This window comes from Simplicispira psychrophila DSM 11588 (genome assembly GCF_000688255.1).
GTDB lineage: Bacteria > Pseudomonadota > Gammaproteobacteria > Burkholderiales > Burkholderiaceae_C > Simplicispira > Simplicispira psychrophila.
Map to the genome: position 1 here is coordinate 1 of NZ_JHYS01000008.1, position 55066 is coordinate 55066.

Annotated in this window: 54 protein-coding genes and 1 riboswitch; of the genes, 37 read left to right on the plus strand and 17 right to left on the minus strand. The window is 63.3% G+C overall.

Translation table 11 applies throughout. From position 1 onward, the window contains the following. The first annotated feature begins 452 nt into the window (after window positions 1–452). On the plus strand, window positions 453–2156 hold the full coding sequence (locus tag Q390_RS0109555) for a methyl-accepting chemotaxis protein (protein WP_027995859.1): 1704 nt from the start codon (window positions 453–455) through the stop codon (window positions 2154–2156). Window positions 2157–2203: 47 nt separating this feature from the next. Here the strand turns inward: Q390_RS0109555 and Q390_RS0109560 are convergent, their stop codons facing one another. Continuing rightward, a complete protein-coding gene (locus Q390_RS0109560) occupies window positions 2204–2821 on the minus strand; it encodes a response regulator (protein ID WP_027995860.1) in 618 nt (205 codons plus the stop codon). Continuing rightward, complete coding sequence (locus tag Q390_RS18105; RefSeq protein WP_084153860.1) at window positions 2818–3918, minus strand: sensor histidine kinase; 1101 nt, start codon at window positions 3916–3918, stop codon at window positions 2818–2820. The genes Q390_RS0109560 and Q390_RS18105 overlap by 4 nt, the downstream gene beginning before the upstream one ends. 320 nt (window positions 3919–4238) lie before the next feature. Here Q390_RS18105 and Q390_RS0109570 point away from each other — a divergent pair, with 320 nt between their 5' ends. Together Q390_RS0109570 and Q390_RS0109575 are read left to right on the plus strand one after the other, a co-directional pair. Then, the gene (locus tag Q390_RS0109570) at window positions 4239–5264 is read left to right on the plus strand and encodes a ferritin-like domain-containing protein (protein WP_027995861.1); all 1026 of its coding nucleotides are present in this window, start codon (window positions 4239–4241) and stop codon (window positions 5262–5264) included. A gap of 10 nt (window positions 5265–5274) precedes the next feature. Next, the gene (locus Q390_RS0109575) at window positions 5275–6354 is read left to right on the plus strand and encodes a 2Fe-2S iron-sulfur cluster-binding protein (protein ID WP_027995862.1); all 1080 of its coding nucleotides are present in this window, start codon (window positions 5275–5277) and stop codon (window positions 6352–6354) included. Here the strand turns inward: Q390_RS0109575 and Q390_RS0109580 are convergent. Further along, the gene (locus tag Q390_RS0109580; RefSeq protein WP_027995863.1) at window positions 6320–8395 is read right to left on the minus strand and encodes a sodium-translocating pyrophosphatase; all 2076 of its coding nucleotides are present in this window, start codon (window positions 8393–8395) and stop codon (window positions 6320–6322) included. The two genes, Q390_RS0109575 and Q390_RS0109580, sit on opposite strands and share 35 nt — an antisense overlap. 221 nt (window positions 8396–8616) lie before the next feature. Here Q390_RS0109580 and ppa point away from each other — a divergent pair, with 221 nt between their 5' ends. Further along, entirely contained in the window at window positions 8617–9168 is a 552-nt protein-coding gene (gene ppa / locus Q390_RS0109585; RefSeq protein ID WP_027995864.1) for an inorganic diphosphatase, read from the plus strand. 106 nt (window positions 9169–9274) lie between these two features. Next, window positions 9275–9832 (plus strand): NADPH-dependent FMN reductase, encoded by a 558-nt coding sequence (locus tag Q390_RS0109590; RefSeq protein ID WP_027995865.1) that lies wholly within the window; start codon window positions 9275–9277, stop codon window positions 9830–9832. 132 nt (window positions 9833–9964) lie between these two features. On the opposite strand, the gene Q390_RS0109595 is transcribed toward Q390_RS0109590, so the two are convergent. Further along, a complete protein-coding gene (locus tag Q390_RS0109595; RefSeq protein WP_027995866.1) occupies window positions 9965–10612 on the minus strand; it encodes an FMN-dependent NADH-azoreductase in 648 nt (215 codons plus the stop codon). A gap of 124 nt (window positions 10613–10736) precedes the next feature. Between Q390_RS0109595 and Q390_RS0109600 the strand changes: the two genes are divergently transcribed. The 6 genes from Q390_RS0109600 to Q390_RS0109625 all read left to right on the plus strand — a co-directional run bounded on the left by Q390_RS0109600 (window position 10737) and on the right by Q390_RS0109625 (window position 16323). After that, window positions 10737–11666, plus strand: coding sequence for a LysR family transcriptional regulator (locus Q390_RS0109600; RefSeq protein WP_027995867.1), 930 nt, complete (start codon window positions 10737–10739; stop codon window positions 11664–11666). A gap of 129 nt (window positions 11667–11795) precedes the next feature. Then, complete coding sequence (locus Q390_RS0109605) at window positions 11796–12803, plus strand: sulfate ABC transporter substrate-binding protein (protein ID WP_027995868.1); 1008 nt, start codon at window positions 11796–11798, stop codon at window positions 12801–12803. Between the two features lie 3 nt (window positions 12804–12806). Further along, window positions 12807–13700, plus strand: a complete 894-nt coding sequence (gene cysT, locus Q390_RS0109610) for a sulfate ABC transporter permease subunit CysT (protein ID WP_027995869.1) — start codon at window positions 12807–12809, stop codon at window positions 13698–13700. Next, entirely contained in the window at window positions 13697–14617 is a 921-nt protein-coding gene (gene cysW / locus Q390_RS0109615) for a sulfate ABC transporter permease subunit CysW (protein WP_027995870.1), read from the plus strand. Before cysT ends, cysW begins: the two co-directional genes overlap by 4 nt. Window positions 14618–14627: 10 nt before the next feature. After that, the gene (locus tag Q390_RS0109620; RefSeq protein WP_027995871.1) at window positions 14628–15770 is read left to right on the plus strand and encodes a sulfate/molybdate ABC transporter ATP-binding protein; all 1143 of its coding nucleotides are present in this window, start codon (window positions 14628–14630) and stop codon (window positions 15768–15770) included. A gap of 43 nt (window positions 15771–15813) precedes the next feature. Then, window positions 15814–16323: a disulfide bond formation protein B gene (locus tag Q390_RS0109625; RefSeq protein WP_027995872.1), complete on the plus strand. Its 510-nt coding sequence runs from the start codon at window positions 15814–15816 to the stop codon at window positions 16321–16323. Between the two features lie 21 nt (window positions 16324–16344). Here Q390_RS0109625 and Q390_RS0109630 read toward each other — a convergent pair whose 3' ends face one another. Together Q390_RS0109630 and Q390_RS0109635 are read right to left on the minus strand one after the other, a co-directional pair. Continuing rightward, on the minus strand, window positions 16345–16737 hold the full coding sequence (locus Q390_RS0109630; protein WP_027995873.1) for a cell division protein ZapA: 393 nt from the start codon (window positions 16735–16737) through the stop codon (window positions 16345–16347). After that, window positions 16734–16958, minus strand: coding sequence for a hypothetical protein (locus Q390_RS0109635; RefSeq protein ID WP_027995874.1), 225 nt, complete (start codon window positions 16956–16958; stop codon window positions 16734–16736). The genes Q390_RS0109630 and Q390_RS0109635 overlap by 4 nt, the downstream gene beginning before the upstream one ends. Window positions 16959–16995: 37 nt before the next feature. Next, a riboswitch (cobalamin riboswitch) is annotated at window positions 16996–17233 on the plus strand. Between the two features lie 88 nt (window positions 17234–17321). On the opposite strand from Q390_RS0109635, the gene Q390_RS0109640 reads away from it, so the two are divergent. The 13 genes from Q390_RS0109640 to Q390_RS0109700 all read left to right on the plus strand — a co-directional run bounded on the left by Q390_RS0109640 (window position 17322) and on the right by Q390_RS0109700 (window position 32925). After that, on the plus strand, window positions 17322–19262 hold the full coding sequence (locus tag Q390_RS0109640; RefSeq protein ID WP_027995875.1) for a TonB-dependent receptor domain-containing protein: 1941 nt from the start codon (window positions 17322–17324) through the stop codon (window positions 19260–19262). A 5-nt stretch (window positions 19263–19267) separates the two neighbouring features. After that, window positions 19268–20620 (plus strand): cobyrinic acid a,c-diamide synthase CobB, encoded by a 1353-nt coding sequence (locus Q390_RS0109645; protein WP_027995876.1) that lies wholly within the window; start codon window positions 19268–19270, stop codon window positions 20618–20620. Window positions 20621–20625: 5 nt separating this feature from the next. Then, the gene (locus Q390_RS0109650) at window positions 20626–21219 is read left to right on the plus strand and encodes a bifunctional adenosylcobinamide kinase/adenosylcobinamide-phosphate guanylyltransferase (RefSeq protein ID WP_156949874.1); all 594 of its coding nucleotides are present in this window, start codon (window positions 20626–20628) and stop codon (window positions 21217–21219) included. Window positions 21220–21221: 2 nt separating this feature from the next. Further along, complete coding sequence (locus Q390_RS0109655) at window positions 21222–22133, plus strand: ABC transporter substrate-binding protein (RefSeq protein ID WP_027995878.1); 912 nt, start codon at window positions 21222–21224, stop codon at window positions 22131–22133. Further along, a complete protein-coding gene (locus Q390_RS0109660) occupies window positions 22130–23203 on the plus strand; it encodes a FecCD family ABC transporter permease (RefSeq protein WP_027995879.1) in 1074 nt (357 codons plus the stop codon). Before Q390_RS0109655 ends, Q390_RS0109660 begins: the two co-directional genes overlap by 4 nt. Next, window positions 23200–23994, plus strand: a complete 795-nt coding sequence (locus tag Q390_RS0109665) for an ABC transporter ATP-binding protein (RefSeq protein ID WP_245606893.1) — start codon at window positions 23200–23202, stop codon at window positions 23992–23994. The genes Q390_RS0109660 and Q390_RS0109665 overlap by 4 nt, the downstream gene beginning before the upstream one ends. A gap of 28 nt (window positions 23995–24022) precedes the next feature. After that, window positions 24023–24703: an energy-coupling factor ABC transporter permease gene (locus Q390_RS0109670; protein WP_027995881.1), complete on the plus strand. Its 681-nt coding sequence runs from the start codon at window positions 24023–24025 to the stop codon at window positions 24701–24703. Window positions 24704–24715: 12 nt separating this feature from the next. Then, entirely contained in the window at window positions 24716–25285 is a 570-nt protein-coding gene (gene cobO, locus Q390_RS0109675) for a cob(I)yrinic acid a,c-diamide adenosyltransferase (RefSeq protein ID WP_027995882.1), read from the plus strand. A 74-nt stretch (window positions 25286–25359) separates the two neighbouring features. After that, window positions 25360–26151 carry an ABC transporter substrate-binding protein gene (locus tag Q390_RS18110; RefSeq protein ID WP_245606894.1) on the plus strand — a complete coding sequence of 264 codons (792 nt, stop codon included), beginning with the start codon at window positions 25360–25362 and terminating at the stop codon, window positions 26149–26151. 55 nt (window positions 26152–26206) lie between these two features. Continuing rightward, the gene (cobW, locus tag Q390_RS0109685) at window positions 26207–27253 is read left to right on the plus strand and encodes a cobalamin biosynthesis protein CobW (protein ID WP_027995883.1); all 1047 of its coding nucleotides are present in this window, start codon (window positions 26207–26209) and stop codon (window positions 27251–27253) included. 79 nt (window positions 27254–27332) lie between these two features. Further along, complete coding sequence (cobN, locus tag Q390_RS0109690) at window positions 27333–31160, plus strand: cobaltochelatase subunit CobN (protein WP_027995884.1); 3828 nt, start codon at window positions 27333–27335, stop codon at window positions 31158–31160. Then, window positions 31157–32245: a magnesium chelatase ATPase subunit I gene (locus tag Q390_RS0109695; protein WP_027995885.1), complete on the plus strand. Its 1089-nt coding sequence runs from the start codon at window positions 31157–31159 to the stop codon at window positions 32243–32245. The genes cobN and Q390_RS0109695 overlap by 4 nt, the downstream gene beginning before the upstream one ends. A gap of 59 nt (window positions 32246–32304) precedes the next feature. Next, window positions 32305–32925, plus strand: coding sequence for a vWA domain-containing protein (locus Q390_RS0109700; RefSeq protein ID WP_245606895.1), 621 nt, complete (start codon window positions 32305–32307; stop codon window positions 32923–32925). 67 nt (window positions 32926–32992) lie between these two features. Here Q390_RS0109700 and Q390_RS0109705 read toward each other — a convergent pair whose 3' ends face one another. Together Q390_RS0109705 and Q390_RS0109710 are read right to left on the minus strand one after the other, a co-directional pair. Continuing rightward, window positions 32993–34189 carry an aminotransferase-like domain-containing protein gene (locus Q390_RS0109705; protein WP_027995887.1) on the minus strand — a complete coding sequence of 399 codons (1197 nt, stop codon included), beginning with the start codon at window positions 34187–34189 and terminating at the stop codon, window positions 32993–32995. A gap of 52 nt (window positions 34190–34241) precedes the next feature. Next, complete coding sequence (locus Q390_RS0109710) at window positions 34242–34841, minus strand: LysE family translocator (protein ID WP_027995888.1); 600 nt, start codon at window positions 34839–34841, stop codon at window positions 34242–34244. Between Q390_RS0109710 and Q390_RS19920 the strand changes: the two genes are divergently transcribed. The 7 genes from Q390_RS19920 to cobT all read left to right on the plus strand — a co-directional run bounded on the left by Q390_RS19920 (window position 34840) and on the right by cobT (window position 42610). Then, complete coding sequence (locus Q390_RS19920; RefSeq protein ID WP_156949875.1) at window positions 34840–35049, plus strand: hypothetical protein; 210 nt, start codon at window positions 34840–34842, stop codon at window positions 35047–35049. The two genes, Q390_RS0109710 and Q390_RS19920, sit on opposite strands and share 2 nt — an antisense overlap. Continuing rightward, window positions 35036–36064 carry an adenosylcobinamide-phosphate synthase CbiB gene (gene cbiB / locus Q390_RS0109715; RefSeq protein WP_051603159.1) on the plus strand — a complete coding sequence of 343 codons (1029 nt, stop codon included), beginning with the start codon at window positions 35036–35038 and terminating at the stop codon, window positions 36062–36064. Before Q390_RS19920 ends, cbiB begins: the two co-directional genes overlap by 14 nt. Then, window positions 36054–37103, plus strand: coding sequence for an aminotransferase class I/II-fold pyridoxal phosphate-dependent enzyme (locus Q390_RS0109720; protein ID WP_051603160.1), 1050 nt, complete (start codon window positions 36054–36056; stop codon window positions 37101–37103). Before cbiB ends, Q390_RS0109720 begins: the two co-directional genes overlap by 11 nt. 28 nt (window positions 37104–37131) lie before the next feature. Then, entirely contained in the window at window positions 37132–38997 is a 1866-nt protein-coding gene (locus Q390_RS0109725; RefSeq protein WP_156949876.1) for a beta-galactosidase, read from the plus strand. Window positions 38998–39027: 30 nt separating this feature from the next. Then, the gene (locus tag Q390_RS0109730; RefSeq protein WP_027995892.1) at window positions 39028–39951 is read left to right on the plus strand and encodes a patatin-like phospholipase family protein; all 924 of its coding nucleotides are present in this window, start codon (window positions 39028–39030) and stop codon (window positions 39949–39951) included. Between the two features lie 100 nt (window positions 39952–40051). Further along, window positions 40052–41521, plus strand: coding sequence for a cobyric acid synthase (locus Q390_RS0109740; RefSeq protein WP_027995893.1), 1470 nt, complete (start codon window positions 40052–40054; stop codon window positions 41519–41521). 9 nt (window positions 41522–41530) lie between these two features. Continuing rightward, complete coding sequence (gene cobT / locus Q390_RS0109745; RefSeq protein ID WP_051603161.1) at window positions 41531–42610, plus strand: nicotinate-nucleotide--dimethylbenzimidazole phosphoribosyltransferase; 1080 nt, start codon at window positions 41531–41533, stop codon at window positions 42608–42610. 70 nt (window positions 42611–42680) lie between these two features. On the opposite strand, the gene Q390_RS0109750 is transcribed toward cobT, so the two are convergent. Genes Q390_RS0109750 through Q390_RS0109760 form a run of 3 tightly spaced genes read right to left on the minus strand, consistent with a single transcriptional unit; the run spans window position 42681 to window position 44415 of the window. Next, window positions 42681–43334, minus strand: coding sequence for a TolC family protein (locus Q390_RS0109750; protein WP_027995895.1), 654 nt, complete (start codon window positions 43332–43334; stop codon window positions 42681–42683). Window positions 43335–43364: 30 nt separating this feature from the next. After that, the gene (locus Q390_RS0109755) at window positions 43365–43799 is read right to left on the minus strand and encodes a hypothetical protein (protein WP_156949877.1); all 435 of its coding nucleotides are present in this window, start codon (window positions 43797–43799) and stop codon (window positions 43365–43367) included. Window positions 43800–43821: 22 nt separating this feature from the next. Further along, a complete protein-coding gene (locus Q390_RS0109760; RefSeq protein WP_027995897.1) occupies window positions 43822–44415 on the minus strand; it encodes a TetR/AcrR family transcriptional regulator in 594 nt (197 codons plus the stop codon). 143 nt (window positions 44416–44558) lie between these two features. Between Q390_RS0109760 and Q390_RS18115 the strand changes: the two genes are divergently transcribed. Together Q390_RS18115 and Q390_RS18120 are read left to right on the plus strand one after the other, a co-directional pair. Beyond that, the gene (locus Q390_RS18115) at window positions 44559–44870 is read left to right on the plus strand and encodes an SDR family NAD(P)-dependent oxidoreductase (RefSeq protein WP_037472695.1); all 312 of its coding nucleotides are present in this window, start codon (window positions 44559–44561) and stop codon (window positions 44868–44870) included. 137 nt (window positions 44871–45007) lie between these two features. After that, window positions 45008–46660 (plus strand): serine hydrolase, encoded by a 1653-nt coding sequence (locus Q390_RS18120; protein WP_169737274.1) that lies wholly within the window; start codon window positions 45008–45010, stop codon window positions 46658–46660. A 2-nt stretch (window positions 46661–46662) separates the two neighbouring features. Here the strand turns inward: Q390_RS18120 and nth are convergent, their stop codons facing one another. The 3 genes from nth to Q390_RS18125 form a co-directional block, all read right to left on the minus strand. After that, a complete protein-coding gene (gene nth / locus Q390_RS0109775) occupies window positions 46663–47301 on the minus strand; it encodes an endonuclease III (protein WP_027995898.1) in 639 nt (212 codons plus the stop codon). Window positions 47302–47321: 20 nt separating this feature from the next. Beyond that, complete coding sequence (locus Q390_RS0109780) at window positions 47322–47585, minus strand: DUF2164 domain-containing protein (RefSeq protein ID WP_027995899.1); 264 nt, start codon at window positions 47583–47585, stop codon at window positions 47322–47324. 87 nt (window positions 47586–47672) lie between these two features. Beyond that, on the minus strand, window positions 47673–48122 hold the full coding sequence (locus Q390_RS18125; protein ID WP_051603162.1) for a hypothetical protein: 450 nt from the start codon (window positions 48120–48122) through the stop codon (window positions 47673–47675). Window positions 48123–48300: 178 nt separating this feature from the next. Between Q390_RS18125 and Q390_RS0109790 the strand changes: the two genes are divergently transcribed. Further along, window positions 48301–49491 (plus strand): aminotransferase-like domain-containing protein, encoded by a 1191-nt coding sequence (locus Q390_RS0109790; protein ID WP_027995900.1) that lies wholly within the window; start codon window positions 48301–48303, stop codon window positions 49489–49491. A gap of 42 nt (window positions 49492–49533) precedes the next feature. On the opposite strand, the gene Q390_RS0109795 is transcribed toward Q390_RS0109790, so the two are convergent. Beyond that, window positions 49534–50166, minus strand: a complete 633-nt coding sequence (locus Q390_RS0109795; protein WP_027995901.1) for a TetR/AcrR family transcriptional regulator — start codon at window positions 50164–50166, stop codon at window positions 49534–49536. Between the two features lie 70 nt (window positions 50167–50236). On the opposite strand from Q390_RS0109795, the gene Q390_RS0109800 reads away from it, so the two are divergent. Beyond that, entirely contained in the window at window positions 50237–52318 is a 2082-nt protein-coding gene (locus Q390_RS0109800; RefSeq protein ID WP_037472666.1) for an NADPH-dependent 2,4-dienoyl-CoA reductase, read from the plus strand. A 104-nt stretch (window positions 52319–52422) separates the two neighbouring features. Here the strand turns inward: Q390_RS0109800 and Q390_RS0109805 are convergent, their stop codons facing one another. Then, on the minus strand, window positions 52423–53019 hold the full coding sequence (locus Q390_RS0109805; protein WP_027995903.1) for a 3'-5' exonuclease: 597 nt from the start codon (window positions 53017–53019) through the stop codon (window positions 52423–52425). Window positions 53020–53146: 127 nt separating this feature from the next. Between Q390_RS0109805 and Q390_RS0109815 the strand changes: the two genes are divergently transcribed. Both Q390_RS0109815 and chrA read left to right on the plus strand, forming a co-directional pair. Beyond that, window positions 53147–53497, plus strand: coding sequence for a DUF6172 family protein (locus Q390_RS0109815; RefSeq protein ID WP_027995904.1), 351 nt, complete (start codon window positions 53147–53149; stop codon window positions 53495–53497). A gap of 94 nt (window positions 53498–53591) precedes the next feature. After that, window positions 53592–54779 (plus strand): chromate efflux transporter, encoded by a 1188-nt coding sequence (gene chrA / locus Q390_RS0109820; RefSeq protein WP_051603163.1) that lies wholly within the window; start codon window positions 53592–53594, stop codon window positions 54777–54779. Window positions 54780–54787: 8 nt separating this feature from the next. On the opposite strand, the gene Q390_RS0109825 is transcribed toward chrA, so the two are convergent. Next, window positions 54788–55009 (minus strand): hypothetical protein, encoded by a 222-nt coding sequence (locus Q390_RS0109825; protein ID WP_027995906.1) that lies wholly within the window; start codon window positions 55007–55009, stop codon window positions 54788–54790. Window positions 55010–55066: the final 57 nt, after the last annotated feature.

Below are 55066 nucleotides of genomic sequence, written 5' to 3' on the forward strand. Positions count from 1 at the left end.
CGGTCGCGCCCCACACGGGCGCGTGGATTGAAACCACATCCTCCAATTCCACCAGGTACAGGGCAGCGAGTCGCGCCCCACACGGGCGCGTGGATTGAAACAGCCGCTCGCGCGCCTCGGCCAGCGATATGCCGGTCGCGCCCCACACGGGCGCATGGATTGAAACAGATCAAACATCAAGCACCTTTAAGCACGCCATCGTCGCGCCCCACACGGGCGCGTGGATTGAAACAACTGGCTTCGGCATATTGTGGTGGATTGATGAGAGAATGATAGTCAAAATAAGCCTCTAGCCCTTACGGGATAAGAGCTATAAGCTATCAATATCGATAATAAATATTGGTGGCAGCTCAATAAAATTAGCCTTGGTTGATGCTGTGAATTTAGGGAATTAGACGTGTTGTTTGTAAACAAATTGTAAAATTTGAATTCAATTTACCGACTCACGCGCCATGAAATCCATCAGTATCAAATTTTTGTTCAGCGCCGCTTTGGCCATCATTGCGGTGTTGGTGTTACTGCTTGGGGCCGCTGTGTCACGGTTAGAAGCGGCTTCTGAAGCCGTGACCCGTGCTGGTGAGACACGGTATGCCTCGTACCTGCTGGCAGACGAACTGCGGCAAAGTTCCGACGATCTGACGCGTTTGGTGCGCACCTATGCGGTCACGGGCGACCCGAAATGGGTGGCGCAGTACCAAGAGGTGCTGGACATTCGCAACGGCGTGCAGTTGCGCCCCAAGGATTATGAAAAAATTTATTGGGATTTCCGTGCTGCGGACATGGCTCCTAGCAAGGGCACCAGTCCTGCCGTGGCTTTGAGCGATTTGATGAAGCGGGCTGGTTTCAGCGCCGCCGAGTTGGCCAAGTTGGACGAAGCCGCTGCCTTGTCGAACGCACTGGTGAAGACCGAAGTAGCCGCCATGGACATCGTTAAGCGCCATCTGGATGCCAGTGCCAATGGCGCGGCGCAAGAGGGCGATGCTGACTTGGCTTCGGCCCGGGCGATGGTGCACGACGCTGAATACCACGCCAATAAAGCCAAAATCATGCAGCCGGTCGATCAGTTTTTGACTTTGCTGGACCAGCGCACGCAAAACGATATTGCTGCCGCACAGACCCGCAAGATGCGCTGGTTCTACGTCACTGCCGTCTTGTCTTTCTGCTTGTTGGGCACTTTGCTGCTAGTGTTTCTGTATGTTTATCGGCAGATTGCTTCGTCGCTGCGCCAAGCTATTCGCACCTCAGACGCGATGGCGTCGGGCGATTTGGCGACGCCGGTGCGAGTGCGCGGGCTGCGTGAAGTGGCCACTATGCTGAAGGCGATGCAAACCATGCAAGGCAGTTTGGTGGAAGTGGTGGCCAAAGTGCGCCAGGGCTCAGAGGCTTTGTCTTTGGCCAGTACGGAGATTGCCCAAGGCAACAACGACCTGAGCGCGCGCACCGAGCAGCAGGCCAGTGCGCTGGAAGAAACCGCAGCCAGCATGGAGCAGTTGTCCTCCACCGTGCAGCACAACGCCGAAAGCGCGCGCGAGGCCAATCAGCTGGTGATTGCAGCCTCCAACATCGCCGCCCAAGGCGGCGCGGTGGTCGGACAGGTGGTCGAGACCATGAAAGGTATCAATCAGGCCAGCCATCAGATCAACAGCATCATCAGCGTCATTGACGGCATTGCGTTTCAGACCAATATTTTGGCATTGAACGCTGCGGTCGAAGCCGCGCGCGCGGGTGAGCAGGGCCGGGGTTTTGCGGTGGTGGCGTCTGAGGTGCGTAGCTTGGCTGGACGTTCGGCAGATGCGGCCAAAGAAATCAAAACCCTGATCCAAAGCAGCGTTGAGCGCGTCGATCAAGGCAGTGTGCTGGTTGATAAGGCCGGTGCCACCATGGCTCAAGTGGTAGCTGCGATTGACCGCGTGACGCATTTGATGAGCGAGATCAGCGAGGCCAGCAAAGAGCAGGCGCTAGGTGTCAGCCAAGTGGGCGAGGCCATCCATCAAATGGACCAAGTGACGCAGCAAAACGCCGCGTTGGTCGAAGAAATGGCCGCCGAGGCCGTCAGTCTGCGCACCCAAGCCGCAGCGCTGGTGCAGGTGGTGGCGGTGTTCCATATCGGCGGCCATGGCGACGGCGCCCGGCCGATGGCGCTGGCGGCTCCTTGAGCGCCCTTTGAGCAAGCCGGGTGCGCGCGGGGTGTGCTCTGTCAGGCTCAGTCGACAAAGCCGTGGCGCATGGCGTACTGCACCATTTCAGCATTGCTTTGCAGGCCCAGCTTGCCCAGGATGCGCGTGCGGTGCGAGCCAATCGTCTTGACGCTCAGACACAGCTGCTCGCCAATTTCGGTCAGGGAAATGCCGCGTGTGATCATCAGCATCACCTGCATTTCGCGCGGCGACAGCGATTCATGTGAGGCAGCGATTTCTGTGGTCGGTTCGAGCGATACGCCCATTGGCATGTAGACATGGCCTGTGGCCACGCGGCGGATGGCGCGCAGCAGTTCTTCCGTGTCCACGTCCTTGGACAGATAGGCGTTGGCCCCCGAGCGCAACGCCAGTCGTGCGTACTGCGACTCGGCATACATCGACAGCATGATGACCGGCAGGCGCGGGCACTCAGCGCGCAGTGCCGTCAGCGTGTCAAAGCCGTTGCGTGCGCCCATGTTGATGTCCAGTAGTACCAAGTCGAACGCTTGCTGGCGCGCCAGCGCAATGGCCTCGGTGCCATCCGCGGCTTCTGCTGCCACATGCAGGTCGGCTTCGTCGGCCACCAAGCGCGCAATGCCGGCGCGAAAGATGGTGTGGTCGTCCACGATGAGCAGATTGATCATGCAAGCTCCCATTCTTCGGGCGCAAAGGTGCGCTGCAAGACAAGTTCTGTGCCACCTTCAGGGTGGGGCCGGATGTCCAGCGTAGCGCCGATTTCGTGCGCTCGTTCTTTCATGCTGTACAAGCCCATGGCGCCGGGGCGGTGGGGCTGCGTGTCAATGCCCACACCGTTGTCGCGCAGCGTCAGCAGGAGGGCGGCGTTGTCAGCCGTCAGCGCCAATGTCAGTTCCACCCGGGTGGCGGCGGCGTGCGAGGCGATGTTGGTCAGGGCTTGCTGCACGATGCGAAAAATTTGTGTCGATACGTCGCGTGGCAGGTTCAGCGCCTGGGGCGCGAGCGCGACCACCATGTCCATGCCATGGCGCTGGCCAAAGCGCTCCAGCGTCTGGCGCAGCGCCGCGCCCAGACCGAGCAAGTCCAGGCTGGCCGGGCGCAGTTCCTCGGAAATGGAGCGGGCGGTGATGATCGTTTCCTGCATCAGGCCCATCATGTCTTCGGCAATGCCATGCAGTTCGGGTAGCTGGGCTGCGCTGGTGCGGCGCAGCACCCGGGATAGGTCGAATTTGAGCGACGTGAGCATGCCGCCGAGCACGTCATGCACTTCGCGCGCCAAGCGGGCGCGCTCTTTCTCGCGCGCTGCATGGACCCGCTGGGCCAGTTCGCGCACCCGCTGCTGGGCGTGCATACGTTCGGTGATGTCCAGCGCCACGCCGGTCAGTGCCGGCCGGCCCATGCATTCCACCCGGGAGGCGTGCAGTTCCAAGTGCACCACGCTGCCATCCTTGCGCAGTCCCTTGGTGAAGTAATGGATAGAGGGGACTTCGCCCCGGATGCGCAGGTGGTAGTTGCGCATCACCTCCTCGATCGAGTCGGGAGTAATGCAGTCCACCAGGCGCCGACCAATGAACTCCTCGCGGCTGTAGCCAAACATGGCGGCAAAGGTGTCGTTGGCATACATGAAGCGTTCGTCAAGCACCACGTAAATGCCGGCCAGGGACTGGGTGACGATGGCGCGAAACGGCACATCGTCGAAAGCGACGGTGTGGGCAGCCGGGGTCGCTTGTGCGGTGGAGTGGGAAGGAGGCCGCGGTGCTGTCATAGGGCCATTGTGTGGCGTCCCGTGCTGCGCGCAACCACGGCAGCGGCGGGACTTTTCTTGTCAGTGCTGAGTCTTGATGTTCATCAAAAATCGGATGAACCGGCACCAGTGCTAACCCTCACCCTGATTCAGAAAACACCCCCTGTGCAAGGCAGCGGCACCCCCCTAGCATTGGTTTTGTCGCGATGGGTGCGCCAGACCCGGTAACCCGGTATTGGCATGGCAAGGCGATGAGAGGGAAAAAATGTGCTGCATGTATTTTTTCCTCTGCCACAGGGGCCGCTCGCAGCAGCCCTTTTATGAAAATCAAGGAGACATCAATGGCCAAGCATGAACATCTGGCAAAGCACATGGCGCTGCCACCCGCTACCGAGCAGCCCAACATCTATCCGCTGTCGTGGCACGCACACACGGAAAAACTCGAAGAAATCTGGGACGCGGCACAGCGTGAGCGTTGGGATCCAAAGGCGCTCAATTGGGACAGTTTTGATGTCGCCAGCTACTCGTGGGAAGAGCGCGAAGCCATTGCCTACTGGTGGACGATTCTGTCGGTGTTTGATGCCTCGGCGCCGCCAGTGTTTGCCGCTGCGCTGATCAAGACCTACGAAGCGCATGAAGAAGACCCGGTGCGCCGCTGCTTCTTCTCCGTCACCGCCGACGAGCAGAACCACGAGCAGATGTGCGGCCTGGCCATCACCAAGCTGCTGGAGCACCCCGATCCGCTGACCTATGTGCCCAAGACCGAAATCGGTCGCAAGGCGCAGCGCAACGCGCACTGGCTGTACTACAACGGCGGGCGTTACTGGAGCGGCTACAAAAACGCCGTGCCCAAATACAGCCTGGCCGTACTGTTCAGCTCCTTCCTGATGGGGGAAATTGCCGCCGCCACCATCTTTCACCAGATGGCCGCCAATTGCAGCGAGCCGGTGTTCAAGGAAGCGTTCCGCAACATTGGCCGCGACGAGGGCCGCCACATGGCCATCTGTATGCAGCTGATGGAGCGCGACTACCCCAAGATGGACGTGGCCGACAAGCCGCTGATCACCAAGCAAATTCGTGCCGGTTACCTGTTCCTGTCGGGCGTGCTGTTCGAGCCACCAGAGGACTTCTGGGACGTGCCCGAAGACTTTGTCACTTGGCAACGTGAGATCGAGGCGGTGGCGCGTGGTGCCGGTTTCTTCATCCCCGAATACGAGGAAAAGAAGAAAAACTGGAAAACCGCCATGCTCAACCTCAAGGGTGTGCTGGACAAGTACGACATCGCCTTCCCGGCGATCCCAGAAGTTGGTATCTCGGGCGAAGAAGTGACCGACGCCGACATGGTTGACATCATCCCCGTGTTCTAAGGAGACACCGATGACCAGCGTGCGCTTGCATCCTTCCGGCCACTCGGTGGAGGTTCCGCAAGGGGCCACTGTCCTGGAAGCTCTAGAAAAATCCGGCTTTGCCCTGCCCAATAACTGCCGTGCTGGCGCCTGTGGCGAGTGCAAGGTGAAAGTGCTGGAGGGCGAGTTCGATCAAGGCTTCGTCTTGGATATGGCCTTGTCGGAGGAGGAGCGTGCGCAGGGCTTTGGCCTGATGTGCATGGCCAAGCCCGTCTCACCCGAACTGGTCATCGAGTGGGGCACGGTCGATGCCAAGCCCAAGCTGTTCCCGCCGCGCGAAGGCCAGCCCTTCGTGGTGACCGATCGCATTGACCGCACCCCGCGCATCACCGAACTGCGGCTGCGGCCGCAGCGCGATGCGATGCGCTACTGGCCAGGCCAGTACGTGATGCTGGGCGATCCGGCTGCCGGCGTGCCGCTGCGCAGTTATTCGATTGCCAATGCACCCCGCAGCGATGGCGAGGTGGTGCTGCAGATTACGCGCCAATCCGATGGACTGACCAGTAACTGGGTGCATGACACCCTGTTGCCCGGCAGCAAGGTCAAGATCAACGGCCCGTACGGCACCTTCATTGGTGACCCGTCGGTAGAGACCCCGGTGCTGTGCCTGGCGGCCGGTTCGGGCCTGGCGCCCATCCTGGCACTGACGGAGGCGGCGCTGCGGCGCACCTATGGCGAGGCGGTGACGCTGCTGTTTTCAGCGGCGACGCAGGACGATCTGTACGACGCCGGCATGATGGCCTGGTGGTCGGCCCGACACCGCAATTTCCGCTACCGCCCGACGCTCACGCGTGGCACGCCCAAAGACCCCAAAGGCCTGCAAGGGCGCATTCCGACGCTGTTGCCGACCCTGTTCCGTGACCTGTCGCAGCACAGTGTGTTTGTTGCCGGCACGCCGCAGTTTGTGGCCGATTGCGTGGCGGCGGCGAAGGCGCTCGGTGCCCGGTCCGAGCTGGTACATACCGAAGGCTATTACCCGCAAAGCCCGCCGCTGACGCCCACGGCGGACCAGTTGGTCAGCTGTGGAACTTCACCACCAGCGGCACGATGAGCAGCGCCACGATGTTGATGATTTTGATCAGCGGATTGATGGCTGGGCCAGCGGTGTCTTTGTAGGGGTCGCCCACGGTGTCGCCGGTGACGGCGGCTTTGTGCGCCTCGCTGCCCTTGCCGCCGTGGTGGCCGTCTTCGACATATTTCTTCGCGTTGTCCCAGGCGCCGCCGCCGGTACACATCGAAATCGCCACAAACAGACCGGTGACGATGGTGCCCATCAGCAGGCCGCCCAACGCTTTGGGGCCCAGCAGCAGGCCGACGGCAATTGGCACCACCACTGGCAGCAGGCTGGGTACCACCATTTCCTTGATGGCGGCGCTGGTCAGCATGTCCACTGCACGGCCGTATTCGGGCTTGGCGGTGCCATCCATGATGCCGGGAATGTCGCGGAACTGGCGCCGCACCTCCACCACCACGGCACCAGCAGCGCGGCCCACGGCTTCCATCGCCATGGCGCCAAACAAATAGGGAATCAGCCCGCCGATGAACAGGCCGACGATCACCATCGGGTCACTCAGGTTGAAGCTGATGGCCTGGCCGTAGCTTTCCAACTTGTGCGTGTAGTCGGCAAACAGCACCAGCGCGGCCAGTCCTGCTGAACCGATGGCGTAGCCCTTGGTCACCGCCTTGGTGGTGTTGCCGACCGCGTCGAGCGGGTCGGTCACGGCGCGCACTTCGGGCGGCATATCGGCCATTTCGGCAATACCGCCGGCGTTGTCGGTGATGGGGCCATAGGCGTCCAGCGCCACCACAATGCCGGCCATGCTGAGCATGGCAGTGGCGGCGACGGCAATGCCATACAAGCCGGCCAGTTGGTAGGACACCAAAATGGCGGCGCAGACAAAAATTACCGGCCAAGCGGTGGAGCGCATCGACACGCCCAGACCGGCAATGATGTTGGTGCCGTGGCCGGTGGTCGATGCTTGGGCGATGTGTTGCACCGGTGCGTACTGCGTGCCGGTATAGAACTCGGTGATCCAGACCAGCGCCGCCGTCAGCACCAGGCCGGTGGCGCAGGCGCCAAACAGGCGCATCTGGCTGCCGCTGGCGGCAATGGCGTTGTCGGGAATGATCCAGGCGGTGACGAACCAGAAGGCGATCAGCGACAGCACGCCGGCCATCGCCAAGCCCTTGTACAGCGCCGGCATGACGTTCTTCATGCCGGGCGAGGCCTTGACGAAGAAGCAGCCAATGATCGACGCGACGATGGACACGGCGCCCAGCGCCAGCGGGTACAGCACGGCATGAGTGGGTGCGGTGGCCACCATCAGCGCGCCCAGCACCATGGTGGCAATCAGCGTGACAGCATAGGTTTCAAACAGGTCGGCCGCCATGCCGGCGCAGTCGCCGACGTTGTCACCGACGTTGTCGGCAATCACCGCCGGGTTGCGCGGGTCGTCCTCGGGGATGCCGGCCTCGACCTTGCCGACCAGGTCGGCCCCGACGTCGGCGCCTTTGGTGAAGATGCCGCCGCCCAGGCGCGCAAAGATGGAGATCAGCGACGAGCCAAAGGCAAAGCCGATCAGGGGGTTGAGCAGGCTGGCCAGCGTGCCGTCGGCCACCGGATGGCTACCCACCAGATACCAATAAAACCCGGTGACGCCCAGCAGCCCCAAGCCGACCACCAACATGCCAGTGATGGCGCCGCCGCGAAATGCCACATCCAGCGCCGGGCCGATGCCTTGCGTGGCGGCCTGGGCGGTGCGCACGTTGGCGCGCACCGACACGTTCATGCCAATAAAGCCGCAGGCGCCCGAGAGCACGGCACCGATGATGAAGCCGGCGGCGGTTTTTGTGTCCAAAAACACCCCAATCAGCACCGCTAGCACCACGCCGACGATGGCAATGGTCCTGTATTGGCGTGCCAGATAGGCGGCGGCGCCGGCCTGAATGGCGCCGGCGATCTCTTGCATCCGGGCGTTGCCCGGGTCTTTGGCCAGGATCCAGCTGCGTGCCCAGATGCCGTAGGCCACCGCAATCAGGCCGCAAACTAGGGCCAGGATGAGAGGGGAAGTCAGTGCTGTAGTTGCAGCCATTCTTTTCTCCAGGTGTTGTATCGCACGGAAAGAGGCACAACGCAGGCGTTGTGTCTCCGCTGCGTTGCTTCCTCGATCTCTGCTTGGAGACGATTGGCCAACCAAGTCAATTTACCTTGAAACGGCGTCTGCAAGCGCGGTGAAAGGGGCGTGCCAGTAAAATGAGGGTTAATCCCGACACCCGATCCTGTCTCCCATCAACCAACCTACGACCGACAACCATGTCCCTGAACAAAGTCACCCCCGGCAACAATGTGCCTGAGTCCTTCAACGTCGTCATTGAAATCCCCATGGATTCCGATCCGATCAAGTACGAAGTCGATAAAGAGTCGGGCGCCATCTTCGTTGATCGCTTCATGACTACGGCCATGTACTACCCGTCCAACTATGGTTACGTGCCGCAAACGCTCAGCGGCGATGGCGATCCGGTCGATGTGCTGGTCATTACGCCGTATGCGCTGGTGCCTGGTGTGGTGGTGCCTTGCCGTGCCCTCGGTATCCTGAAAATGGAAGACGAAGCCGGCATCGACGGCAAGGTGCTGGCTGTGCCCACCAACAAGGTGCTGGGCATGTACTCGGCCTGGAAGAACATTGAAGACGTGAATCCTGCACGCCTGAAGGCCCTGAGCCACTTTTTTGAGCACTACAAAGACCTGGAAGAAGGCAAGTGGGTCAAGGTGCTGGGCTGGGAAGGCATTGACGAAGCGCACAAAGAAATTCTGGAAGGCCTGGAGAACTACCGCAGCGCCTTGGCTGCCAAAGTCGCCGTCTGATTTCAGATCACGGCCCACAACCTGCCCGCAGCGATGCCGGCAGGTTTTTTTATGCGCGCCTATCATGGCTGGCCGCGCCCTCGCGGTGCATGCTTCAGGAGATTTTATGGGCCAGTACACCATTGCCGTCGTTGTCGGCAGCCTGCGCAAAGATTCTTTCAACCGCCAACTTGCCACGGCGCTGAGCCGGCTCGGGCCGGACGATTTTCAGTTTGCCTCCATCGAGATTGGCGATTTGCCGTTGTACAACCAGGACAATGACAGCCACCCTGCAGCCTCGGTGCAGCGCCTGAAGGCGGCGATTGCTGGCGCCGATGGCGTGCTGTTTGTCACGCCCGAATACAACCGCTCCATCCCTGGCGTGCTGAAAAACGCCCTCGACAATGCCTCACGCCCTTATGGCGACAGCGCCTGGGCAGGCAAACCGGCTGGCGTGATCGGTGTGTCGATCGGTGCCATTGGCACAGCGTTGGCGCAGCAGCATTTGCGCAACGTGCTGGCGTACCTCGATATGCCGACGTTGGCGCAGCCTGAAGCGTTCATCCAGGCCAAGGAAGGCCTGTTTGATGCCGATGGCAACGTCGGTGCCGGCAGCCATGATTTTTTGCAGGGCTGGATGAAGCAGTACGCGGACTGGGTTAGAAAGCACGCGAAAAAATCATAAAACAATAGCTGCCAGCGCTTATGCCCTAAAGCTTACAGGCTGTTTTGATGCAAAAAACCGGTGGTGCGCTGGTTTTTTGTTGCCCCGATGTGGCGTCATCGGCCGGCCGCGATTCGTGGCGGTGTGGTGCGTTCAGGCGGCCTGCATGTCACGGGCTGGGGTTGGGTGGGATGCGGCGTGCTCACGGATGCTTTGCGTCGCACTGGCCAGAGCGGCGGCCTTGGCGGCCTCGCCCATGCCGACCCCCTCGGCGCGCACAAAGCGCACATCGGTTACGCCAAAAAATCCCAGCACCGTTTGCAGGTAGCTTTCTTGGTGCTCCATCGCGCGGCCGCCTTCGCTGGTGGAGTAAACGCCGCCTCGGCTGGAGGCAATGATCACCGTCTTGCCGGTGGCCAGGCCTTCAGGGCCGCTCGCGGTGTAGCGGAAGGTGCGGCCAGGCTGGGCAATGCGGTCGATCCAGGCCTTGAGCTGGCTCGGAATGCTGAAGTTGTAGAACGGCGCGCCGATCACCACCACGTCGGCCGCCAAGAACTGGCTGACCAACTGCTCGGACACTGCGTTTTCGCGCTGCTGTGCGGCGCTCAAGTCCTCGGTCTGGCCGGTGCGCGGCGCCATGGCGTCGCTGGTGAAGTGGGCCGGTGCGTTGGCTACCAAGTCCAGGTAGCTGACCTGGGTGCCCGGGTGCTGGGCTTGCCAGGCAGCCACAGTTTGGGCGGTGAGCTGGCGTGAGACGGAGTTTGCGCCGGTGATGGCGGAGTCGATATGGAGCAGTTGCATGGTGTGTCCTTGGTCATTGGCCACAGGGTGTGGCGATATAGGGATTGTAAAATTGGTGCGATTAATAGATAAGTACCTGAATTTGCGCTTATTAGTCCTGTTTTTGGAACAATAAAGACTGGCCATGCACGATCTCAATGACATGCTGTACTTTGCTGAGGTGGTCGAGCGCGGTGGTTTTGCCGCGGCCGGGCGGGCCCTGGGCATTCCCAAATCGCGCCTGTCACGCCGTGTCGCCGCACTCGAAGCCCAGCTGGGCGTGCGCCTGCTGCAGCGCACCACGCGCCAGCTCTCGCTGACCGAGGTGGGTGAGGCCTATTTGCGCCATTGCCAAGCGCTGCGTGAAACCGCTCAGGCAGCGGCGGACACGGTGGCCCAGGTACAGACCGAGCCGCGCGGCACGGTGCGCGTCACTTGCCCGACGACGCTGGCGCAAACCGTCCTGGCCGATCTGATGCCGCCTTTTTTGGCGCGCTACCCGCAGGTGCGCGTGGAAATGCAGGTCAGCAACCGCGTCGTTAATCTGGTCGAGGAGGGTGTGGATGTGGCGTTGCGCGTGCGCACCACGCTGGACGACAGCGCCAGCATGGTGGTCAAGCGGCTGGACGAGGCAACGCAGATTTTGGTCGCCAGCCCGACCCTGTTGGCACGCCAGGGCGTGCCGCGCACGCTGGAAGACCTGGCACGGCTGGACAGCATGGCCATGTCGGCCAGCGACGGACGCACCAGCCTGCGGCTGATCGGGCCCGAGGGGAGCGAGCACACCTTGCACCACAGCCCACGTTATGTGGTGGATGATCTGCTGACGCTGCAGGGCGCGGCGCTGGCCGGGACTGGCATGTGCTGGTTGCCCGACTACCTGTGTCACGATGCGGTGCGCGCCGGGCAGCTGGTGCATTTGCTGCCGGGCTGGGCGCCGCAGCGCGGCATCGTGCACGCGGTATTTCCCTCGCGCCGTGGGCTGTCGCCGGCGGTGCGGCAGTTTTTGGATTATTTGGGGGAGGCCATGCCCGGCTGCAGCAGCCAGGCCACGCGCCGGGCTGTGCCGGCTTGACAGGTGGCGCTATGGAGTAAACCGGTTATATATTCAAAAATTAATAAATTAACAATAATATATTCTTTTGAGTTTTAAGTCTGCCTCCGCACAATCGCGCCATTCCCCTATTTTCGGATGGTGCGTGCTATGACTTCTTTTCCTTTCAAATCTTTACTGGCTGCGGTCGCTTTGGCGACCGCGGGTGTCGCTGGCGCCCAGACCACTACTTTGCTGAACGCTTCGTACGACGTGGCGCGCGAGTTCTACAAGGACATCAACCCGGCCTTTGTCGCCCACTACAAAAAGGCCACCGGCAAAGAGGTGAAGATTGACCAGGCCCATGGCGGCTCCAGCGCCCAGGCACGTGCCGTCAACGACGGTCTGGCGGCCGACGTGGTGACCTTCAATACCACCACCGACGTGCAGTTTCTGGCCGACAACGGTGTGGTCGCCAAGGACTGGGCGAAGAAATTCCCCAACGATGCGTCGCCCACCACTTCCACCATGCTGTTTCTGGTGCGCAAGGGCAATCCGAAAAATATCAGGGATTGGGATGATTTGACCAAGCCGGGCGTGCAGGTCATCGTCGTCAACCCCAAGACCGGCGGCAACGGCCGCTACGCCTATTTGGGCGCCTGGGGCAGCGTGCGCGAAAAGGGCGGTACTGACGCGCAGGCGGCGGAATTTGTCGGCAAGCTGTACAAGAACGTGCCGGTGCTGGCCAAGGGTGGGCGTGATGCCACGGCGACCTTCTTGCAGCGTAACATTGGCGACGTGCTGATCACCTTTGAATCCGAAGTGGTGTCGGTGAACCGCGAGTTTGGTGCCGGCAAGGTCGATGTGGTGTACCCGTCGGTCAGCGTGACGGCGGAGAACCCGGTGGCGGTGGTTGAGCGCACCGTAGCCAAAAAGGGCACGGCTGAAGTGGCCAAGGCGTATCTGGACTTTCTCTACACCGACGAGGCGCAAGAGATTGCTGCCAAGCACGCCATCCGCCCACGCTCTGAGGCGGTGCTGAAAAAGCATGCCGATCTGTTCAAGCCGATCAAGCAGTTCACTGTGGCCAAGTACTTTGGTTCATTGAGCGAGGCGCAGAAGGTGCATTTCAACGACGGTGGCCAGTTCGACAAGCTCTACACCCCCGGCGCCAAATAAGCCATGGCTGCTTCTTCGGTGATTGTGCTGCGCGAGCCGCCAGACAGCGCGGCGCCGCTGGGCAAACGCCGCAGCACCCGGCGGGTGCTGCCTGGCTTTGGCCTGACGCTGGGTTACACGCTGTTCTATCTCAGCATCATCGTCTTGATTCCGCTGTCGGCGCTGGTGTTCAAGACCTTCACACTGACCTGGCCGCAATTCTGGGAGGCCATCAGTGCGCCGCGTGTGCTGGCCTCGTACCGCCTGACCTTTGGCGCCTCGCTGATTGCCGCACTGGTGAATCTGGTGTTTGGCCTGTTGATTGCCTGGGTGCTGGTGCGCTATGAGTTTCCGGGAAAAAAAATCATTGATGCGCTGGTGGATTTGCCGTTTGCACTGCCGACGGCGGTGGCCGGTATTTCGCTCACCGCGCTGTTGGCGGGCAATGGCTGGATCGGGCAATACCTCGAACCCTTGGGCATCCAGCTGGCCTTCAAGCCGGTGGGCATCGTGATTGCGCTGATTTTTATCAGCCTGCCGTTCATCGTGCGCACCGTGCAACCGGTGTTGCAAGACACCGAAAAAGAGCTGGAAGAAGCCGCCAGCTCGCTGGGGGCGAACCGCTGGCAGATTTTTACCAAAGTGATTTTTCCGTCGATTGCACCGGCGTTACTGACCGGTTTTGCCATGGCTTTTGCCCGCGCAGTGGGCGAGTACGGCTCGGTCATTTTTATTGCCGGTAACGTCCCCATGCTGTCTGAAATCACGCCGCTGATCATCATCGGCAAGCTCGAGCAATACGACTACGCCGGTGCCACGGCGGTGGCAGTGGTGATGCTGGTGATCTCGTTTGCACTGTTGCTGCTGATCAACGCGCTGCAAGGCTGGCAACGCCAGCGCGCCGGAGCGCAGTCATGAGCGGCGCCACAACGAATAAAACCGGGGTCCGCGCCGCGCCGCGCCGGATCAGCACCACTGAAGCGCCGTGGGTGCGCAACACCTTGATTGGCATCGCGCTGCTGTTTGTGCTGCTGTTTCTGGTGTTGCCGTTAGCGGCGGTGTTCACCGAGGCGCTGCGCAAGGGCTGGGGCGCTTACCTGGACGCCTTGCGTGAGCCCGATGCCTGGTCGGCGATTCGCCTGACGCTGCTCACCGCCGCCATTGCGGTGCCGCTGAACCTGGTGTTTGGCGTGGCCGCCGCTTGGTGCATTGCCAAGTACGAATTTCGCGGCAAGGCGTTTTTGACCACCTTGGTCGATTTGCCGTTCTCGGTGTCGCCGGTGGTGGCGGGCCTGACCTATGTACTGATGTTTGGCGCCAATGGCTGGATCGGCCCGTGGTTGCAAGAGCACGACATCAAGATTATTTTTGCCGTGCCAGGCATCGTGCTGGCCACCGTGTTTGTCACCTTCCCGTTCATCGCGCGCGAGCTGATTCCGCTGATGCAGGCCCAGGGCACCGACGAAGAGCAGGCCGCTACGGTGCTGGGTGCCAGTGGCTGGCAGACCTTTTGGTACGTCACGCTGCCGAACATCAAATGGGGCTTGCTGTATGGCGTGATCCTGTGCAATGCGCGTGCCATGGGTGAGTTTGGCGCGGTGTCGGTGGTGTCGGGCCACATCCGCGGCCAGACCAATACCATGCCTTTGCATGTTGAAATTTTGTACAACGAATACCAGTCGGTGGCGGCGTTTGCTGTCGCCTCGCTGCTGGCGCTGCTGGCATTGGTGACGTTGCTGATCAAGTCGGTGGCCGAGTGGCGCGCAGAGCACGAGCGCAAAGTGCTGGCCGAGTTGCCGCCTGAGCGGCCGACAGTCCCTGCCAGCGCTGCCTGAAAGAATTCCCATGAGCATAGAAATCCGCAACGTCCACAAGCAGTTTGGCAATTTTCACGCGCTGCGCGATGTCAGTTTGGATATCGCCTCGGGCGAGCTGCTGGCACTGCTGGGGCCGTCTGGCTGCGGCAAAACCACACTGCTGCGCATCATTGCCGGGCTGGAAACGCCCGACAGTGGCAGCATCCATTTCTCCGGTGCCGACACCACCGATGTCCATGTGCGCGAGCGCAAGGTCGGTTTTGTCTTTCAGCACTATGCGCTGTTTCGCCATATGACGGTGTTTGAAAACGTCGCCTTTGGCCTGCGCATGAAGCCGCGCAGCGAGCGCCCGAGCGAGGCGCAAATCAAGAAGAAGGTGCATGACCTGCTGAGCTTGGTACAGCTGGATTGGCTGGCCGATCGGCATCCGGCGCAGCTCTCGGGCGGCCAGCGCCAGCGTATTGCCTTGGCGCGCGCGCTGGCGGTGGAGCCACAGGTGTTGTTGCTGGACGAACCGTTTGGCGCGCTGGACGCCAAAGTGCGCAAAGAACTGCGCCGCTGGCTGCGCCGTCTGCACGACGAGCTGCATGTGACCAGCATTTTTGTCACCCACGACCAAGAAGAGGCACTCGAAGTAGCCGACCGCGTGGTGCTGATGAACAGCGGCCGGATCGAGCAGGTAGGCTCACCGCAGGAAGTCTGGGATCACCCGGCCAGCCCGTTTGTCTATGGCTTTCTGGGAGACGTCAATCTGTTCCATGGACGTGCGCACGAGGGCGAGTTGCATGTGCATGGGATGCAGATCGACGTGCCCGAGCACAGCGGCGCACGGGATGCTCCGGCCTCGGCCTACGTGCGCCCGCACGATCTGGAGGTGGCGCGCCATGTGCCTGGCACCGCCTCGCCGGCGCACAGCATGGTGGCGCGGCTGGAGCGCGCCATTGCCGTCGGCCCGACGGCGCGGCTGGAATTGGTGCCGCTAGACGATGCCGGCACGGAACTAAAGCCCGGCGGCGCCCACCAATCAGCGCACAATGCGGCCCCTGTGGCGGTGATTGAAGCGCATATCTCGACGCAGCAATACCGCGACATGGACCTGAAAGAGGGCGACACCGTGGTGGTGACCCCCCGGCGCACCCGGGTGTTTTTGGACCAGGCCGCCGGTATCTGACGCATTCTTCGTCGGGGCTTTGGCGGCGATGAAAGAATAAAAAATGATTTTGAACTGGATAGACACCGTCCCGCGCCGCTTGCTGGCGCTGGTCAGCCTGGGCTGCGTGGCCCTGCTGGCGTTTGGCCTGTATTTGCAGCATGTGGTCGGTCTCGACCCGTGCCCGATGTGCATCGTACAGCGCTACGCTCTTGTTTTGGTAGCGATTAGCGCAGGCGTGGCAAGCGCTAGAGGCTCAAAAGGCTGGTGGATGTCATGGGCCACCGTGGCGGTGGCGGCGTGTGGCTTTGGTGCCTTTACTGCAGCACGCCAAAGCTGGCTGCAGTGGTATCCGCCGGCAACGGCCACCTGCGGGCGCGATTTTTACGGAATGATCGAGAGCTACCCCATCAGCCGCTCCATCCCGATGATCTTTCGCGGTTCGGGCGATTGCGCCGCGATTGACTGGACGCTGCTGGGTGGCTCGATTGCCAACTGGTCGTTTGTCTGCTTTACGGTGATCGGCCTGGGTTTGCTGGTAATGCTGGTACGCCACAGCCGGGCGCGGGCCTAAACACCGCACGCCAATCTGCGTTTATGCGCTGGGTTCGTTCAGCGCGCTGTCAAGGTGCTGCACCAGCAACTGCAGGCGCTGCAAGTCGTCTGTATCCATCGCCTGCGGGTAGGTGGCAGCGTCGGGCGGGTTGAACAAGGCGGCTGTGGCCAACTCTTGCGCGGCCTGTTGCTGCGCAGCCTGGACCTGTGCCAATGCGGCCAAGGCACTGGCTTCGCGCTCACCCATTTCAAACGCCAGGTTCAGCGCGCCCAGCACGGCAATGCGTTCGCGTGTACGCACTTTGCCGGCGTCGCGGATGCGTGTCATGGCGCTGTCGATGCGCTCGACGGCTTCGAGCAAATTCAGTTCACGCCCTTCGGGGCAGCTGAGCAGGTAGCTTTGCTGCATGATCTGGACCTCAATTTGCTTCATGGTGCGTCCTTGGGCGTAGGCGGCAGGCGTTCGATCAGGGCATCGACCCGGGAGCGAGCAGCATGCAGGCGTGACTTGAGGGAGTCGCGCTCTTGGGTCAGGGCATAGACCTGCTCAGACAGCAAGCCGTTGGTGCGCTGCAACTGAGCGTAGCGCTGTAGCAACAGATCGACGCGTTCGCTGATCTGGTCAATGGGGTGCTGGGGGGACGAGGAGGTCATACAGCCTTCGATTGTAGAGTTGTGCGCCCAAAGCGCCGTAAAATCCCGCGCTGTTGGTGCTCGCGGCGTGGTTCACACGCTGCAGTTCAACGGGAAGCAGGGAGGTTGCACCAAGCATGGTGTCACCGAGCCTGCGCTGCCCCCGCAACGGTCAGCGGACGAATCATCCGATTCACCCTCCACACACATGCCACTGGACGCCTTGAACAAGCGCCTGGGAAGGCGTTGGAGGGCGTTCCGCCAGCCCGGATACCGGCCAACACCGTGGTTGCGTGCGCGCTTTTTTGAAAAGACAGCGCGCAACCGTTATCGCCCATGCGCCGGCGGGGAAGCCGGCAGGGGTCATTTTGTTGACTGTTTTCCATGACTATTTGCTCTCCCCACGTGCGCCGTGCCGCTGCGCCTGCCTGCCTGCGCCCTGCGGTTTTGACCCTGGCCCTGGCGTGCGCGCTGCCGGCCCTGGCGCAGCAGGCTGGGTTGGCTGCGCCGGTGCTGTTGGCACAAAACCTGCACGCACCCTCGATGCGCGAAACCGTGGTGACCGCCACCCGCTCTGAACAGCCACTGTCGGATTTGGTGGCCGATGTCTCCATCGTTGATCGCGAAACCCTTGAAAACAGCGGTGCTACCGGCGTGGTGGATGTGCTGGCGCGCTTGCCCGGCGTGGAAATCGGCCGCAATGGCGGCCTTGGCAATAACTCCTCGGTATTTTTGCGCGGTGGTAATTCGCAGCACACCGCTGTCTACTTGGATGGCATACGGATAGATGCCCAATCGGGCTCTGGCGGTGCCGAGTGGGCGGGCATTCCGCTGTCGCAGATCGAGCGCATTGAAGTGCTGCGTGGCCCGGCCGCTGCGGTGTACGGATCGGACGGTATTGGCGGCGTGATCCAGTTGTTCACGCGCAAGGGCGAGGGTGCTTTTGCGCCTTATGTCGGCGTTGGATTGGGCAGCCACGGCACGCGCAAGCTCGAAGCCGGCATGAGCGGATCGATGGGCGTGGATGGCGCTTTTGACTATGCGCTGGGCATTGCACGCGAAACCAGCAAAGGCTATGACATTCGTACCGGTCTGGTGCACAACCCCGACAAAGACGATTACGCCTCGACCTCAGGCCATGCGCGCCTGGGATTCAAGGTCAATGCCCAGCACCGCATCGACGCCACGCTGCTGGCCAGCGACATGGATGCGGGTTATGACAATGACACTGGCAAAGCCTATTTGCCGCTCGATCCCAAAGACGACCGCAGCGTCAGCCGCCTGCGCACTGCCGGACTGACTTGGACCGCGCAGTGGAGCAAGGCCTACACCATGCGCTTGTCGGTGACCGATGCCCGCCCCCGTGCCGAAACGATGCCATCGCCCTATTTTTCTGAAACCCAGCTGCGCGGCTACCTGTGGCAAAACGAGTACCGCTGGGGTGCGCACCTGTTCACGGCGGCGCTGGAACGGCGTGAGGACACTTTGAACAACCCGGCGATGGACGAGTGGAGCAAGACCATCAACAAGAGCCGCTCGCAAGACGCACTGGCCTTGGGCTATGGCTACAGCGCCGGCGCGCACAGCCTGCAAGTGAATCTGCGCCACGACGATGACAGCGAGCTGGGTGGCAACAACACCGGTAGCGTCGCCTATGGCTACGCCTTTGCACCCCACTGGCGCGCTACCGCCTCGGCCGGTACGGCGTTCCGTGCGCCGACGCTGTACCAGCGCTTTAGCCAGTACGGTGATGCCTCACTGCAGCCCGAGAAAAGTCGCAACATCGAGCTGGGGTTGCGCTACGCCCAAGGCGCCAGCAGCTTTTCTGCCGTGGCTTACCGCAACCGCCTGAGTAACCTGATTGCTTTTGGCGGCGGCGGCCATTGCGGCGCTGAGTTTGGCTGCTATGCGAACACGGCGCGCGCCCAATACCAGGGCGTCACTTTGGCCGGCTCGCACAAGCTGGGCAGCGTGCAGGTGCATGGTTCGGCTGACTTCCAGAACCCGCGTGACCTCGATACCGGCAAGCAGCTGGCACGCCGTGCCAAGCGCCACGCCTCGCTGGGTGCCGACACGCAAGTCGCAGGCTGGACGATGGGCGCTGAACTGCAAGTCTCCGGCCAGCGCTACAACGAAGACAAAAATACCAACCTGTTGGGCGGCTACGGCTTGGTCAACCTGTACGCCAGCAAGCGCATCGCCCGCGATTTCACACTGCTGGCGCGCGTTGACAACCTGGCTGACAAGGCCTACGAAGTGGCGCGCACTTACGCGCCACCAGGCCGCGCGCTGTACGTTGGCCTGAAGTGGGCGCCCCAGCCTTGAGCGCTATGACTTCTGCCCGCTGCCCCGCGGTGCTGATTTCTGCCCCCGCCTCGGGGCAGGGTAAAACCACCGTGGTGGCGGCGCTGGCGCGTTTACTGACGCGCCAAGGCCTGCGGGTGCGCGTGTTCAAGTGCGGGCCGGATTTTCTCGACCCGCATTGGCACCAGCTGGCCAGCGGCGCGCCGGTGCACCAGCTTGACCTGTGGATGACCGGTGAGGCCGACGCGCGTGCGCGTCTGCACGCTGCGGCGCAGGAATGCGATGTGATTTTGGTCGAGGGCGTGATGGGCTTGTTTGACGGCACACCCAGCGCCGCCGACTTGGCGCTGCGCTTGGATTTGCCGGTGATGGCGGTGATTGATGCCTCGGCCATGGCCGGCACTTTTGGCGCGCTGGCCTACGGTTTGCAGCGTTATCAAAGCGGCTTGCGCTGGGCCGGGGTGCTGGCCAACCGCGTTGCCACGCCACGCCATGCCCAGATGCTGCAAAGTGGTCTGCGCGAGCCTGAGCAGTGGCTGGGCGCGTTGATGCGCGTGTCGGTGAACGATGCCAAAGCTGACCTGCTACCCGAGCGCCACTTGGGCCTGGTCAGCGCACAAGAACTGCCTGACGGCTTAGAACGCTTGGACGCTGCGGCTGATGCCCTGGCACATACCCCGCTGGGCCAAATGACGCTGGCCGATTGGCAGGTGCGCTGGTCGGTGGACTTTGCTGCGCCCGATGCAACAGCCGTGCCAGCCCCACCGCTGCTGCAAGGCCGCACCGTGGCGGTGGCGCGCGATGTGGCGTTCAGCTTTATCTATGCGGCCAATATCGATTGCCTGCGCCAATTGGGCGCGCAGGTGGTGTTTTTCTCGCCGCTGGCGGACACCGCACTGCCGCCGTGTGATGCGCTGTGGTTGCCCGGTGGCTACCCCGAATTGCACGCCGAGCAGCTGGCCGCCAATGCCTCGCTGCGCGCCAGTCTGCAATACCATGTGGCGGCCGGCAAACCGGTCTGGGCCGAGTGCGGCGGCATGCTGGCGCTGTGTGATTCCATCACCCTGACCAACGGCCACTGCCAACCGCTGTGGGGCTTGCTGCCCGGTGCCGCCACGCAGCAGCGCCGTTTGGCCGGCTTGGGGCCGCAGCAACTGGCGTGGGATGGCCACCTGCTGCGCGGCCACACCTTTCACTATTCGACGCTGGTCAGCGACGCGCCCGAAGTGGCACGTACTGCGCGGCCCGATGAAGTTGCAGTGCCCGACGTGGGCGAAGCGTTGTATCGCCACGGCAGCATCCAGGCCAGCTACTTTCATGCGTGGTTTGCCTCCAGCCCGATGGCGGTGGCGGCATTGTTTGGCGCTGAAACCCCATGAGCCGCATGAGTTTGTCCATCGCCCGCAGCGAACTTATCCTCGGTGGCCAAAAAAGTGGCAAGTCGCGCCGCGCCGAAGGGCTGGCGCGCGACTGGCTGGCGCAAAGCAGCGCACACCGTGCGGTGTTGCTGGCCACGGCCCAGCCTTGGGACGATGAAATGCGTGAGCGCATTGCCCGCCACCAAGCCGACCGCGCCGAGCGCGTGCCGGGCATGGTGACGGTAGAAGAGCCGCTGGATTTGGCCGGCGCGCTGTGCCGCCACAGCACGGCGCAGACGCTGGTGGTGGTGGACTGCCTGACGCTGTGGCTGACCAACTGGACCATGCCCGTCGGTGACAGCATGGAAAAATTTAAGCCAAATCAGCCTCTAAGCCACGACTGGAAAGCGCAACTAGCTCTTTTTTTAGGAGCAATTAAATGTTCCCCCGGGCCCGTTGTTCTGGTGGGCAACGAAATCGGCCTGGGGGTCATTCCGCTAGGGCGCGAGGTGCGCGCTTTTGTCGATGCGCTGGGACTGCTGAACCAGCAAGCAGCGCAGACCTGTCAGCGGGTCACGCTGATGGCGGCGGGTTTGCCGCTGAGTTTGAAAGATTCCTGACTATGAAACCGACCCCTGTTGCGCGCATCCTGACTGTGCTGGCCATTCTGGTAGCCCTTGTGTTAGCCATGGCCACGCTGGCCAATGCGCAGCCGGTGCAACTGACCGACGACCGGGGCCGCCACATCACGCTGGCCAAGCCGCCGCTGCGCATTGTCAGCTTGCTGCCGTCGTTGACCGAGAGCGTTTGCGCGCTCGGCCAGTGCCAGCGCTTGGTGGGGGTGGATCGCTACTCCAACTGGCCCGACAGCATCGTCAGCCTGCCGCGCGTCGGTGGCGGCATTGACCCGAGCATCGAAGCGGTAGTCGCGTTGCGCCCCGACGTAGTGCTGATGGCCACTTCGTCGCGTGCAGCAGCGCGGCTGGAATCGCTGGGGCTGACGGTGGTGGCGCTGGAGCCCAAAACCCACGCCGATGTGCAGCGCGTGCTGGGCACGCTGGGCCAGTTGCTGGCGGTGCCGGACGCGCAGCAAGTCTGGCGCACCATTGATGCCAGCGTGTCGGCGGCGGCGCAGTCGCTGCCGGCCACGGTGCGCGGCACGCGGGTGTATTACGAGGTCAGCCGCGGGCCGTATGGCGCTGGCACTCACTCGTTTATTGGTGAAACGCTGGCCCGTTTGGGCGTGCAAAACATCTTGCCGGCCAAGCTGGGGCCGTTTCCCAAGCTGAATCCCGAATACGTGGTGCGCGCTAATCCCGACCTCATCATGGTTGGCGCGCGCAGTGCGGCCGGTCTGACCGAGCGCCCGGGCTGGGCCGGCATTCGCGCCGTGCGCGAGCGGCGCGTGTGTGAGTTTGGTGTGGTCGATACCGACGTGTTGATTCGCCCCGGCCCGCGCATGGCCGAGGCGGCGCGGCTGATGGCGCAGTGCCTAGTGGACAAAGCGCCGCCCGCCACGGTGGTACGGCGATGAATGCGGTGCTGGCGCCGACTGGCCGGATGCTGGCGCTGGGGCTGCTGCTGCTCGCGCTGGCGCTGTGGCTGCTGGGCACCAGCGTCGGCAGCACCGGGCTAGAAAACCTGTGGCCGGCGCTGTGGGGGCAGGGCGAAGACCCGTCCGCACGCGCCATGGCGCAGCAAATTGTTTGGGATATTCGCCTGCCACGCACCTTGGGCGCGTGGTGCGCGGGTGCGTTGCTCGGGCTGGCGGGAGCGGTGGCACAGGGGCTGTTTCGCAACCCGTTGGCCGACCCGTATTTGCTGGGCAGTGCCTCGGGTGCGTCGCTGGGCGTGGCCTTGGCGCTGGCCTTGTTGGGCGGTGGTGGGCTGCTGGGGTTTTTGGGCGGTGGCACGGCGGTGTCGGTGTTTTCCAGCCACTGGCTGGTGCGCCTGGGGCTGACCGGCGCGGCCTTTGTCGGCGCGGTGCTGGCCGTATTGCTGACGCTGGCGCTGGCGCGTGGCGTGCAGCACACGCTGCGGCTGTTGTTGGCTGGTGTCATCGTCGGCGTGGTGCTGGGCGCGTTGACGTCGTTGATTTTGTTGCTCTCGCCGGATTCGCTGCAAGCGATGCAGGCTTTCATGCTGGGCTCGACTGGCTTTGTCGGCTGGGCGGCTTGCCTGTTGATGGCCGGGGTGTGGCTGCTGTGCTTGGCGCTGGCGTGGGCGCTGTCGCGGGCGCTGGATGGTTTGGCGCTGGGCGAAGCCACTGCGCACAGCCTGGGGCTGCCGCTGGCACCACTGCGTGCGGCGCTGGTGGCGGTGCTGGCGCTGGCCACAGGGACGGCAGTGGCGCAAACTGGTTTGATTGCTTTTGTTGGTCTGGCTGCGCCGCACCTGGTGCGCGCAGCGGTGTCGGTGCCGCACGGGCGGTTGATGGCGCTGTCGAGCCTGATGGGCGGCGCGCTGCTGTGCGCCGCCGACCTGCTGGCGCGCGGGCTGATTGCGCCGCAAGAGTTGCCGGTCGGCGTGCTGACCGCCGTGCTCGGCGGCGGCTACCTGCTGTGGCTGATGCACCGGCGCTCGTCGCCCGGAGGCTTGTTGTGAACGCTGTCATTACTCCTGAAAAAATAGCTATTAGCGCAAGCCAGATAAGCGTTTCCGTCGGAAATAGCCGTATTTTGCACAGCGTTGATTTGGCGCTGCGCGCGGGTTGCTGGACTAGCATCGTCGGCCCGAATGGCGCTGGTAAATCGACCTTGCTCAAAGCACTGGCCGGCCTGCTGCCCAGCACCGGCCCGGTGCAATTGCTGGGCCGCCCGCTGCACGCCTGGAGCCGGCGTGAGCGCGCTCGGGCGCTGGCGTGGCTAGGCCAAAACGAAAGCGCTGCCGACGATTTGACGGTCTATGACGTCGCCATGCTGGGGCGCTTGCCGCACCAAGGCTGGATGGCACCGCCCAGCGTGGCCGACCACGCTGCGGTTGAGCAGGCGCTGCAAACCACACAGGCTTGGGAATGGCGCACCCGTGCCCTAGGCCAGTTGTCCGGCGGCGAGCGCCAGCGCGTGCTGCTGGCGCGGGCGCTGGCGGTGCAGGCGCAGGTGCTGCTGATGGACGAGCCGCTGGCCAACTTGGACCCGCCGCACCAAGCCGATTGGCTGTTGACGGTGCGCGCGCTGGTTGCTGCCGGCACCACGGTGGTCAGCGTGCTGCACGAATTGACCTTTGCCCTGCACGCCGACGACGTGGTGGTGATGGCCGATGGCCGCGTCAGCCACTGCGGTGCCTGTGCTGAGCGCTCCACGCACCGCGCGTTAGAGCGCGTGTTTGACCAGCGCATTGCCATCCACGCCGTGCAGGGCCAGTGGGTGGCGTTGCCGCAGCTGATACAGAGTTGATACAGATTTACAACTGAAGGAGAAAACTATGCACATCGAACCCGGATTGGTGGAGGGCGGAAAAATCGTTTTGAGCTATGCCAGCGCCACTGGCGCACTGGCCTACGCCGCCAAACTCTCGTTGGACGGCATCCGTAAAGACGGTTTGACTGCTCTGTTATTACGCGCCTTCATCAGCAGCGTGCTGGTGTTTTGCTTCTTTGAAGTGCTGCCGCACCACCCGGTCGGCGTGTCGGAGGTGCATTTGATTTTGGGCACCACGCTGCTGCTGATTTTTGGCGTGGCCCCGGCTGCCATCGGCTTGGCCGTCGGCCTGCTGGTGCAGGGCCTGTTCTTTGCGCCGTTTGACTTGCCGCAGTACGGCATGAACGTCACCACGCTGTTGGTGCCATTGTTTGCCACCGCTGCACTGGCCCGCCGCATCATTCCGGCCAGCACGGCGTATGTGGACATCAGCTACGCCCAAGCCTTCAAGCTGTCGGTGGCCTACCAAGGTGGCATCGTGGTCTGGGTGGGCTTTTGGGCGCTGTACGGCCAAGGCGTGGGTGCTGAAAACCTGTCGAGCATCGGCAGTTTTGGCGTGGCGTATATGGGCGTGGTGCTGCTGGAGCCGCTGTTGGACTTGGGCGTGCTGGCGCTGGCCAAGTGGCTCAAGGGCTTGAAAGGCTCGTCCATCGTTGAGCCGCGCTTGTATAGCGCTGCGGTTTAAGCGGAGGTAGAGATGGAAATCGAAACCCCTCCCTTGCTGCGCGACACCCCCAAGCCGCAAGGCGAGCGCCGTGGCTTGGTGCTGGTGCACACCGGCAATGGCAAAGGCAAAAGCACGGCGGCGTTTGGCTTGGCGCTGCGCGCCCATGGCCGTGGCAAAACCGTCAAGGTCTACCAGTTCATGAAGGTGCCCACCGCCCGCTTTGGCGAGCACCGCCTGTTTGAGCAGCTGGGTATTCCGATTGAAGGCTTGGGCGATGGCTTTAGCTGGAAAAGCCGCGACCTCGAACATTCGGCGCAATTGGCGCTGGACGGCTGGGCCAAGGCCGAGGCGACGATTCGCGCTGGCGAGCACTTCATGGTGGTGCTGGACGAAATCATGTACCCGCTGCGCTACGGCTGGATTGCGCTGGAAAGCATCCTGACCTGCCTGCGCGAGCGCCCGGCGCACGTCCACGTGGTGCTGACTGGGCGCAATGCCCCAGCCGAACTGATAGAGCTGGCCGACACCGTGACCGAGATGGCGCTCATCAAGCACCATTTCAAAGCCGGCGTGCCGGCGCAGCGCGGCATCGAGGACTGAGCGCTTTGCCAGCCTTGTCGCCTCTGCGGGCGTTGCTGTGGGCGGTGTAGGGGCTGGTTTGCGCACTGGCGCTGGTGGCTCCGGCGCACAGTGCTGCCGATGGCCGTGCGCGCATCGTCACGCTGACGCCCTCGCTGACAGAAGCCGTCTGCGCTCTCGGCCACTGCGAGCAGTTGGTCGCCACCGACCGCCATTCGGCTTGGCCGGCCCAAGTGCAGCGATTGCCCAAGGTCGGCGGGCTGGCCGACGCGCACATCGAACGCATCGTGGCGTTGCGGCCCACGTTGGTGTTGCTCGGCCCGCGCAGCCGCGCTGGCGCACGTTTGCAAGAGCTGGGCGTGCCGGTGCTGATGCTGGAAGCGCGCAACCACGCGGCGGTGCGGCGGATGTTGTTCACGCTGGGCGAAGCGCTGGGTACGCCACCCACGCAAGTAGCGGCGTTGGTGGCGCAGATGGATGCCGACCTGAGCGCCGCCGCCGCGCGCCTGCCAGCAGCGCTGCGCGGGCGCACGGTGTATGTCGAAATCAGCGCCGCGCCGCACGGTGCCAGCAACCAGAGCTTTATTGGCGAAACCGTTGCCCGCTTGGGGCTGGTGAATGTGGTGCAGAGCGAGTCGGCACCGTTTATCAAAATCAATCCCGAGCTGCTGCTGCGCCGCCCGCCGGATTTCATCATCGGCGCGCGCGCCACGCTGACCCACTTGGCCGAGCGGCCCGGCTGGGCGCTGCTGCCTGCGGTGCGCCAACGGCAAGTCTGCCAGCTGGACGAGGAACGCATGGGTCTGCTGCTGCGCCCCGGCCACCGCATGGGCGAAGCAGCGCATATGTTGGTCGATTGCCTGCGGGACTTGCCGCCGCCATCCTGAATGGGGCACACCGCCCCGCACCGATTTTTTGTTTCTTCTTCTGGAGTGTCCCGTCATGCAATCACGCAAGATTCCCGCCACCATCGTCACCGGCTTTTTGGGCAGTGGCAAAACCACGCTGCTGCGCCACCTGCTGACCCACGCCGAGGGTCGGCGCATCGCAGTCATCGTCAACGAGTTTGGCGAGCTGGGCATCGACGGCGAAGTGCTGCGCGGCTGCGGCATTGGCTGCGATGAAAACGGTGAAGAGACCGGCCAGTTGTACGAGCTGGCCAACGGCTGCCTGTGCTGCACGGTGCAAGAAGAATTTGCCCCGGTGATGGAGCTGCTGGCCGCCCGGCGCGACCAGATTGACCACCTCATCATCGAAACCAGCGGACTGGCCCTGCCCAAGCCGCTGGTGCAAGCCTTCCAGTGGCCGGCGCTGCGCAACACCTTTACGGTCGATGCCGTGATTACCGTGGTCGATGCGCCTGCCGTGGCTGCGGGTCGCTTTGCCGATGACCCGGTCGCGGTCGATGTGCAACGCCGTGCCGACGACAACCTCGACCACGAGTCGCCGCTGCACGAGCTGTTTGCCGACCAACTGGCCACTGCCGACTTGGTGGTCATCCACAAAACCGACGGCTTGGACGCGGCCACGTTGGCCAGCGTCGAAGCCGCCGTGCGCGAAGAAACCATGCCCGGCGTGCAGCTGATTCACGTCCAGCACGGCCGCATCGACCCTGCGGTATTGCTGGGACTGAACGCGGCGGTAGAAGACGTGATTGACCAGCGCCGCACCCACCACGACAACGAAGAAGACCACGACCACGACGATTTCGACTCGGTGCGCGTGCAGTTGACGGTGCCGGGGCGCGAGGCGCTACTCGACGCCCTGCGCACGCTGGTGCAGCAGCACGAGATTTACCGCGTCAAAGGCTTTGTCGCGCTGCCGGGCGCTGCCATGCGCCTAGTGGTGCAGGGCGTGGGCACGCGCTTTGACAGCTACTTTGACCGCGCTTGGCGGGCGGACGAAGCGCGTCAAACGCAATTGGTGCTGATTGGCGCTGAGTTGGACGGCGCGGCTTTGCAAGCGCAGTTGGACGCGGCTTTGCGCTAATTTAGGGTGTTTTAGGCCTCTAGCCCTTTAGATACGTGCGCTAGCAGCTATTATTTTTGACATATAAAAAGGTCTTGTCATGCATTTGCTTTCTACGCGCCCCGGTGGCCACGTGGAGGACGGTGGTCAAGGGGTGGTGCGCGTAGAGCAAACGCCCGGCGATATCGTCATCCTCAGCGCGGCGGACACCACGCTGGCGCTGCTGGCCGACGCGGCGGCGCAGTTGCCGGCGGATTTTCCGACGGTGCGGCTGGTCAATTTGATGTTTCTGCGCCAGCCGGCTTCGGTCGATATGTACGTCGATGACGTGCTGCGCCACGCCCGCGTGGTCGTCATTGACCACTTGGGCAGCCTGAGCGATTGGGCCTACATCGTCGAGCAAGCCGTGTCGCTGGCGCAGACGCGCGGCCAGTGGCTGGCACTGTTTTCGGGCGACTTTGGCGAAGACCTGCAATTGCTGCTGCGCAGCAGCGCCCCGCACGACGACTGCCGCCATCTGTGGCGCTGCTTGCGCGAAGGCGGGCGCGAGAACGGTCAGCGCTTTTTCTCGCTGATTGGCCACGCCGTGTTTGGCTTGGGCGAGCGGCCGAGTGCACCGCAGCCGTTGCCGCCCGCAGTGCGCTACCAAGCCTATGGAGCGCCTTTGCCGTGGCGCGATGGTGCGCCGACCGCGCTGTTGGTGTTCTACCGCGCGCACTGGCAGGCCGGCAACACGGCAGTGTTTGACGACCAATTGGCGGCGCTGAGCGCGCGCGGCCTGAACACGCTGGCGCTGGCCGTCGATTCCCTCAAAAACCCCGCCAGCCTAGAGTTGCTGCAAGCGCTGGCGCAGCAATACTGCGTGGACGTGGTGCTGAATGCCACCAGCTTTGCCGTCGCCGCGATGGAAGCGGCGGACGACGACAGCGTCACCGGCGTGCAAGCCGCGCCGCTGGCTGGTGACGCGCCGGTGTTGCAGCTGATTACCGCCGGCTGTGGCCAAGAGCAATGGCAGCAAGACCCGCACGGCCTCGCACCGCGCGATTTGGCGATGCAGGTCGTCATGCCCGAGGTGGATGGCCGCATTGGCACCCGCGCCATCAGCTTTAAAGGTTTGGCGTGGCGCTGCGAGCGCACCGAGGTCGATGTAGTGCGCTACCAAAGCGAACCCGAGCGCATGGATTTCGTCGCCGAACTGGCACAGCGCTGGTGTGCGCTGCGCACCAAGCCCAATGCCGACAAGCGCTTGGCGCTGATTCTGGCCAATTACCCGAACGACGACGCGCGCTTGGCCAATGGCGTCGGGCTGGACACGCCCGCCTCGACCGTCGCCCTGCTGCGCGCCTTGCAGGATGCGGGTTACGTCACTGGCGAATTGCCCGCCGACGGCGACACGCTGATTGCCGCGCTGGTCGCCGGCGTGACCAACCGGCTCGACGCCAACGACGCGCGCCCGGCGGGCCAAAGTCTGTCGCTGGCCGACTACGCCGAGGCTTTCGGCCGACTCGACCCCGACAGCCGCGCCGCCGTCAACGCCCTGTGGGGCACGCCCGAGCAAGACCCGATGGTGCGCCAAGGCCGCTTTATGGTCAGCGGCCTGCGGCTGGGGCAGGTGTTTATCGGCATCCAGCCCTCCCGTGGCCGCGATATGGATTTGGTCGCCACCTACCACGATGCCGATTTGGTGCCGACGCACGCTTATCTGGCGTTTTATTTCTGGCTGCGCCGCCAATTTGCCGTCGATGCGGTGGTGCACGTCGGCAAGCACGGCAATTTGGAGTGGCTGCCCGGCAAAAGCGTGGCGCTGGGCGCGGCCTGCTGGCCGGATGCCATCCTCGGCCCGCTGCCGCACCTGTACCCGTTCATCGTCAACGACCCCGGCGAGGGGAGCCAAGCCAAACGGCGCACGCAGGCGGTCATCATCGACCACCTGATGCCCGCTCTGACGCGCGCCGAAACCTACGGCCCGCTGCAACAGCTAGAGCGCCAGATGGACGAGTACTACGAAGCGCTGTCGCTCGACCCGCGCCGCGCCCAGCGCCTGCGCGGCGATATTTTGGAGCGCGTGCTGAAGGACGGTCTGCACCAAGAGTTGGGCTTTTCGCGCCCGGCGGACGATGCGGGGCGTGAAGCGCTGCTGCAACGCCTCGACGCTTATCTGTGCGAAATCAAAGAGTCCCAAATCCGCGATGGCCTGCATACCTTGGGCAGCTCGCCGCAAGGCCGCCAGCAGACCGATACGCTGGTCGCCTTGGCGCGCTTTCCCAGCGGCACCGCGGCCAGTCAGCGCAGTCTGTTGCAAGCGCTGGCCAGCGATTTGCAGTTGGACGCTGTGGCCGGCTTCAATCCCCTCAGCCCCGAATGGGCAACGCCGTGGAGCGGCCCGTACCCCGCCGCACTGCAAGCCCTGAGCGAGCAGCCGTGGCGCCACGCCGGCCATACGCGCGAGCGGCTGGAGCTGTTGGCGCAGCAGTTGGTGGCAGACAACGTGGCCGATTCCCCCGCGCTGGACGACACGCTGTGGCCGCACACCGCGCCGGTGTTGCAGCGCCTGCGCACGGTGCTGCAACCGCGCCTAGCCGCCTGCGGCCCCAACGAAATCGCCCAATGCCTGCACGGCTTGGCCGGGCGCTTTGTGCCCCCCGGCCCCAGCGGCGCGCCCTCACGCGGGCGACCGGATACGCTGCCCACTGGGCGCAACTTCTATTCGGTCGATACCCGCGCCGTGCCGACCCAGACCGCCTACGCCATGGGTGCCAAAGCCGCCGAGCGCGTCATCGAGCGCCACCTGCAAGACCACGGCGAAATGCTGGGCAGTCTGGGCCTGTCGGTCTGGGGCACCAGCACCATGCGCACTGGCGGCGAAGACATCGCCCAAGCCTTCGCGCTGCTGGGCGTGCGCCCCAAATGGGCGGAGGGCAGTAGCCGCGTGGTGGACATCGAAGTGCTGCCGATGGCGATACGCAACCGCCCACGCGTTGATGTGACGCTGCGGGTGTCGGGCTTTTTCCGCGACGCTTTTCCCAATGTGATGGACTTGTTTGACACGGCGGTGCGCGCCGTCGTCGCCATCAACCCCGACGACGAGAGCGACGAAGTCAACCCGGTGCGCGCCCGCGTGCTGCGCGAAGCGGCCGCAGCGCAAACCCAAGGCCTGAGCGCTGAACAAGCACAGCGCCAAGCCAGTTGGCGCGTGTTCGGCCCGCGCCCCGGTGGTTACGGCGCTGGCTTGCAAGAAATCATGGCCAGTGGCCGCTGGCAAGACGGCGCGGATTTGGCGCAGGCCTATCTGCGCGCCGGCGCGTTTGCCTACGGCCAAGGGCAAGGCCAGCACGGTGTGGCGGCGCGCAGTCAGTTTGAGCAGCGCCTGAGCGGCCTGCAAGCCATCCTGCACAACCAAGACAACCGCGAACACGACGTGCTCGATTCGGACGACTACTACCAGTTTCAGGGTGGCATGGCGGTGGCGGTGCAGCACTTGGCCGGCACGCCGGCAGCGCTGTACCACGGCGATTTCAGCGTGCCCGGCGAGCCGCGCATCCGCAGCCTGAACGAAGAAGTGGCGCGGGTGTTGCGCTCGCGCGCCGTCAACCCGAAGTGGCTCAACGGCATCCGCCGCCACGGCTACAAAGGCGCGTTTGAGATGGCGGCGACGGTGGACTATTTGTTCGCCTTTGACGCCACCACCGGCGTGGTCCACGACCACCAATACGCGCTGGTCGCAGACGCCTATCTGCACGATGACACCAACCGCACGTTTTTGCTGCAACACAACCCGCTGGCGCTGCGCAGCATCGGCCAACGCCTGCTCGAAGCCATGCAGCGCGGCATGTGGCAAGAACCCGGCGACCAGCGCGAGCGCATCGAACAACACCTGCTGGCGCTAGAGCAGCGGCTGGAAGAGCACGGAGAAGGCCCATTGCTATGAGCTTGTTAAACCACCTTGAAGCGCCGCAGCCGGCCACCCGCCCGCAGTTCCCACTGACCGCGCTGGTCGGACAGCCGACGTTGCAGCTCGCCCTGCAACTGGCCGCCATCGACCCCGGCATTGGCGGCGTGCTCATCAGCGGGCCGCGCGGCACCGCCAAATCGACCGCCGCGCGTGCGCTGGCGGCGCTGCTGCCGGACGCGCCGTTTGTCAACCTGCCGCTGGCCGCCAGTCTAGAGCAGTTGGTTGGCAGCCTGAACATCGAAGACGTGCTGCGCGATGGCCGCGTGCGCCTGCAACCCGGCCTGCTGGCGCGGGCGCACCAAGGCGTGTTGTACGTCGATGAAGTGAATCTGTTGCCGGATGCGCTGATTGACGCGCTGCTGGACGCCGCTGCCAGCGGTGTCCATACCATCGAGCGCGACGGCATCTCGCAGCAGCACGCGGCGCGCTTTGTGCTGGTCGGCACCATGAACCCGGAAGAGGGCGAACTGCGCCCGCAACTGCTCGACCGCTTTGGCCTCTCTGTCGTGCTGACCAATCCCGACAGCGCCGCCCAGCGCAGCGCCATCCTGCGCGCACGTTTGCGTTTTGACGCCGACCCGGCGGGCTTCGCCGCGCAGCACGAACCAGCGCAGCAAGCGCTGCGCCATGCGCTGATTGCTGCCCGCGCCACTTTGGCGCAACTGGACTGGCCCGATGCCGTGTTGCACCACGCCGCCGAACGTGCGATGGCGGCGGGCGTTGATGGGATGCGCGCCGACTTGGTACTGCTGCGCGCCGCCCGAGCGCTGACCGCGTTGGAAGGGCGCAATGCCGTCACCTGCGCTGATGTCGATGCCGTAGCCGAACTGGCGCTGGCGCACCGCAGTACGGAGCCGCAGCCGTCAATGCCGCCGTCCCCGCCACCGCGTCCACCGACACCGCCTGATAACAGTGCGGCTGCTAATCCACCGCAGCCTCCACCGCCGCCCGCCGGCGAAGCCACGCCCACGCCCCAAGGCGACTGGGGCGCCATGCCAGCCCAGCCCGAAGGCTTCACCCCCGTACCGCGTATTCCGGGATGGCCGGCAAAAAAAGCCTAGGCCACCCCAGCAGCCGCCCGCGCAGCGGGTTGCGTCGGCGGCGGTGGCCTAACCCCTCGGTGGACAGCCTCGCCACGCCGGCGACCGGTGATGCAGGCGCGGCGGAGGCTGGTGCTATCGCTTGGCTACCGACGCTGCGGGCCAAAGGTGCGCAGGCTTTGCAACATGAACACCTGCGCCGCCTGCCGCTGCCAGCGCACCACGCCCGCTTGCACTGCATCGTGCTGGATACCTCCGGCTCGATGCGCGCGCAAGGCCGGCTGGCGCTGGCCAAAGGCCACGCCGCGCAGCTCATCGCCCAAGCGGCACAGCAAGGCGACGACGTGGCGCTGCTGCAACTGGGCGGCGACGGCGTGCAACTGTTGCTGGCGCCGGGCCGTGCCCGCGCATCCGGCAGCTGGTGCCTGCGCGCCGTCGGCGGCGGCGGTGGTACGCCGTTAGCGCAGGCGTTGGCGCAAGCCGAACAACTGCTGCAACGCGCCCTGCGCCGCCAAGGCCCGCTCGACTGCTGGCTGTGGCTGCTGACCGACGGCCGCACGCTGGAGCAGCTGCAGCCCCCGCCGTCAGCACAGCACCGGGTGATTCTGGACTTTGACGACCCGCGCCAGCCGCTCGGCCGCTGCGCCGCTTGGGCCGTCCACTGGGGAGCGTCGCACTACCACGCGTTGTCTGTGCCATGAGCCAGTGGGTACTGGACTTGTCCCCCATGGATTTGCTACAGCACCAGCAGGCTTCCAGTGGCGGCGCTTAGCCAGCCGCCTGTTGCGCGCGGATGGCGTCGGCCAGCGCGGCAATGGCGGTGTCGATTTCACTGCTGCTAGCCGTCACATACGACAGGCGCAGCGTGCGCGGGTCGGCTGCGCCGGCGTAGAACGGCGCGCCGGGCACAAAAGCCACATGGCGTGCCACAGCCGCAGGCAGCAGCGACTGGGCATCCATGCCCTCGGGTAGGCGCAGCCACAGGAACATGCCGCCGGCCGGGCGTGTCCACGCCACGTCCAGGCCGGCCATGTCGCGCGCCAGAGCGGCCAGCATGGTGTCGCGCTGGTGCTGGTAGAGCGCGCGGATGGTGGGCACATGGCGCTCCAGAAAACCGTCTTTCAGCACCTCGGCCACCACGCGCTGGTTAAAGCCCGGCGTGTGCAGGTCGGCCGCCTGCTTGGCCTGCAGCAGCTTGGGGTAGACCGCCTGGGGCGCCACCAGAAACCCCACGCGCAGGCCCGGCGCCAGCACTTTGGAGAACGATCCCAGGTAAATGCAGCCGTCGGGGTTGCGTGCGGTGAGCGGTGCGGGCGGCGGCGTGCCAAACCACAGATCACCGTAGGGGTTGTCCTCGATCAGCGGAATACCCAATGCGCCCGCTTGCTGTACCAGCGCGGTGCGGCGCTGCTCGCTCAGTGTGCGGCCGGTAGGGTTCTGAAAATTGGGCTGCACATAGGCCAGGCGCGCCTTGTCGACACCGCTGCCGACCTGGGCGGCAAAGTCCTCCACCAAGAGGCCGTCATCGTCGCTGGCCACGCCCACGGCAATCGGCTCCTGCGGCGCAAAGGCCTGCAGCGCGCCCAGGTAAGTGGGGGTTTCAACCAACATGCGGCTGTCCTTGTCCAGCAGCACCTTGCCGATCAAGTCCAGCGCCTGCTGCGAGCCGGTGGTGATCAGCACCTGTCCGGGATCCACGGCCCAGGGCAGCATGTCGGCCACGGCGCGCCGCAGGGGCTCATAGCCTTCGCTGGCGGCGTACTGCAGCGCGGCGGCACCGTCCCGCTCCATCACGGTGTTGCAGGCCTGGGTAAACAGGTCGATGGGAAAGGTCTGCGGCGAGGGCAGACCGCCGGCCAGGCTGATGGTGCCGGGGCGCTCGGTCAGCTTCAGGATTTCGCGGATGGCCGAAGGGTTCATCTTGGCGGCGCGTGTCGCCAGCGTCCAGTCAAAGGGTGTCGTCATGCGGTGCCTTGGGGGTCAAAGAGAGAAAAAAAGAAAAAAAAGAAAACTGCCTTCAGGACAGTGCCATCCAGGCTGCGGTGGCCACCAGCACCAGCGCCATGGTGCGGTTGAACCACAGCAGGCGTGTGCCCTGTGCCAGCCAGTGGCGCAAGAGCGCGCCGGTGGCGGCATAGGTGAAGTTGCTGGTGAAGGCAAAGAACACCATCACCGGCAGCACCACGGCCAGGCGCTGCAGGCTGTCGCTGCGCCCCGTCACCCAGCCGGCGACGATGGTCAGCGCCAGCAGCCAAGCCTTGATGTTGATGAACTGCAGCGCCGCGCCTTGCCAGAAACCGACGTTCATGCGCGCTGCGTCGGCTTCGCCCAGACTTGCACTCTGGCTGAGCTTCCACGCCAGCCACAGCAGGTAGCCGATACCGACCGCCTTGATGCCCCAGCGCAGCGCCGGTACGGCCACCACCACCGCACCCACGCCGCCAGCACACAGCAATAAAAGCGCCGACCAGCCCACCGGCACCGCACACACAAAACGCATCGCTGGGCGCAAGCCCCGGTTGGCTGCCAGGGCGGTTGACAGCGTGGTGTTGGGCCCCGGCGAGAAGCTCATGGCTGTCGCCAAGGCCAGCAGGGCAGTGAATTCGACAAGAGGCATGGATGAAAAAAGCAATGAAAAAGCAATGAAAAAGCACGGGACAGTACACGATCGTAGTGTCCAGGAAAGCAAACCGCCACCTTTGGCCGCAATGCCGGTCCATGGCACCCGCGCTCTTGCAGCTGAACAGGTGCATGAACAGCTACCGATGGCAGTCGCTGCTGCACACCTGCGGGGGCAAGTAGGATCGGCGCATGGGGATTTTTGAATTTGATCATGTGGGTCTGGTACTGCACTTCTGGGCCGGCTGGCCGGCTGTGGTCGTGCTGGTTTGTGTGCCGCCGCTGGCTTTGGCTGTCGATGGGTGGTTGGGTGAGCCGCCTGTGCCGATGCACCCTGTGGTCTGGATGGGGCGTGCGCTGGACGGGTGCGGCCAGCGCTTGGCGCCCCTGGCACCCCGGGCGCAGGATTACCGGAGTTTCTGGCTGGGAGCCATTGCCTGGTGTGCGTTGGCAGCACTGGTTTTGATAGCGGCTTATGGCTTGCAGTGGCTGGCCCTGCAATTGCCCATGCCGTTGGCTGTGGTGGCACTCGCGCTGTTGCTCAAACCGCTGATGGCCTTGGCGCTGCTGCAAAGCGAGGTGCGTGCGGTCGAGGCCGCGCTGGCCGAATCGCTGGAGGCCGGCCGTGCGCGTCTGGCCTGGCTGGTCAGCCGCGATGTGGCGCAGCTCAGTGCGGAAGAAGTGCGCCAAAGTGCCATCGAAACCCTGGCCGAGAACCTGAACGATTCGGTCGTCGCCCCGCTGTTCTGGTTTGTGCTGCTGGGTTTGCCGGGGGCGGCGCTGTATCGCTTTGCCAACACCGCCGACGCCATGTGGGGCTACCCCGGAATGCGCGGGCAGGGCGATCACCGGCGCTATTGGCAATGGGCTGGCAAATGGGCGGCACGCGCCGACGATGTGCTGTCGTGGCTGCCGGCACGCATCACCGCGCTGCTGTTGGCGCTGGTGGGCGGCAGCGTGCCGCTGCGTGCGCTGGCGCAAGAGGCACGCAAAACGCCGTCGCCCAACAGCGGCTGGCCAATGGCAGCGATGGCACTGGCGCTGGGGGTGCGCCTATCCAAACCCGGCGCATATTGCCTGCATGAGGAGGGGCGCGCACCCACGGCGCGCGATGCTGCGCAGGCGCAAAAAATAGTGTCAAAAGTGGCTATAACGCTTATCCTGATTGCGCTTGTAGCTCTATTTTTTATAGTTCTGCAGGCGTTGCGCCATGGTGAATAAGCCCGGTGTATCGCTAGCACCAGTCAGCGCTGGCCCGGTGCACGGTGGCCCGGACGCGCGCGGTCCAGTGCAGTACGATTTTTCTACCAACAGCAACGCCTGCGGCCCGTGTCCGTCCACGCTGGCAGAGGTGCAGCAGGCCGACGCCACCCGTTACCCGGATCCGGCGTACACGGTGCTGCGTGCACGGCTGGCAGCGTTCCATGGTGTAGCCCCTGAGCGCATCGTGCTGGCCGCCAGCGCCAGTGAATTCATCCACCGCATCACTGCATTGGCCGCGCAGCAGGGGGCCCGCGCCGTGGCGCTGCCGGCGTACAGCTACGGCGACTACGCCCAGGCGGCGCAGGCGCGTGGTTTGCAGGTGTTGCGACCCCCAGAGACTGGCTGGAGCGCTGCCCGTCTGCACTGGGCGTGCGAGCCATCCAGCCCGCTCGGCGGCGTTGATCCGGCATGGGCCGCATGGCGCAGCGCGTTGCAGCTGCCGGATGCAGCGCCTCCCTGGTGCGTGCTCGACTGCGCATACCGGCCGCTGCGTCTGCATACCGACCGTGCCTTGGACCTGCCCGACATCGGTGCCACTGCCTGGCAGCTGTGGACGCCCAACAAGGCACTCGGCCTGACGGGCGTACGCGCCGCCTACGCTATCGGCCCGCCGGGTGCAGAAGCCGCCGTTGCCGCGCTCATCGCCCTGGCACCGTCCTGGCCCGTCGGTGCCCATGGCGTGGCCTTGCTGGAGAGTTGGGTCACGTTCGGTACCCAGCGCTGGCTGGCCGAGTGCCTGCCGGTGCTGCGTGACTGGAAGGCGCAGCAGCAAGCCCTGTGCACCCACCTGGGCTGGACGGTGCTGCCCGGCAGCCAAGCCAATTATTTTTGTGCCCACCTGCAATTGCCGGATTTGCAATCCGGTTTACTGCAACTGCGCACCCACGGCATCCAGCTGCGCGATTGTACCTCGTTCGGCTTGCCCGGCGTGGTGCGTCTGGGCGTGTTGCCCCCCGCAGCGCAGGCGGCCCTGCGGCGCGCGTGGCGGCTGCTTTGAAGCATTCACTTACACTAGCCTCCTTTTTTTGCGCCCTGAAAGCACTCTTCAGTGCTACGCCTTAAAGCGTTTCGGCATCTTTTTTTCCATGTCCAGAACCGTTCATTTAAACCCCCTACGTGCTTGGCATGTATGTGCCATGCTGGCTTGGGGTGCACTGGAGCTGCCGTGTGCCGCTCAGTCAGCAACACCGTCAGCACCTGCGACGCCTTTTGTCATTGCTCCCATGATCGAGGGCCAAGGCTATTGCAAGGCCGGGCTGGTCGAGCCTAAGCTGGGACTGGCCATTGCCCATTGCGCCCAGCGCAATGATTCCGGCGTTAAAGAGCTGGCCGCTGCGCTGAATGCCCTGGAGCCGGGCGGTGCCAAGGGCAGGGTGCAGGTGGGTTACACCATCGGTATTAACTTGTTGGAGCATCCGAAAGACGGCGTCTTCAACCCCTTTGGTTTTCTCACGCAGGCGCTACACACGCTGGATCGTCCTGCGGTGATTTATCTGTTTGCCAATCACTTTGCTGGTTCCCATGCCCAGCCGCCGATCCAGGCTGACTCGATGGCACGGTTTGCTGACCAGTCCATCCCAACGGAAAAATATTTCCAGCGCTCGATTGCGCCGATCAGCTTGAGCTTGCAAACACCGACCACCACCAATCAGCAGCGCAAAAGCGCTTTGGACAAGGTGGGGAAATGGTATGCAAGCCTGCCGCTTAAATCGCGCAACAAAATCATCGCCTTTACCTTGGCCGGCGAGCTGCACCATTTTTACGATGATTTTTCTACTGGCATGGGGCGATTTGACAATATCCGGATCACCGATTACAGCCCTGCCATCGTGCAGAATTTTCAGGGCTGGCTACGCCAGCGCTACCGTGATGTACCGGCCTTGAATAAGGCACTGGGATCGGATTTCAAAGATTTTTCTCAAGTCGAGCCTCCGTCCAAGAGCATCCATTCCAATCGATTGGGCCATTTCAGTGAGCACTTTGACAGCTTTGCCCATGGCGTAGTGCCGATTGAAGGATGGCTGGAGAAGCTTGCGCCAGGTCAGCAGATCCGCGTCTACTTGAATGGAGCGGCTGTAGGGTTGGCGGAATATGGACTGAATCGGCAAGACGTTTATGAAGCCTTGCCAGATATCCAAACGGCACAGCTTGGTTTTCGCTATCTGCTGGATTTCAGCCGTTTGCCCCGGGGCAAGTACACGATCCAAGTGATGCTGGAAGGGGCCAAGAACTATGAGCTGGCACGCCGGTCGCTGTCGGTCATGGGCAATAGCCAGGCGCCGATCAATGATTTGGGAAAAAAAATAACCGCTGCTGGGCCGCCCAAAGACTTGAAATTTTATTTAGATCGTCCCGGGCAAGAATTGGCCGTTTTCTACAATCCGCTGGCCCGCGACTGGCTGGATTTCCGATCGGCGCAGGTTACGCAGGCCTACGATGACTGGTTCGATGCCTGCGTCGCTGCGGGCCTGCCAAGCCAGCGGCTGTTCACCCACCAAATTGCCGTTGCCACGGTGGGCGGCTGGAACCCGGTGCTGTTTGCTTCGGACGCCAGCCTGACGGGTAAGCACCGCTACAAAAAAGGGATTAACCTCTATGGTGGATCAGCCAGCATCGAACTTCTGCGCCGCCATTACCTGGAGCCCGGAGAAACTTTCGGTGTCCCTGAGTTTCACACGCAGTCCTGGAAAGACAATGCTGCGCCGGTCAAAGTGCTGCACGACTTGCAGCAGGGTGGCGCCAGTTTTGTTTCGCCTTATTTTTTGTCGATGGCACCAGACAAATACCGTGACCAGCCGAACGCACACGATAAATTCAGGCTTTCGCCGCACAACAAGGACTATGGTTCGGATTATTTGTACCGTGCCATTGCCGACATAGCCAAGAAATAGCGCAACGGCGCCCACAATAAGAAAGATTTTGTGAGATCCACACCTCCGCGTATCGGTCTCGCTCTCGGCAGTGGCTCGGCGCGCGGCTGGTCGCACATTGGCGTGATCCGGACGCTGGAGCGTGCCGGCATAGCTCCCGACATCGTTTGCGGCTCCTCCATAGGTGCGCTGGTCGGCGCTGCCTATGCTGCTGGCGAGCATGGCCGGCTGGAGCCGTGGGTGCGTGGCCTGAAGTGGCGGTCGGTGATGGGGCTGCTGGACTGGAAGATGGGCGGCGGGCTGATGGCCGGCGGCAAGCTGGTGAGTTTTTTCCGTTCGCAATACGCCGACCCGGGCATCGAGCAGTTGCCCAAGGCGTTTGGCTGCGTCGCTACCGACCTGGTCAGTGGGCGCGAGGTCTGGTTGCGCAGCGGCTCGGTGATCGAAGCCGTGCGCGCCTCGATTGCCTTGCCTGGCGTGTTTACTCCGGCGGTGCGAGAAGGTTGTTTGTTGGTGGACGGTGGCCTGGTTAACCCGGTGCCCGTGTCGCTGTGCCGCGCCATGGGCGCCGACATCGTGATCGCGGTTGATTTGAACTGGGAACTGGTGACGCGTCGACGCCCGCCGGTTCGGGCGCAGGCGGCTGCAGACAAGGATGCCGAGCAGATCAAGCAGGCCACAGCGCTGACGCACAGTGGCCGGATGGAGGCGCTGCTGGCACGCCTCTGGCCTTTCAACGGTGCACAAAACCACCCAGACATGCCTTCCATGCTCGGCGTGATGAGTGCCAGCCTGAACATCATGCAGGTGCGCATCACGCAAAGCCGCCTGGCCGGCGAGCCCGCCGATGCCATGATTCGCCCGCGCCTGCCCGACATCGGCGCCATGGATTTTCACCGGGGCAGTATTGCCATTGATGAAGGGGAACGCGCCACCGAGTTGGCGCTGCCGATGATTCGGGAACTGCTGGAGTGATACCTTGGTATGCATTCACAGCGCCGCCTTCACCACAATGAACTCTATGACAGCGACTGACCCTCTACAAAAAACTATTCTTGACCCCGCCCGCTGCATCATGGTGCTCGGCACCACCAGCGGCGCCGGCAAAAGCTGGCTGACCACGGCGCTGTGCCGCTACTACGCGCGCCAGGGCTTGAAAGTGGCGCCGTTCAAAGCGCAAAACATGAGCAACAACGCACGCGTCGTGCCCGGTCCCGGCAACGTGATGGGCGAAATCGGTAGCGCCCAATATTTCCAGGCATTGGCTGCGCGCGCCGTGCCTGAGGTGCGCATGAATCCGCTCTTGCTCAAGCCCGAGGCCGATACGCATAGCCAAGTGGTACTGATGGGGCAGGTCAGCGCTGAATTGACCGCGCTGCCCTGGCGTAGCCGCAGCGAAAAGGTCTGGCCGCAGATTGCCGCCGCGCTGGACGCGTTGCGCGCCGAAAACGACGTGGTCGTTATCGAAGGCGCTGGTTCGCCGGCAGAAATCAACCTGCACGCCAGCGACATCGTCAACCTGCGCGTCGCCCGCCATGCCAACGCCCGCTGTCTGCTGGTGACCGATATCGACCGGGGCGGCGCCTTTGCCCACCTGTACGGCACCTGGGCGCTTTTGCCCGAGGACGAGCGTGCGTTGATCAGCGGCTTTGTACTGAACAAATTTCGCGGTGATGCCGCTCTGCTGGCCCCCGCGCCGCAAATGCTTGAAGAACTGACCGGCGTGCCCACCGTGGCCACCATTCCAATGTGGTGGCAGCACGGCCTGCCGGAAGAGGACGGGGTGTTTGACGATCGCAGCGTGGTGGCTGGTGCCATCCATACCACCGTGGCCGTTATCGCCTATCCACGCATCAGCAATCTGGACGAATTCCAGCCGGTGAAGAATATTCCTGGCGTGCGCCTGTTATGGGCGCGCAGTCCGGCCGATCTGGCGGGCTTGCAAGCCAGCGACTGGGTGGTGCTGCCCGGCTCCAAAGCCACCGCGTCTGATTTGGCCTGGCTGCGCGCGCAAGGGCTGGACAGCGCGATTGCTGCCCACGCCGCACAGGGCGGAGCGGTGCTGGGTGTCTGCGGCGGCCTGCAAATGCTGGGCGAGGCGTTGATCGACCCCGAAGGCATCGACGGCAACGGTCCCGGCCTGGGGCTGCTGCCGCTGGTCACGCTGTTTGAATCGACTAAAACCGTGCGCCACACCCAGGCGCGCTTTGGCGAACTGACCGCTGGCCCGTGGGCCAAACTGTCGGGCGTGCAGGTGTCCGGTTACGAAATCCACCACGGCCAAACCGCTCAGCACCCGGCCATGGCTGCCGCTGGCGACGTGGCGCGTGTCGTGCTGCCCGGCCTGGCGTGGCAAAACGTGCGCGGTAATGTGCTCGGCTTGTATTTGCACGGCCTGTTTGAGGACCCGGCTGCGCTGCAGGCGCTGTTTGGTTCAACCCGTGGCGCCCCGGTGCGCACGCTGGACAACGTGTTCGACGGCTTGGCCGACGCGCTAGAGAAGCACTTTGCGCCGGGTGTGCTGTCTTCCCTCATTCAACCTTGATAATTTTTTATGACTCTCTTCTCTGTTGTTTCTGCTACTTCCGCCATCCCCAGCATTACCGATTTGCACGACGCAGCCCTTACCACGCGCCTGCAACATTGCATCGATAACAAGACCAAGCCGCTCGGCGCCCTGGGCGGCATTGAACGCCTGGCCGTGCGCATTGGTGCCATTCTGGGCAGCGAAGCGCCGCAGCTGGAGCAGCCGCAAATGCTGGTCTGTGCGGCAGATCACGGCTTGGCAGCGCGCGGTGTGTCTGCATTTCCGAGCGATGTGACCTGGCAGATGGTGGAAAACTTTCTTGCCGGTGGTGCGGCGGTCAGCGTGCTGGCACGCCAGCATGGGCTGGCACTGACCGTGGTTGATTGCGGCGTGGCGCGCGACTTTGCGCCGCGCGCTGCTGTGCCTGGTCAGCCGCAATTGCTGCTGCGCAAGGTGGCGCCGGGGACACAAGACGCCTCCACTGGCCCGGCGATGAGCGCGGCGCAGTGCGCGCAGGCGATAGAGGCGGGTCGCGAGGTGGTGCGCGGTTTGCCCGGTAACGCGCTGCTGCTGGGTGAAATGGGCATTGGCAACACCTCGGTGGCCTCGCTGCTGCTGGCGCGGCTGTGTGGCGTGTCGCTCGACGATTGCACCGGCGCCGGCACGGGGCTAGACGTAGCCGGTGTGGCGCGCAAACGTGCCGTGTTGGAGCAAGCGCTGGCAGCTAACGCCGATGCGATCGAGCCGCTGGACGCACTGGCCGCGCTCGGCGGTTTTGAGGTCGCTGCGCTCACGGGTGCAGTGCTGCAAGCCGCGCTGGAGCGCCGTGTCATCGTGGTGGATGGTTTCATCACCAGCGCCGCCGTGCTGGTCGCCGCGCGTTTGCAGCCGAATATTTTGCAGCGCTGCGTGTTCACGCATGGCTCGGCTGAACCGGGTCATGCGCTGATACTGGCCCAGCTCGGCGCTCAGCCGTTGCTCAATTTGGGGCTGCGCTTGGGCGAAGGCTCAGGTGCGGCACTGGCGTGGCCGCTGCTGCAGTCCGCCTGCGCCATCCTGCGCGAGATGGCGAGTTTTGAAGCGGCAGGGGTGGCGACGCAGGCCTGAAAACTTCAAGTCTTTTAGGCCTAAAACGCTCGTGTGAGATGCGGTTATAGCTATCAAAACTTAACTCTCTTTAGCTCACGGAGCGTCCGCACTCCACCCGCCCCCCCAGCGCCTTGTACCAGCTCAGCTGGTTCAGTAGTTGTGACTGGCGCAGGTTGATGACTTCGATTTCGGTCTGGTACAGGGCGCGCTGGGCGTCGAGCTGTTCCAGGTAGGGGGCGTAGCCGGCGTCGTAGCGGTCTTTGGCGTATTGCAGCGAGCGTGCCAGCACGTCGCGGCGCTGCACGGCGTGGTGCATTTGCTGTTGCAGACGTTCGACGCCGACCAGGGCGTTTTCTACCTCGGCAAACGCTGCCAGCGCGGCGCCCCGGTAGGTAAAGGCTGCCTGGTCGCGTCTGGCTTCGGCCTGCGCTGCCATCAGACTGGCTCCGCGCGAACCCAGGTTGGCCTGGTTCTGTGCCTGCGTCTGCGCGGCGTTGGCCAGTTGTGCGCGCGCACTTTGCAATTGCGCCTGCGCGGCGTGCACCTTCTCGGTGTAGATGCGGTCATCGATGTGCACTAGCGCCTGGCCGGCTTGGACCTTTTCAAAATCGTGCGCCAGCACTTCGACCACGTAACCGTTGACCTGCGGTGCCAGTACGGTGATCTGCCCGCGCACGTAGGCGTTGTCAGTGCGCTCCAGGGCGGTGGCAAAGGGGCCTAGATGCCAGCCCCACAGGATCATCCAGCCGTTCGAGCACCTGGATGCGCAGGCCTACTGGCAGCTTGAGCACCACCACGGCGGCCAGCGTACACAGCGCCAGCCCCCCTCGAACAGGTAAAGGGTGCGCCAGTCGCCGGCGTCCATCAGCGACGGAGAAAGCACCCAGGCCAGCGCCGCATACATCCCCAGGCCCAGTTCTGCAAAAAGACGGATGCCGTACTGCTGGCGAAACTTGTAGACCAGCAGGTTGGCGGTGACGCTCACCATCACATAGGCCGCAGGCAACCAAGTGGCCTGCATGGACGTCAAGCTCAGCTGTCCGGCGATGGCGGGCAGATTGGCTGCCAGCAGACCGGCGCCCAGTCCGCCTGTCAGGCCAATCAGCACCGCCACGCAGGCGTAGGCAATGCGTACTGGTATGGAATGAACGAGCGAGGCGGGCGAGCCGGGCATGCTGGGTTTTTCGTGCTCCTCCCAATCGGGCACGGGGCCGATGATTTGGGGGCGTTCATGGTGGTGTGGGCAAGGGTGTGCAAGGCGCGGTGCTGGTAGCGCGCAGGCCGTCCAGCAGCAGGTGTAAGGCGCGCCGCGACAGGCTGCGGCGCTCGGCCCGGGTGCGTCCGCGCAGGCCCGAGCCGATCATGCTGGAGACCAGAATCACATCCTTGGCTGTGAAGTCGGCGCGGCACAGGCCGGCGGCAATGGCCTGCTGCAACAACGGCTTGACCAGGCGCGTCAGGCGCCGCTGGGCGTCTGCCAGCACGGGGCTGCCTCGGTCGGCGGTGCGCCAGTGGTCGGACACCGGTGCCGAGTCAGCCACCAAGTGGGCCATGTGTTCCAGCACACCAAACAGCGCATCACCGCGGCCTTCCAGCTGCTGGGCGTGTGCTTCGAGTTTTTCAAAAGAGCGTTCTAGCAGCGCACCCATCAGGGCGTCGCGGTCGGGGAAGTTGCGGTACAGCGTGGCTCGGCTCACGCCCGCCTGCGCGGTGACCAATTCAAGCGCAACATGTACCCCGTGCTCGGAGAACACCTTGTCGGCCGCATCGAGTAGCAAAGCGCGGTGCATTTGGGCGTCTGAACGTTTCTGGGTTTTTTGCATGGCTTGGATTTTATATAAAACGTACATTTTTGTACTAATTTAATCGTACGATAATGTACGAATTGAATTTTTTCGCTTGGGTTGAAATGTTCGTATGCATACACATTTTTAAAAGCAGCCAGTCCTTCATAAGAGTCATTACCATGTATGAAGGAGCCCATTTCCGCCTCGACCACCAAGTTGCCGTCATTACCGGCACCGGCGCCGGTATTGGCCGCGTGATTGCCGAAACCTTTGCCGCCACCGCGACAGCCATCGCCGAAGGCATTACGGCCCAGGGTGGTCAGGCCGTGACCTGCGATGTGACGCGTGAGGAGGATCTGGCGCAGCTGATTGCGCAGACGGTGCAGCGCTTTGGCAAGCTGACTATCCTGGTCAGTAACGCCGGCGGTGGCGGCCCCAAGCCTTTTGATCTGCCAATGGCCGACTTCAAGCGGGCGTTTGATCTGAACTGAAACCCAGCAATGCCTTTCGTCGATGCCCATTGGACACTTTCACACACACAAATGCTGCGCAGCGCAAGCTGCAAAAGCGGGACGAGGCTGTCTGAGTCTGGCGGCAAGATAAGCAACCCTGCACCAAGGAATACATGATGAAAAAAATGCTCGCACCGGCCTTGGCCGTCGCACTGACTGTAGGAGGTACAGCCATGGCGCAAGCGCCCGCACCGATGTCCGCCCAGGCATCCAGCCCCCAGGCCATGGGCTGGATGCAGGGCTCTCCACCCGCTGCCGACAAGACGATCCGCTTTACCGACCCTGATTTTTTCGCCTTCCCCAAGCTGCGCTGGACGGTCTGCAACTTTCGCCAACTGATGCCGACGGTCGGCGTGGACAACGGCAGCCAGGGCGCCAGCACCCTACCCACGGCGCTGGATGCGTCGCTGGACCAGGTCAGCTTTACGCCGCTGGGCACAGACAAAAAGATGAGTTGGAAGGCCGCATTTGATGCCAACTACAGCGATGGCGTCATCGTTTTGCACCATGGCCGCGTGGTGTACGAGCGCTATGACGGCTGTCTGGGTCCCCAAGCGCTGCACGGCGCCATGTCGGTCACCAAGTCGCTGACCGGCCTGCTGGCCGAGGTGCTGGTGGCCGAAGGGCAGCTGGACGAAAATGCCCGGGTCGGTACGCTGATCCCCGAGCTGCAAGCCAGCGCCTTTGGCGACGCCACCGTACGCCAGGTCATGGACATGACCACCGCGCTGGACTATTCGGAAAACTACGCTGACCCGAATGCCGAGGTCTGGACGTATGCCAAGGCCGGCAGCCCCTTGCCGCCGCCTCCCGGTTATACCGGGCCGCGCAGCTATTTCGAGTTCTTGCAGACGGTGAAGAAGAAGGGCGAGCACGGCGCAGCGTTTGGCTACAAGACCGTCAATGCCGATACGCTGGGCTGGCTGATTGCCCGCACCACTGGCAAATCGGTGGCACAAGAGTTGTCCGAGCGCCTCTGGAGTCGCCTGGGCACCGAGCGCGAGGCCTTCTATACCGTCGATTCGATCGGTACGCCGTTTGCGGGCGGTGGCTTCAACGCCACGTTGCGCGACATGGCGCGGCTGGGCCAGCTGATGCTGAACGACGGCCGCTGGGGTGACGAGCAACTCGTGCCGCCAGAAGCCATTGCCCACATCCGCCATGGCGGAAAAAAAGACATTTTTGCCAGGGCCGACTACAAGCTGCTGCCCGGCTGGAGCTACGCCAGCCTGTGGTGGATCAGTAACGACGACCACGGCGCCTATGCCGCGCGCGGCGTGCATGGTCAGACCCTCTGGGTGGACCCCAAGGCCGATATGGTCATCGTGCGCTTTGCCTCGCATCCTGTGGCTGCCAATGCTGCCAGCGACCCGACTTCCCTGCCCGCCTACCGCGCGGTAGCCAATCACCTGATGGCGCATGACAAAACGCCACTGTTGGGCCAGGCGTGGGTGATTGAGGCTATTGCTGGCGGTGGTCTGATCGATAACAGCCATGTGACGCTGCAATTTTTACCTGATGGCCGGCTGGCCGGCAGCGCCACCTGCAACCGCATCCTGGGCAGATATGAGGCAGAGGCGACCAAGTTGCGCATAAAACCCGCAGGCACCACGATGATGATGTGCCCGCCGGCGCTGATGCACCAAGAGCGCAAGTTGCTGGACTTGTTGCCGACAGTGGCCAGCTACCGCATCGACAGCACCGGCGCGTTGGTATTGAGCACAGCGGGCGGCCAAACGATTCTGGCGCGACGCAGCCAAGGGGGGTGAATTTACGGCGCTGGCGTCTTGGGTTGGAAGTCGCAATACGCTGCCACCGCGCACTCCCAGCAGCGCGGTTTGCGCGCTTGGCAGACATAGCGCCCCAGCAAAATCAACCAGTGGTGCGAGTCCACTGCGTATGCGGGCGGCACACGCTGGAGTAACTGCTTCTCTACTGCCAGCGGCGTCTTGCCGGGCGCCAGGCCGGTGCGGTTGCTGACCCGAAAAATGTGTGTGTCCACCGCCATGGTGGGCTGGCCAAACGCCACGTTGAGCACCACATTGGCGGTCTTGCGGCCGACGCCGGGCAAGGTTTCGAGTTTTTCGCGTGTGCGCGGCACCACGCTGGCGTGCTGCTCGACCAGGAGGCGACAGGTCTGCAGCAAGTGCTTGGCCTTGCTGCGGAACAGGCCGATGGTGCGGATGTAGTTCTCCAATTCCTCTTGTCCCAAATCCAGGATCGCTTGCGGCGTGTTGGCCACGGGGAACAACTGACGCGTGGCCTTGTTCACACTCACGTCGGTGGCCTGGGCTGACAGCAGCACGGCCGTCAGCAGCTCGAACACGGTGGTGTATTCGAGTTCAGTGTTCGGCATCGGATTGGCCGCCTTCAGGGTGGCAAAGAAAGGCTGGATCAGCGCAGTTTTCATGACGGAAATCAGCAGCCGTGTCAGCGCTTGCGGTTGCGCTTGCTCCAATATTCAAACGGCGTTTCGTGCAGTTCGATATCGATCTCAGCCACACGCGCTTGCAGGCTCTCTTGTGCGTCGCCGATAGCTTGGTTGTAAATGGCCGGGCCGATTTCTGCGAGGAAGAAGGTCAACAGCGCACCGGCGGCCATATTGCCGATAGGTTCGCCGTTTTCTTCCAGAAAGTAGCGCTCCAAGGAGACAAGGGCTGCCGTATGGGCGGCTTTGGAAAGTTCAATGGACATGGGTGCCAGTTTATGACACTGCGAACAGCTCGCTAGGAGCCAGCCCGCTGTGGTTTTTTAGGTTCGGGCGGCCAGCCCCTCCCTTATTTAAGAGCCGTTGGCGGGCACTTCATAGGAGTATTCCCAGAGCAATCCTCCCCCTTGCACGCTACCGTCTGGCACCTGGCGCATACGTTCCATGCACGCCTTGTGGTCTTCTGGCATTTTGAAGACGTCGCAACGGGCCAAGGCATTGCGCTGGTAGTCCGTTGTCGTAGCGCCCGAGTCGCTGGCAAGGCGATTGGCATTGGCCGGCTCTACGCCACTGCCGCGTTGGTTGTGGTGCCGCATGGGAGCGTTGTGGCGTGCATTGTGCCGCTCAGCACGGTGCCGCTGCTTGTGCATACGGTGGGTGGCTGGCGCTGACTGGGCAGCAGGGGCCGCAGTGGCTGCAGGCATGTCGGGCGTGGTGGTTTGTGCGCCTGCGGGCAGCATCAGCAGGGCGGCCGAGGCCAAGGCGCTGGCTTGCAGGGCGCGATAGATACAGGAAAATTTCATTGTGGACCTTTAAAAGTGAATGGCACTGGTCTCAGCATGACTGCTTGGACGCTGCGACGTGGTCAGCCGCAAGCGCAAAGGGATGCAGGAATTGGCTGACAATCCACGCCAGTCTTTGTAGTGCTCATTGCCCTTGTTTTGCCTGTTTTGCCTGTTTTTTCTTGATTGAAAGCCGCCCATGCTCTTTGCCGACCGCCTGAATAACGTCGAAACCTCTGCTATCCGCGAACTCTTCAAGCTGCTGGGTAAGCCCGGCATCATCAGCTTTGCCGGGGGCTTTCCAGACAGCGCGCTGTTTGATGTGGACGGCATCCGCGCTGCCAGTCAGCAGGCGTTGCAAGACGAGCCCGGTGCCGCGCTGCAATACGGCGCCACCGAGGGCTACCAGCCGCTGCGCGAGCAGCTGGCCCAGTTCATGGCCAGCAAAGGCGCGCAGGATGTGGCGCCCGGGAACCTGATCGTCACTACCGGCAGCCAGCAGGCGCTGGACTTGCTCGGCAAGACGCTGATCAATCCTGGTGACAAGGTGATTGTCGAAGGCCCGACCTTTCTGGCCACCATCCAATGTTTTCGGCTGTACGGCGCCGAGCTGATCAGCGCGCCCATCGACGGTAACGGCGTCAAAACGGATGAACTGGAAAAGCTCATTGCCGAGCACCAGCCCAAATTTGTTTACCTGATTCCCACCTTCGGCAACCCCAGCGGCGCGCTACTGAGCCTGGAGCGGCGCAAAAAGGTGCTGGAGATGGCGGTCAAGTACCAGACGCTGATTGTTGAGGACGACCCGTATGGCGACCTGTACTTTGGCGAGGCTCCACCGCCCAGCCTGCTGGCCTTGTCGGCCAGCGTGCCCGGCAGCCGCGAGCTGCTGGTGCATTGCGGCAGCCTGAGCAAGGTGCTGTCGCCCGGTTTACGCGTCGGCTGGATGATTGCGCCGGCCGATTTACTCGCTAACGCCACCATGTGCAAACAGTTCAGCGACGCGCACACCAGCACCTTTGCCCAGGCCACGGCGGCGCAGTACCTCCAGGCCGGGCGGATGCCGGCTACCTTGAACAAAGTACGCGCGGTGTATGCCGAACGCGCCCAAGCCATGGGCGACGCGTTGCGCAAGGAGTTAGGGGATGCGGTGGAGTTTGTCCAACCGCAGGGTGGCCTGTTTTTCTGGGTGCGTCTGACCGGGGCCGGCGGCAAAGAGTCCGACGGCAAATTGTTGGCCCAGCGCGCCATCGATCAGGGGGTGGCGTTTGTGCCGGGCGCGCCGTTCTATTGCGCCCAGGCCGACAACGCTACGCTGCGCCTGTCGTTTGCCACGGCGGATGTGGAGAAAATCCGCGAAGGTGTGGCGCGACTGGCCAAGGCGCTGTAAGGCACGCCAGAAAAATCATCCAGGGCGCTACGACGCCCTTTTTTACGTCCGCACTGCGCGCCACGCCGCAGCGGCCAGCTCTTCGCGGTAGGTGTCGGGCGACGGCAGCGCGCCGAGGCCGTCGGGTGCCGCCAGCCAGGCGCGGCAGTAGCTTTGCACCGGTCCCATCACCAGCGACGGCAGCAGCTCACACGGCAGGCTGCGCACGGCACCCGATGCCCGGTGCGGCTCAAACCATGTCCGCAGCGCTTGGTGGCGCTGCTGCGCGGCCAGCACTAGGTCGGGCGCGCGTGGGCCGGTGGCGACCGGGTTGCGCGCCTGGAACAAAAACCGTGCCTGCGCCGGCTGCGCCACCACCCAGTCGAGGTAGCCGGTGACCAGCGCGCGCACGCCGCCTTGTGCATCCACGGCGGCGTCCAATTGCGCCTGCACGCTGCGCGATTGCGCCTTGAAGATGTCAAAAAACAGCGCCGCCACCACGCCTTCCTTGTTGCCAAAGTGGTGGTAAATGCTGCCGACGCTGGCCCCGCAGTGCGCGCGCAGGTGTTCGATGGACAGTGCGTCCACGCCGTGCGCCGTGGCGCAGGCGAGGGCAGCGTCCAGGATGTCTTGGCGGCGATTGCTTAGCTCCGGGGGGACGGTAGAGGCTGGGGTGGGGGAAGTACGGCTTGCCATAGAAGATGATTCTAGAATAAAGTTCTAGAAATTAGTTCTAGAACTTCCCATTTTGTACGGAAACCGCTCCATGACATTTTCTTCCACCGAACAAGCACCCGGCTTGGCTCTGTACCCGCACCTGCTGGCACCGCTCGACTTGGGTTTTACCCAGCTCAAAAACCGCGTGCTGATGGGCTCGATGCACACCGGGCTGGAAGACGGGCGCGACCTGACGCGCCTAGCAGCCTATCTGCGCGAACGCGCCCAAGGCCAGGTCGGGCTGATGGTGACGGGCGGCTTTGCCCCCAATATGGCCGGCTGGACCAAGCCGTTGGCCGGCACGCTGGCCAGCGCGGCTGCGGCGCGGCGCCACCAAGTGGTGACACGCGCGGTGCACGCAGAAGGCGGAAAAATTGCGCTGCAAATCTTGCACACCGGCCGCTACGCCTACCACCCGCTGTCGGTGGCACCGTCGCGGCTGCAGTCACCGATCACGCCGTTCACGCCGTTTGCCTTGTCGGCGGCCGGGGTCGAGCGCCAGATTCGTGCTTTTGTGCGCTGCGCGGTGCGCGCCCGCGAGGCGGGTTACGACGGCGTGGAAATCATGGGTTCCGAGGGTTATCTGATTAACCAGTTCTTGTCGTCGGCCACCAACTTGCGCCGCGATGCTTGGGGCGGTGACTACAGCCAGCGGATGCGCTTGCCGGTCGAAATTTTGGCGCGCACGCGCGAGGCGGTCGGGCAGGACTTCATCGTGATTTACCGCCTGTCGATGATCGACCTGGTGCCCGGCGGCAGCGCTTGGGATGAAATCGTCACGCTGGGCAAAGCCATGGCGCAGGGCGGCGCGACCCTCATCAACACCGGCATTGGCTGGCACGAGGCACGCGTGCCGACGATTGCCACCAGCGTGCCGCGCGCCGCTTTTGCCTGGGTGACGCAGAAGATGAAGGCCGAGTTTGCCGCTGCTGGCATCGCCACGCCGCTGGTAGCCTCGAACCGCATCAACACGCCCGAGGTGGCCGAGGGCGTGTTGGCCAGCGGCTGCGCCGACATGGTGTCGATGGCACGCCCGCTGCTGGCCGATGCGCAGTTTGTGCAAAAAGCGCTGCAAGGCCGCGCTGATCGCATCAACACCTGCATCGCCTGCAACCAAGCCTGCCTCGACCATGTGTTTAAAAACCGCACCAGCAGTTGCTTGGTCAATCCCCGTGCCTGCCATGAGACCGAGCTGGTGTACCGCCCCATCACCCCACCGGCCCGCAAGCGCTTGGCGGTGGTCGGCGCTGGCCCGGCAGGCTTGACGGCCGCCACGGTGGCCGCCGAGCGCGGGCACGAGGTGCATTTGTTTGACGCGGCGAACGAGATCGGTGGCCAGCTCAACATGGCTAAAAAAGTGCCGGGCAAGGAAGAGTTTTACGAAATGCTGCGCTACCTGGCGAACCGCGTGCAGGACACCGGGGTGCAGCTGCACTTGGGCCAGCGGGTGCAGGCGGACGACTTGGCCGGGTTTGATGAGGTCATCGTTGCCACCGGTGTGACGCCGCGCGACCCGCGCATTCCCGGCCAAGAGCACCCCAAGGTGCTGAGTTATATCGACGTATTGCAGCGCGGCGCCCCGGTCGGTGCGTGCGTGGCGGTGGTCGGCGCGGGCGGCATTGGTTTTGATGTGGCGGAGTTTTTGGTGCAAGGCGGCCACTCGACCACACTGGACTTGCCAGCGTGGCAGGCCGAATGGGGCGTGACCGACCCGGCGCAGGCCCGCGGCGGTCTGGCACCTAACGGCCCGCAGGCCACGCCGCCGGCACGGCAAGTCACTTTGTTGCAGCGCAAAAAGGGCAAGCTGGGCGCGTCGCTGGGCAAGACTACCGGCTGGATTCACCGCGCAGCACTGAAGATGAAAGACGTTGAAATGCTGGACGGTGTGAACTACGAGCGCATTGGCGACGAGGGCCTGCTGGTGTCGTATGGTGAGCAGCGCAGCAACCCGACCTGGATTGCTTGCGGCAACGTGGTGCTGTGCGCCGGCCAAGTGCCGCTGCGCGCACTGGCTGACAGCTTGCAAGCGCAAGGCCGCAAGGTGCATCTGGTCGGCGGCGCGCTGGAAGCCGGCGAGCTGGACGCCAAACGCGCCATTGATCAAGCGGCGCGGCTGGCGGCCAGTATTTAAAAAAGTGAGCTGTCAGCGCTGGTGTTTAGACGGTTTCAGATATAAAAATACCTGAAACCCAATGGAATAAAGCGCTGATAGCTATCATTTTAATGATGCTGGTTTCAATCCAGACCCAACGCCGCAAACACCCGCGCCGCCGCCCAGGCGTCGTTGGCGGCGTACAGCAGTTGTGATTCCGTCAGGTGCGGGTTGGCCCAGTTCGAGGTGGCGGCCTTCTTGGACTTCATGAAGCGCTGCTGAAACAGCACCGCCACGGCGCCTTTGACGCCCATGTCCTTGCGGTAGCCGCGCTGGCGAAAAATGCTGTTCAGTTCCAGCACATCGGCCGGCTCCACGCCCAGCTTGCTGAGGATGCGTTTGCGGTCATCGCCCAAGCCAAAACCGGCCTTGATCACGCCGCGCAACGCCAGCAATTCAGCTACCCGCGCGCAGCAGCCGGGGTCGTGCAGCTGGAATACCCAGGCGCGCTCCAGCGTCGCCAGTTGCACGATGTGCGGGCCGTCAGAGACCTGGTCTTTGACAAAAGTTGGCTTGGATTCGGTGTCAAAACCCCAGACCGTGGCCGCAGCCAATGCGGCGCAGGCCTTGTCGGCTTGTGGGGCAGTGGTGACCAGATCAATGCGATCCAGGTCCAGGCGCTCAAAAGGATCGAGCAGCGCAATCTGCTCTTTGCTGGGGGTGGGGAGGGTGGTGTGCATCAAATGTCAAATAAGTCCTGCGGCAGGATAGCGGGTCTTTTATGGTCTTTGCCGAGCCGGCCGATAATCACGCCCCGGTAGGCGTCCATTGAGGGCGATTTCTCCGCCCCCTGAAAGACCAAAAATTATGCGTAAAACATTCCAGCTCCGCCCCGAAGGTAAAAACCCCGACCGTGTGCTCGAGGCCACCAAGCACGAAATCCGCAAATACCTCAAGCGCGAACGCGGCCGCGTCCTGCCCAAGGGCGTGGACTATTGGGACTTCAACTGCAAGTTTGGCGCCACCGAAGCCGCCGCCGAGCCGGCGCGCGTGGGCGAACTCATTGCCTTGATCGATGCCTTGGTCAAAGAAGAAGGCACGCAGTTCTATATCGAGATCCTGTCTTGCCACGGCCAACGCCAGACGCCACCGGGCAAAGAAGGTGCGACCGACAAGTCGGTCGATGCGCCCACGGCCGCGCCATATACCGGTGACTGAGGTCCGCAGCGCCTGCCTTCAAGGCGGATAAACCTTGTCGCATCGATGCAAGCCAGAATCCGCCGCACCACCTGTCGCTGATGGGGTGGGCGCCATGTGCCCAAGCGGCACGGGATTTGAGGTTTTTATCGCCTTTCTCAAGCTGGGTCTGACGTCCTTTGGTGGGCCGGTGGCCCACCTCGGCTATTTTCGTACCGAGTTCGTTGAGCGCCGCCGCTGGCTTGAAGAGAAGAGCTACTCGGACTTGGTCGCGCTGTGCCAGTTTTTGCCGGGTCCCGCCAGCAGCCAAGTGGGTATTGCACTCGGATTGGGCCGTGCCGGTTGGGCCGGTGCGATGGCCGCATGGGTAGGATTCACGCTCCCTTCGGCCATGGCGCTGATCCTGTTCGCGGTCGGTGTCACGCGATGGACGGCTCTCGCGCAATCGGGTGCTGTCCACGGCCTGAAGGTGGCTGCGGTCGCCGTTGTTGCGCAAGCGGTATGGGGCATGGCCAAAGCCTTGTGTCCTGACCGGCTGCGCGCGGGCGTTGCGGTGGTCGCCGCACTGTCGGTGCTTGCAGTGCCTTCGGCCCTAGGGCAAATGGCCGCCATCGTCGTCGGCGGCATCGTGGGCCGATGGATGCTGACATTGGGCCAGCTTCCTGCAGCGCAGCACCGTGACTGTGGGGTGAGCAAGGTGACCGGGGGCGTTCTGCTGGGCTTGTTCATGGTGCTGCTGGTAACGTTGCCGCTCGTGGCTGCCGCTGTGCACTCGCCGGCGCTGTCTGTCATGGCCACGTTCTATCAAGCAGGCGCCTTGGTGTTTGGTGGCGGGCATGTGGTGCTTGCGCTTCTGCAGGCCGGCGTGGTGCCCAGTGGGCTGGTGTCCAGCGATGTCTTCCTGGCGGGCTACGGTGCGGCGCAAGCCGTGCCAGGCCCGTTGTTCACGTTTGCTGCCTACCTGGGTGCCGCCATGCGCAGTCCGTTCGGGGGCTGGATAGGCGCCATCGCGTTGCTCGTGGCCATCTTCATGCCCGCCTTCCTGCTGGTGGTCGGCGCGCTTCCCTATTGGGAGGCCTGGCGCCAGCGCGATAGCGTCCAACGCGCTATGGCTGGGGTTAACGCGGCGGTCGTCGGGGTGTTGGGGGCGGCGCTTTACGATCCGGTGTGGACGAGCGCCATCCACTCCAGAGCCGATTTCGGCCTTGCTTTGGCTGGCTTCGGACTGCTGGTCTATGCCCGTCTCTCGCCCGTCTTGGTCGTTTTGCTGTGCGCAGGTGCCGGATGGCTGTTTGCCATCTAAGGTCGAAATCAGCCTTTCTTGCTGCCCAGCACCAGCAACAGCCCGCCGGCCACGAGGGCTCCTATGCCCGCCCACATCGGAACATTGACCGTTTTTCTCTCTTTTGCGGATATTTCAAGCGGACCCAACTTGACCACCGTGGTGTCCTTCGTATAACTGAAGCCACCATAGGCCAGTCCAAGAATGCCGCCTACGACCAGGACAATGGCCACGAATTTGAGGGAGTTCATATTTTTTAGACTTCTGTGTGCAGCACCAATACCTCTGCGTCGAAGACGCTGAAGCTG

Excerpts from the sequence above, each read along its gene's own strand:
- Q390_RS0109555 (WP_027995859.1), top strand. The coding sequence starts at position 453 with ATGAAATCCATCAGTATCAAATTTTTGTTCAGCGCCGCTTTGGCCATC.
- Q390_RS0109560 (WP_027995860.1), bottom strand. The coding sequence starts at position 2,821 with ATGATCAATCTGCTCATCGTGGACGACCACACCATCTTTCGCGCCGGC.
- Q390_RS18105 (WP_084153860.1), bottom strand. The coding sequence starts at position 3,918 with ATGACAGCACCGCGGCCTCCTTCCCACTCCACCGCACAAGCGACCCCG.
- Q390_RS0109570 (WP_027995861.1), top strand. The coding sequence starts at position 4,239 with ATGGCCAAGCATGAACATCTGGCAAAGCACATGGCGCTGCCACCCGCT.
- Q390_RS0109575 (WP_027995862.1), top strand. The coding sequence starts at position 5,275 with ATGACCAGCGTGCGCTTGCATCCTTCCGGCCACTCGGTGGAGGTTCCG.
- Q390_RS0109580 (WP_027995863.1), bottom strand. The coding sequence starts at position 8,395 with ATGGCTGCAACTACAGCACTGACTTCCCCTCTCATCCTGGCCCTAGTT.
- ppa (WP_027995864.1), top strand. The coding sequence starts at position 8,617 with ATGTCCCTGAACAAAGTCACCCCCGGCAACAATGTGCCTGAGTCCTTC.
- Q390_RS0109590 (WP_027995865.1), top strand. The coding sequence starts at position 9,275 with ATGGGCCAGTACACCATTGCCGTCGTTGTCGGCAGCCTGCGCAAAGAT.
- Q390_RS0109595 (WP_027995866.1), bottom strand. The coding sequence starts at position 10,612 with ATGCAACTGCTCCATATCGACTCCGCCATCACCGGCGCAAACTCCGTC.
- Q390_RS0109600 (WP_027995867.1), top strand. The coding sequence starts at position 10,737 with ATGCACGATCTCAATGACATGCTGTACTTTGCTGAGGTGGTCGAGCGC.
- Q390_RS0109605 (WP_027995868.1), top strand. The coding sequence starts at position 11,796 with ATGACTTCTTTTCCTTTCAAATCTTTACTGGCTGCGGTCGCTTTGGCG.
- cysT (WP_027995869.1), top strand. The coding sequence starts at position 12,807 with ATGGCTGCTTCTTCGGTGATTGTGCTGCGCGAGCCGCCAGACAGCGCG.
- cysW (WP_027995870.1), top strand. The coding sequence starts at position 13,697 with ATGAGCGGCGCCACAACGAATAAAACCGGGGTCCGCGCCGCGCCGCGC.
- Q390_RS0109620 (WP_027995871.1), top strand. The coding sequence starts at position 14,628 with ATGAGCATAGAAATCCGCAACGTCCACAAGCAGTTTGGCAATTTTCAC.
- Q390_RS0109625 (WP_027995872.1), top strand. The coding sequence starts at position 15,814 with ATGATTTTGAACTGGATAGACACCGTCCCGCGCCGCTTGCTGGCGCTG.
- Q390_RS0109630 (WP_027995873.1), bottom strand. The coding sequence starts at position 16,737 with ATGAAGCAAATTGAGGTCCAGATCATGCAGCAAAGCTACCTGCTCAGC.
- Q390_RS0109635 (WP_027995874.1), bottom strand. The coding sequence starts at position 16,958 with ATGACCTCCTCGTCCCCCCAGCACCCCATTGACCAGATCAGCGAACGC.
- Q390_RS0109640 (WP_027995875.1), top strand. The coding sequence starts at position 17,322 with ATGACTATTTGCTCTCCCCACGTGCGCCGTGCCGCTGCGCCTGCCTGC.
- Q390_RS0109645 (WP_027995876.1), top strand. The coding sequence starts at position 19,268 with ATGACTTCTGCCCGCTGCCCCGCGGTGCTGATTTCTGCCCCCGCCTCG.
- Q390_RS0109650 (WP_156949874.1), top strand. The coding sequence starts at position 20,626 with ATGAGTTTGTCCATCGCCCGCAGCGAACTTATCCTCGGTGGCCAAAAA.
- Q390_RS0109655 (WP_027995878.1), top strand. The coding sequence starts at position 21,222 with ATGAAACCGACCCCTGTTGCGCGCATCCTGACTGTGCTGGCCATTCTG.
- Q390_RS0109660 (WP_027995879.1), top strand. The coding sequence starts at position 22,130 with ATGAATGCGGTGCTGGCGCCGACTGGCCGGATGCTGGCGCTGGGGCTG.
- Q390_RS0109670 (WP_027995881.1), top strand. The coding sequence starts at position 24,023 with ATGCACATCGAACCCGGATTGGTGGAGGGCGGAAAAATCGTTTTGAGC.
- cobO (WP_027995882.1), top strand. The coding sequence starts at position 24,716 with ATGGAAATCGAAACCCCTCCCTTGCTGCGCGACACCCCCAAGCCGCAA.
- cobW (WP_027995883.1), top strand. The coding sequence starts at position 26,207 with ATGCAATCACGCAAGATTCCCGCCACCATCGTCACCGGCTTTTTGGGC.
- cobN (WP_027995884.1), top strand. The coding sequence starts at position 27,333 with ATGCATTTGCTTTCTACGCGCCCCGGTGGCCACGTGGAGGACGGTGGT.
- Q390_RS0109695 (WP_027995885.1), top strand. The coding sequence starts at position 31,157 with ATGAGCTTGTTAAACCACCTTGAAGCGCCGCAGCCGGCCACCCGCCCG.
- Q390_RS0109705 (WP_027995887.1), bottom strand. The coding sequence starts at position 34,189 with ATGACGACACCCTTTGACTGGACGCTGGCGACACGCGCCGCCAAGATG.
- Q390_RS19920 (WP_156949875.1), top strand. The coding sequence starts at position 34,840 with ATGGATGAAAAAAGCAATGAAAAAGCAATGAAAAAGCACGGGACAGTA.
- Q390_RS0109710 (WP_027995888.1), bottom strand. The coding sequence starts at position 34,841 with ATGCCTCTTGTCGAATTCACTGCCCTGCTGGCCTTGGCGACAGCCATG.
- cbiB (WP_051603159.1), top strand. The coding sequence starts at position 35,036 with ATGGGGATTTTTGAATTTGATCATGTGGGTCTGGTACTGCACTTCTGG.
- Q390_RS0109720 (WP_051603160.1), top strand. The coding sequence starts at position 36,054 with ATGGTGAATAAGCCCGGTGTATCGCTAGCACCAGTCAGCGCTGGCCCG.
- Q390_RS0109740 (WP_027995893.1), top strand. The coding sequence starts at position 40,052 with ATGGTGCTCGGCACCACCAGCGGCGCCGGCAAAAGCTGGCTGACCACG.
- cobT (WP_051603161.1), top strand. The coding sequence starts at position 41,531 with ATGACTCTCTTCTCTGTTGTTTCTGCTACTTCCGCCATCCCCAGCATT.
- Q390_RS0109750 (WP_027995895.1), bottom strand. The coding sequence starts at position 43,334 with ATGATCCTGTGGGGCTGGCATCTAGGCCCCTTTGCCACCGCCCTGGAG.
- Q390_RS0109760 (WP_027995897.1), bottom strand. The coding sequence starts at position 44,415 with ATGCAAAAAACCCAGAAACGTTCAGACGCCCAAATGCACCGCGCTTTG.
- Q390_RS18115 (WP_037472695.1), top strand. The coding sequence starts at position 44,559 with ATGTATGAAGGAGCCCATTTCCGCCTCGACCACCAAGTTGCCGTCATT.
- Q390_RS18120 (WP_169737274.1), top strand. The coding sequence starts at position 45,008 with ATGAAAAAAATGCTCGCACCGGCCTTGGCCGTCGCACTGACTGTAGGA.
- nth (WP_027995898.1), bottom strand. The coding sequence starts at position 47,301 with ATGAAAACTGCGCTGATCCAGCCTTTCTTTGCCACCCTGAAGGCGGCC.
- Q390_RS0109780 (WP_027995899.1), bottom strand. The coding sequence starts at position 47,585 with ATGTCCATTGAACTTTCCAAAGCCGCCCATACGGCAGCCCTTGTCTCC.
- Q390_RS18125 (WP_051603162.1), bottom strand. The coding sequence starts at position 48,122 with ATGAAATTTTCCTGTATCTATCGCGCCCTGCAAGCCAGCGCCTTGGCC.
- Q390_RS0109790 (WP_027995900.1), top strand. The coding sequence starts at position 48,301 with ATGCTCTTTGCCGACCGCCTGAATAACGTCGAAACCTCTGCTATCCGC.
- Q390_RS0109795 (WP_027995901.1), bottom strand. The coding sequence starts at position 50,166 with ATGGCAAGCCGTACTTCCCCCACCCCAGCCTCTACCGTCCCCCCGGAG.
- Q390_RS0109800 (WP_037472666.1), top strand. The coding sequence starts at position 50,237 with ATGACATTTTCTTCCACCGAACAAGCACCCGGCTTGGCTCTGTACCCG.
- Q390_RS0109805 (WP_027995903.1), bottom strand. The coding sequence starts at position 53,019 with ATGCACACCACCCTCCCCACCCCCAGCAAAGAGCAGATTGCGCTGCTC.
- Q390_RS0109815 (WP_027995904.1), top strand. The coding sequence starts at position 53,147 with ATGCGTAAAACATTCCAGCTCCGCCCCGAAGGTAAAAACCCCGACCGT.
- chrA (WP_051603163.1), top strand. The coding sequence starts at position 53,592 with ATGTGCCCAAGCGGCACGGGATTTGAGGTTTTTATCGCCTTTCTCAAG.
- Q390_RS0109825 (WP_027995906.1), bottom strand. The coding sequence starts at position 55,009 with ATGAACTCCCTCAAATTCGTGGCCATTGTCCTGGTCGTAGGCGGCATT.